This window comes from Clostridium polyendosporum (assembly GCF_018332455.1).
Classification (GTDB): domain Bacteria; phylum Bacillota; class Clostridia; order Clostridiales; family Clostridiaceae; genus Clostridium_AY; species Clostridium_AY polyendosporum.
On the sequence record NZ_BOPZ01000001.1, the window covers coordinates 173,014 to 230,684 of the forward strand.

Genomic DNA, 57,671 nt, shown 5'->3' on the forward strand with positions numbered 1-57,671 from the left:
ACACCTCTAAATGATAAGTTTGAAACAATAGCTATAAAGAGAGTATTTGGTGAAAGCGCATATAATATTCCAGTTAGTTCAACTAAGTCTATGACAGGACATCTTTTAGGTGCAGCGGGTGCTATAGAAGCTATAGTATGTGCTAAGGCAACAGAAGAGAATTTTATACCGCCAACAATTGGTTATAAAATAAAGGATGAAGACTGTGATTTAGATTATGTACCAACAAAGGGAAGAGATGCAGTAGTTAACTACGCAATGTCAAACTCTTTAGGTTTTGGAGGACATAACGCAGTAGTTCTATTTAAGAAGTGGACTGGGAGGTAGGTAATATGGATTATGCTTCAATAAAAGAGCTCATAAAAATAATTAATGATTCTGAGCTTACTACCTTCGAGATGGAGTTTGATGGTGTGATTTTAAAGATGGGAAAAGGTGGAGTTCAACCTTCAGCTATTACCCAAGAAAAGGTTAAACCTACAACGATAAGTAAACCTTCAAAGATAGAAGATATCAAAGAAGAAGTAGTTCTAGAAGAAGAAAAGGGAGGAACTTTTGTTACTTCTCCAATAGTTGGGACTTTTTATACCGCACCTTCAACAGAAAAGCCACCTTTTGTAAAAGTTGGAGATAAGGTAAAGAAAGGTGACGTACTTTGCATCATAGAAGCTATGAAAATAATGAACGAAATACAAAGTGATGCAGATGGAGAGATAGCAGAAATACTTGTAGCTAATGAGCAAATGGTAGAATACGGCCAAAAGCTATTTAGAATAAAATAGATTCAGGAGCTGATAGATATGCTTGATATAAAACAAATACAGGAAATCATACCGCATAGATATCCTTTTCTTTTAATTGATAAAGTTACTGAGCTTGAAGAAGGAAAAAGAATTGTTGCTATAAAAAATGTAACTATGAATGAGTACTTCTTTCAAGGACACTTTCCACAGGAACCTGTTATGCCTGGCGTTTTAATAGTAGAAGCGCTTGCTCAAGCAGGGGCTGTGGCACTTTTATCAATGGAGCAATATAAGGGTAAAATTGCGTTCTTTGGAGGAATAGATAAGGTTAAATTTAGAAAAAAGGTTGTACCTGGTGATACTTTAAGACTTGAAGTGGAAATAATAAAGCTTAGGGGGCCAGCAGGTGTAGGAAAGGCAACAGCTTATGTAGATGATAAAAAGGCTGTTGAAGGAGAGCTTATGTTCATGATAGGATAATAAGCTACTTGAGAGGTGATTTGATGATAAGAAAAGTACTTGTAGCAAATCGTGGAGAAATAGCAGTTAGAATAATAAGAGCTTGTAGAGAATTAGGAATAAAAACTGTTGCGGTGTATTCTGAAGCTGATAAAGAAGCACTACATACTCAATTGGCAGATGAAGCAGTTTGTATAGGACCTGCTAAACCTAAGGATAGCTATTTAAACATGGGAAATATCATAAGCGCTGCATATGTTACTGGAGCTCAAGCTATACATCCAGGGTTTGGATTTCTTTCTGAAAATTCTACATTTGCTAGAATGTGTGAGGAATGTAACATAAAATTCATAGGACCAGATCCTTCAACTATTGATCTTATGGGAGATAAATCAACAGCTAGAGAAGTTATGACCAATGCTGGAGTTCCAGTTGTTCCTGGAACAGAGGGTACGGTATCTTCATTTGAAGAGGTAAAGAAAAATGCAGAAATAATAGGATTTCCTTTAATGATAAAGGCTTCTTCTGGTGGTGGCGGAAAAGGCATAAGAATAGTTAAGGAATTCAATGAACTAGAAAAAGCTTTTGAAACTGCTAGGAGTGAAGCAAAAGCCAACTTTGGTGATGACAGAGTTTACATGGAAAGGTTCATCGAAAACCCAAGACATATTGAGTTTCAAATCATAGCTGATGAACATGGAAATGTAGTTCATTTAGGAGAACGTGATTGCTCACTTCAAAGAAGAAACCAGAAGGTGTTAGAAGAAGCACCATCAATGGTCTTAGATGATGATTTAAGAACAAGAATGGGAGATACTGCAGTAAGAGCTGCTAAAGCAGTGAATTATAAAAATGCAGGAACCATTGAATTTTTACTAGATAAATATGGTAAATTCTATTTTATGGAGATGAATACAAGAATTCAGGTAGAACACCCAGTAACAGAGCTGGTTACAGGCATAGATTTAGTTAAGGAACAGCTTACCATAGCTTCAGGAGAACGTCTTTCATTTACTCAAGATGAGGTGAAGATAAGTGGTCATGCTATTGAATGCAGGATAAATGCAGAAAATCCTGGGAATAACTTCGCACCTTCACCGGGAAAGATAGACTTTTTATTCTTACCAGGTGGAAATGGAGTGAGAATTGATAGTGCTGTTTACGGCGGATATGTTATTCCACCTTACTACGATTCTATGATAGCAAAGCTTATTGTGCACGGTAAGAATAGGGATGAGGCTATAACAAAGATGAAAAGAGCATTGTGGGAATTTACTATAGAAGGAATAAACAACAATATAGATTTTCAATTAGAGATATTAAATCATTCTAAATACTTAGAAGGCGAATTTGATACTGGCTTTATTGCTAGAGAAATATTAAAATTATAGGTGAAGGCTTATGGGATTATTTAAGAAAAAAAAGTATTTTACCATAACCATAAATGAAAATAAAACAGAAGAAAAAAATATAAGTGAGAATATTCCCAATATCCCTAGCGGTATGTGGATAAAGTGTACTTCCTGCAGTAAAATACTATATAAAAAAGAAGTTGAAGATAATAATAAGATATGCACAAACTGCGGAGCCTACTTTAGGCTTTCAGCTAAGGAGAGAATATCTTCTATAGTTGATGAAGGAACGTTTGAAGAATTTAATGAAAACATGACAGCCAAAAATCCATTGAATTATCCGGGATATATGGATAAAATAGCTGAAAATCAAGAAAAATCAGGTATTAGAGATGCTGTTGTCACTGGTCTAGGAAAAATTAATGGAAGAAATGCTGTAATTGCTGTTATGGATAGTAATTTTATGATGGGAAGCATGGGTTCAGTAGTAGGGGAAAAAATAACTCAGGCGATAGAAATTGCCACATCTAGAAAAGAATCAATAATAATTTTTACCTGTTCTGGTGGAGCAAGAATGCAGGAAGGTATTATCTCACTTATGCAAATGGCGAAAACAAGTGCTGCTTTAAAGAGACATAGTGAAGCAGGTTTATTATATATAACAGTTTTAACAGATCCTACAACTGGTGGGGTTACAGCATCATTTGCAATGTTGGGAGATATTATTTTAGCAGAGCCAAAGGCATTGGTTGGTTTTGCTGGAAGAAGAGTTATTGAACAAACCATAAAACAACAACTACCAGAAGAATTTCAAAAATCAGAATTCTTATTGGAGCATGGTTTTATAGACAGGATTGTAAAAAGAGAAGAGATGAAGAGCGTACTCTCAGATCTCCTTATGCTTCACGGATATTAACCTTAAGGATGTGATACTATGGGTGAAGTTTTAACTGCATGGGAAAGAGTTTTGATAGCGCGTATGGTGAATAGACCAACGGCTTTAGATTACATTGATAGAATATTTACTTCCTTTACTGAGCTCCATGGTGATAGACTGTATGGAGATGATAAGTCAATAGTTGGAGGGATAGCTCTCTTCAATAATAAACCTGTTACAGTGATAGGAATCCAAAGAGGAAGAGATATTAAAGAAAACATCGAAAGAAACTTTGGAAGTCCAAACCCAGAAGGATATAGAAAAGCACTGAAACTTATGAAGCAGGCAGAGAAATTTAATAGACCTGTAGTATGCTTCATTGATACTAAAGGAGCTTTCCCTGGAGCAGGAGCTGAAGAAAGAGGACAGGGAGAAGCCATAGCAAGAAATCTTATGGAAATGGCTGGACTTAAAGTACCTATAATTTCTATAATTATTGGAGAAGGTGGAAGTGGAGGAGCGTTAGCGCTTGGAGTAGCTGATAGGGTATGGATGCTTGAAAACTCAATTTACTCTATATTGTCACCAGAAGGCTTCGCATCTATACTTTGGAAAGATTCTTCTAGATCAAAGGAAGCTGCTGAAGTTATGAAGATAACTTCAAAGGATTTATATGAACTCGGAGTTATAGATCAAATTATTAGTGAGCCTGAGGGAGGAGCACATAATAATGTTGATATGGTAGCAGAAGAAATAAAGAATAGTCTTCAGGAAGAATTGAAAAACCTAAAGAAGCATTCAGTAGAAGAACTTTTAGAATTAAGATATAGAAGATTTAGAAATTATGGAGAGTCTGAGTGTTAATAAAGATTAAAAGAACTTCTCTATAAAATAAAGGTGACCTTATGGCCACCTTTATTTTGCTTTATAAGAATTTATATTAACTCATATAAATCCCTACTAAAGATAAACAACCTCAATCCTTAATCAATTCATGTTAAATAAAATTTAATATGCATCGAGCCTATTAAATTTAAGCCGGATTTCACTTCGTGAAATGGCAGCAAATAGCCTCGACACGCAATGCTTTTCCCTGAATTATAAATTTAACTAACTATGAAGTTATGTATCTATACAGATAGACAACTGAGTTATATGTATCCATTCAGTCCTCTTACTGAAACTTCTCCTGAAAAAATTTTTTTTATTTTTCCATCATTATATTTAACTACAAGATTACCGTCTGGTGCTATGTCTAGAGCTACTCCAATTTCTTCTTTTTCTCTATTTATTATTTTTATTTCTTTTCCTAAAATAGCAGAATTGTCCTTACAAAGTTGTAGAGTCGTAGGCATTTCTTCTGTTTCTATAAATTCATCATAAAGTTTTTCAAAATAGTTTAAAAAATCTCCAAGAAGCTGTTTTCTATTAATTGATTCCTCTTTTTCAATTTTTAATGAAGTTGCTTTTTCTTGTAATTCATTAGAAAAATCTTCTTTATCTAGATTTACATTTATTCCAACTCCAACTACTACATATTTTATTTCAGATAACTCACAGTTTAATTCTATTAAAACTCCTGCTACTTTTTTTCCATTAACAACTATATCATTAGGCCACTTTATTTGTGATATAATATTTTGTTCTTTTATTGCAAGATGTAGAGCGGCAGCAGCTATTTGAGTAAGTCTTCCTGCCATAATTGGTTCTAATGATGGTCTTACAATTATTGATGTCCATATGCCTTTGTACTTTGGTGAGAGAAAATTTCTTTCTAATCTTCCTCTGCCTGAAGTTTGCTCTTCTGAAACAATTACTGTACCATCAGGTGCACCGTCTAAGGCAATAATTTTTCCATAATTATTAGTAGAGTCTACTGTATCAAGATATAATACTTTCTTTCCTATTAATTTTGTCTTTAGATAAGGTGAAAGTTCTGCAAAAGAAAGAGTATCAGGTGCAGATTTTAATTTATAACCTTTTTTTGTTGAGGATTCTATTTCATAACCTTCTTCTTTAAGTGTTTTTATATGTTTCCATATTGCAGATCGTGTTATTCCAAAGACTTCACACATTACTTCCCCAGAAATAAAATCATTAGTTTCTCTAAGAATTTTTAATATTTGTTCTTTCATTTTTATCACCATCTTTAAATTATAATAGTTTAATTATAATTATATTTTTATAAAATTAAAAGAAAAAGGATATCTATATTATTGATATCCTAAGTATTTCTTGAAAATATTATAGTTATAATTAACGTGATAACAGAAATAATAGCAATTGTTCCTCCTGGAGCACTATCTATATAGTAGGAAGCTACAAGACCTAAAGTAATATCTAAGAATCCAAAGATCATTGACAGTATAAGGGTTGCAGTGAATCCTTTTTTAAGTTGCATAGCTGCTGCTACAGGTACAACAATTATTGAGGATACAACAAGTATTCCAAGTACTCTTATAGAAACAGATATGGTTGCACCAACTATAAGAGTAAAAATGTAATTTATAATGTTAACATTTATACCAGCAACTCTTGCTCCATCTTCATCAAAGGTTACATATATAAGTTTTTTATAAAGAAAAGCAATAGCTAGAAAGCATAATATTCCAACTGAAGTTATAAGTATTAAATCCTGTTTTGAAACAGTCAGGATACTTCCAAATAAATACGAATTAACTTTTGCTGATGATTTGCCGCTGCTAATTAAGATTATGGCAATACCTAAACTAAAAGTAAGTATTATAGACATTACAAGTTCAGCATACCTTTTAAAATAATTTCTTAAAAGTTCAATTATAAGAGCACAAATGAATGTAAAAATAAACGCTGTTATTAAAGGGTTAAATCCTAAAACGAGACCTATTGCTACTCCTGCAAAAGAAGAGTGGGAAAGAGTATCTCCAATCATAGAATATCTTTTTAATACGATAAAAAGCCCTATGCAGGGACATAAAAGAGATATTATAAAGCCGGCCAGAAAGGCATTTTTCATAAACTCTAGCTCAAACATTTTATTCTACCTTTCTATTTTTAAATAATGTTCCATTATTTATAATCTTGCTATACTCATCAACAGTATAGAGGGTTGCTTTTCCTTCATGCAATTGTAGAATGTGAGTGGAATAATCTAAAGCAAGTTTCAAATTATGTTCTACAGAAAGTATAGTAATTCCTTTTCTTTTATTTAAGTCCTTTATTAAACCATATATCTCCTTTTGAGAGCTATGATCCACTCCTGCACTTAACTCATCAAGAACTAAAAGTTCAGGATTTCCCATTAAGGCTCGTGCTATAAATATCTTTTGTTGCTGGCCACCAGAAAGAGTTCCTATAAGTTTATTCTTAAATTCTTTCATATTTACTCTTTCTATGAATTTATCTATTTGTTTTTTATCATGAAGATTTAATGCATTTGCATGACAACTTAATACCTCTTTTACTGTTATAGTAAATTGTGAGTTAAAGCTTTCTACTTTTTGAGGTACATATCCAATCTTATTTGTAGTTACTTCAATAGAACCATTAATAGGTTTAAGTTGTTTAAGCATTAATTTAACTAAGGTGGTTTTTGAACTTCCATTAGGCCCAATTATAGAAACATATGCTCCTTTAGGAATATTAATATTTATATTATTTAAGATAAATGGTGGCTTAGAGGTATATGAAAAGCAAAGATTATTAATTGATATCAAACTCATCAACTCCGTCTAAAGATACACAAATTCAAGTATTAATGAATTATAAATTAGTATAGGTTTTAAATACTTTTTTATAATTTTAGGATTAATTATGAACTTGTGAATGTATATAAAAATCTAACTATATTATACAACTTATTGCAAATGGTTTGCAATAAGTTAGAGTTAATGATACGAAATTAATTTTCAGAAGTTTCTGAAAATTCTTTAGTTGGAGTATCATAGATTTTATCTAGTTTCCAACTATCAGCAGTATTATTTCTTTTAAAGTATGCTTTATATGTTTTGTTATCATGGGGTGTTTTACCCTGCATACCATAAACTTCTACTATAGCAGTTTTCCCATCAGAGAAAAGAAGTTTCATCGTTTTAACTCTAAGAAGTTTTTGAGAATTAGAAATCTTAGAGGTCATATAGTAATCAGTAGCATAATAAAGATCCTTACATTTTGAGTTAATATAGCTTGCTCTAATAAGTATAAATAAAAGAGCTAGGGAAAGAGTAATAATAAAAAGTCTTCTTATTCTTTGTTTTCTTCTCTTTCTTCTTTTTAATTTTAGTGAAGTCTCTCTTTTTTCGCTCATATACTGATCCCCTCCTTTAAGATTTAATTATATATTACCAAAAAATGTAAAAATATTAAAGGATATAATTGATTATTTTTTGGAGTTAATGTTTAATAGGAGATACGGAGTATTTTTTTTGCTGTAATATGATTTAAATGCTTGAATGAATACTTCTGGGAACAATATAATATAAAGAGAAAGATTAGCAAAAGAAAGGAAGAATAATTATGGATTTTTCATCATTAGTTTTAATGGAAAAAGATGGAGCAACTGGAATGATAATAAAGGAGCTTGGTAGTTATACTGTAAATGAAGGAGCGGCATATGTAACTAAGCTTTATTGTATAGATGGAGATGTATCATTATTTTTTGATACTAAAAAGGATGTTGAAGAATGGGAATATTCAGCAATCTTTGATCTTTTTGAAAAAGAAGCTTTTAACGAACTTGCATATGACATAGAAGAAAAGGATGACGAGTATAATCCGACATGGGTTGTAAAGTTTAAGTATGATGAAGAGCATGAAGAAATGAGAGCTGTAATAAATGAAGTATGTAATCTTATAAAAGAAAAGATAGAAAAGGTTTTTCAGGACATAATCGGTAAGGAAGAAGAATATCAGTAGTAAAAACCAGTGTTAAGGTACTAGAAAGGAGAGATGTATATGAATGAAGCAAAGATGGTAAAAAAAAGAGAGGAAATTCAACAGGAAGATAAGTGGAAAATTGAAAGCGTATATGATTCGGTGGATTCATGGGAAAGTGGTTTTAAAGAACTTAAGAAAAAAGCTCCTGTTTTAAAAGAATTTGAAGGAAAATTAAATAGTGGCAGAGAAGTTCTAGCCTTCTTACAATTAAATGAAGAAGTTTCTAGAAAGGCAGAAAAATTGATGGTTTATGCGCATTTAAGAGCAGATGAAGATACATCTAATCCACAGTTTCAAACCTTGAGAAATAAAATTGATCCATATCTTGCTGAACTAGCAAGCTATACAGCATTCTTTGAACCGGAAATATTATCTTTACCAGAAGGTTCAGTAGAAAAAATGATGCAAGAAGTTAGTGAACTTAAGATGTATGATTTTTTTCTAAATAACATATTAAAGGAAAAGCCTCATATACTTTCCAAGCAAGTGGAAGAACTTATGGCTTCAGTTTCAGATTGTTTGGATGCTCCATCAAATATTCATAGTATGCTTACTAATGCAGATATGAAATTTCCTGTTATTAAAGATGAAAAAGGAAATGATGTAGAATTAACAGAGGGTAATTACTCAAGCTTTATAAGAAGTAAGAACAGGAAAGTAAGAGAAACTGCATTTAAAGCTCTTTTTGGAGAATATAAAAAACTTGAAAATACGTTAGCATCATCACTGACATCTTCTGTTAAAAATTTTATATTCAATTCTAAGACAAGAAAATATACCAGTGCATTAGAAGCATCTCTAAAGCCTAACAACATTCCATTAGAGGTCTATTATAATTCAATAGATACTATAAATAAGAATATTAAGTCTCTTCATAAATATGTGGCTTTAAAGAAAAAGCTTCTTGGTTTAGATGACATACACATGTACGATCTTTATGTTCCTGTAGTAGATGTAGAAAAAGATCATATAGAGTTTGAAAAAGCAATAGAAATAGTTACAGAAGGGCTAAATCTTTTAGGTGATGAGTATCTGGATATTTTTAAAGAAGGTATAGAATCTGGATGGATAGATATTTATGAGAATAAAGGGAAAAGAGGCGGTGCTTATTCTTGGGGCTCCTATGATACTATGCCTTATGTACTGCTAAATTATAACTTTGATTTAAATGATGTTTCAACTCTGGCACATGAAATGGGCCATTCAATTCATTCGTATTATTCAATTAAAGAACAGCCATATATTTATTCTCATTATACACTTTTTTGTGCAGAAGTTGCCTCTACAACAAATGAGATACTTTTAATACATCATTTAATAAGTAAAGAAGAGGATAAACAGAAGAAGCTCTACTTAATAAATCAGGAACTTGAGCAAATCAGAACTACTGTATTTAGACAGCTGATGTTTGCAGAGTTTGAGCTTAAAACTCATGAAAGTCTTGAAAAAGGAGAACCTTTAACTCCGAAGGACTTAAATCAAATTTGGCATGATTTGAATGTGAAATACTTTGGTGAAGAAATGATAGTAGATGAAGAAGTAGATAGTGAATGGGCAAGAATTCCTCATTTTTATAGAGATTTTTATGTATACCAATATGCTACAGGTTATGCAGCAGCTTCTGCTTTTGCAAAGTCCATAATGGAGCAAGAGGAAAAGGCTGTTGAGAAATACAAGGGATTCTTAAAAGCTGGTGGAGCGGATTATCCAGTAAATATTTTAAAAAAGGCTGGAGTAGATATGACTACATCAAAACCTCTTGAAGCAACTATTGAGAGATTTAATGAGCTTTTAGATATGCTAGAAAAACTTATATAGAGTATAAAGTTACCCTGCAGAATCTGCAGGGTATTATATTAATTAATATTTAATATAACTTTTAAAGGAGTTTTTTATGAAAATAAGTGAAAAGAATTTGTTTGATGCTTTAATAAAGGAACATGGATTTGTTATCGAACAATACTACTGTAAGGAATTAAATGAAAATAGGTGGATTGCTTTAAAATATACCGAGAGTGGAATATATGCAGTTATTTGTTCCGAAGAAGAGGAGGAGTTTTATAATGCTAAAGGAGCAGATGACTTTCTTAGAAATAAAGGAAAAAATTATGAGCTTAATAATATAATAGCTGTTAGTCATGAATATAGAGACCTAACCAATAGTGGATCTTATAAAAGGATAATATTTGATAAAATTTCCAATAGAGTATTACAATATGAATCTTCTACTGAATTTATAGTTAAAGTGATAAGTAGTTTAGGTGAAGAAAAAAGAAGTACAAATTCCTATGAGGCATCTTCAAAAATTACATTAATATTGATATTAGTAAATGCAATTATTTTTATAACTTCAGTTTTTTTATCCGGCAGTCTTTTTGATATAGATTTAGGAGTATTAGTATTTTTGGGAGCTAAGGTTAATTTTTTAATTGAAAGAGGACAATATTATAGGCTTTTAACTGCTATGTTCCTTCATGGTGGATTATTACATATAGCCTTTAACATGTATGCACTCTATTCATTAGGAAATTTGACTGAACAGATATATGGTAAAATTAAATATTTAAGCATTTACTTTATATCTGGTATATTTTCAACCTATGTAAGTTATCTTTTTTCAAGTGCAGTATCAGTAGGAGCGTCTGGTGCTATCTTTGGACTTTTAGGAGCTACCTTGGTATTTGGTTTAAAGGAAAAGAATAGAATTGGAAAAGGATTTTTAACTAATATTATTTCGGTGGTAGTATTGAATATAATGATAGGTCTTACAACTCCTAATATAGATAACTTTGGACATTTCGGAGGGTTAATAGGAGGAATAGTAATGGCAATTTTTTTAAGAAGAGAATAATAAGTACAAGTTAATAATTGTAAAACAAAAAAAGATGGCTTTTATTGCCATCTTTTTTGTTTAATGTCTTGAAGATCATCATAATAAAGAACTTCTACATCTAGTAAGTCTTTTGCTAGCTTATGTAAAGTGTCAATATTATCTAATAGAAGCTCTTTAGTATCATTATAAAGCTCATCTATAGTTTCCTTACATTCATTAATTACTGAAGCACCACAAGTTGATGAAAGGCTACCAAGAGTTGATAGTTTTAAAAGTCCTAAAGTTTTACCCATTCCATACTCAGTAACCATATTTGTAACTAAGCCAGTTGAATGGTTTATGTCACTGTAAGCACCAGTTGTTATATTTTCTTTTCCAAATATAATTTCTTCAGCGGCACGTCCGCCTAAAAGCACCATGATTCTTTTTCTTAAGTAATCTACGGTCTTATATGCTGAATCTTCTGGAATAGTTAACGTATAGCCACCTGCTCCTTTTGTAGTTGGTATTATTGTAACCTTTGAAATTTTCTCTTCCGGTAGTTTTATCATTGAAACTAAAGCATGTCCAGCTTCGTGATAAGCTGTGATTTCCCTATCTTTTTGTTTGATTGAACTTCTATCACTTTTTTCATGTCCAGCTACTACTATAGAAAAAGCTTTATCGATATGTTCCTCCGTAATAGAAGATGAACTATCTTTAGCAGCAAGTATAGCAGCTTCGTTAACTAAGTTTTCAAGCTTAGCACCAGAAAAATAAGTTGTTTTGTGTGCCAAATCAGTTATATTAATACCAGTATAAGGCTTGTCTTTTAGATATAATTTTAATATTTGTTGTCTTGCGCTAAAGTCTGGAAGAATTACTTCCACATGCCTATCAAATCTACCTGGTCTTAAAAGAGCAGAATCTAGAACGTCTAATCTGTTTGTAGCAGCCATAACTACAATACCTTCTTGCTCGCTGAAGCCTGACATTTCTGTTAATAGAGCGTTAAGGGTTTGATCTCTTTCATCAGATCCACCAGACGCTTTACCACCATCTCTTTTTTTACCTATGGCATCAATTTCATCTATGAAAATAACAGCTTTTCCGTGGGCTTTAGCTTTTTTAAATAAGTTTCTTATTCTCGCAGCACCAACTCCTACATACATTTGAACGAAGTCAGAACCACTCACGGCATAGAATGGAACTCCAGCTTCACCAGCAACAGCTTTTGCTAAAAGTGTTTTACCAGTACCAGGTTCCCCGTAAAGCATAATTCCCTTTGGCATTCTTGCGCCGTACTTTTGATACTTTTCTGGATTCTGTAAAAAGTCTATAATATCTTTAACGCTTTCCTTAGCTTCATCATTTCCAGCCATTGAACTAAAACCAAAGTTTTTCTTAGCTTTATCCTTTATATCTGAAGCATCAACTGCAGAAATTGAAGATGAAGAGAATCTACCTTTAGACATAGTCATAAAAACTATCGCAATTACTGATAAGGTCAAAACTCCAGACGGTATAGTCTTCTCAGGTGGAGCACCTGCACTTTCTTTAACTGTGATTCCCTTAAGAAGTAACTCTTCTTTAAAATTTGGTGTTTTTGGATTGTCTGTTGAGTATATAGAGCCATCCTTTAGTTCTACCTTAATTTTAGAAGTATCATTTATTTCAACTTTAGAAATATTTCCTTTAGTTAAATCCATATTAAACTCACTATATTGTTTTAAATTCTTTATAGGTGATGAATAAGTGAAGAAAATCATAGCACCTAGAGAAAGTATAGCAGTTATTATAGGAATTATAACAAATTTATTCTTTATCTTATTCATTACATCCTCCTTATTTTACACAAATATAGATAAATAACCTCATAACTGAATTTATAACTCGGCACATACAGGTTCATATTCAATTAAGAATTTTTAATAGAATTTTTTAAACCAATTGACGTTATGATAATTATTATACTAGTTTTAAATTTTATGTCTAACGAAAACCATAACTTTTACCAATGTAAGTTATGGTTTATTTCCCTTTCAAAGAAACGGTAAATAATGTATACTGTATGAAGAAGAAAGCTAATGTAGAGAGCGTTTAGGGAGGAGAGACCCCATATGAAAATTTCTGAGATAAAAGCTAAAATAGATGGTAATGATATATTGACGATAATTAGTGATTTTCTTAAATTAGATGGATTATCATTTAGTGTTATAAATATAGATGACGATATTGAAGCAGAAGGAAACTTTAAAAAAATTATTAATCTAAACTTTAAGGGAAGAGTAGATTTATTAGGTGTACAAGCTGATAAGCTTTTTCTAAGAGTTAAGTCCATTAAGGTGATGAAGTTAAGAATATTTGGTTTTATGAAAAATTTTGGTGTGAAGGTAGCTCTTAGGTCTCTTAAGAAACAGGGCATAACGGTAGAAAAGGATATAATAATTGTTGATATAGGAAAGATTATAAAAGTTGTTCCTTTTATAAAGTTTAATATAAAAAGTATGGGTATTGAAGAAAGATATGTAGTCCTTGAGTTAAATGACATAGATATAGCATTAAATAATATTGGACAGAAAGTGCAAGAAGAAGTGGTAGAAGAAAAGAAAGATGAGATAGATCTTCAACGTATAGAAATTCAAAAGGTTGAAGATCAGTATACGAAGGGAAGGAATCATATTGAAGAAAAACTTCCTAAGAAGTTGAGAATATACTCTGATTACGTATTTATGATTCCTGATATTATAGCGTTTATGTATAGACTTTTAAAAGATAAGAGAGTAAATAAAAAGACAAAGACTGCTTTAATTGCTTCAATAATGTATGTTTCGCTTCCTATTGATATACTTCCAGATAAGATTCCTTTTATAGGTTCCATTGATGATTTGGGGGTAATATTTTTTACTTTAAATAGAATAATAAATGATGTGCCAATAGAAGTTATATTAGAAAATTGGCAAGGTAAAAATGAGTTTGTAGTGGTTTTAAAAAAATCTCTAGAATATCTTACAAAATATACGGGAGCAAAGAATGTAGATAAGCTTTATGACATGATAAATGAACTGGTAAAAGTATAGAAAGGAAGAGAGATATGGCTAAGTTTTATGCAGTTGCGAAGGGAAAGTCTGGTATTCCGTTGATATTAGAAAGCTGGGACGCATGCAAGGCTGAGGTTATTGGCTTTAAAGGTGCTATATATAAGAGTTTTGGTAAGAGAGAAGATGCAGCAGATTTTATTAGGCTTCACGGATTAGGATTTGAAGGTAGTAGTTCTACGAATACGAATGTGTCTAAAGGACTTTCTATATATGTAGATGGAAGTTTTATGTCTCATAAGAATAATTTTTCGTATGGAATAGTGGTGGTGGATAACGGGGAGGTTATTCACACTGATAAGGGCGTAGGATTTGATGAAGAGGCTATTTCTTTAAGAAATGTTTCTGGTGAGGTACTTGGTGCAATGAAGGCTGTGGATTATGCTATTTCAAAGGGGTATGAGGCTGTATCTATATTCTTTGATTATCAAGGTATAGAATCTTGGGCGTTAGGAACATGGAAAAGAAATAACAAAATTACTCAAGGATATCATAGATTTATGCAAGAAAAGATGAAAGAAATAAAAATAAACTTTAAAAAAGTTAAAGGGCACAGCGGCGACATCTTTAATGATATGGCAGATAAGCTGGCTAAAGAAGCACTAGAAGCTTTAAAATAACCATTTTTTATATATTATAAAAAATAAAAAAGTGCATAAGCTAACACTAGTATAAAATAAAGAAGAGGTGTTAGATATGGGAAGATTCCTAACTGGAATAACTACAGGAGCAATTGTTGGTGCTGCAGTAGGTATGATTATGATGCCACGATTAGATAGAAAAACCCAAAGAAACATCAGAAGAATGGGGAAAAGAGTTATGCATGTGGCAGAAGACACCTACGGTAATGTAATAGACAGAATGAGATAATAAAAACTCGAGAAATTGTTTCTCGGGTTTAATTTTTTAATGAAAAAATTCCAAATTAGTGTAATTATATGAGAAAAAGATAAAAATTAATAGAAATATGGGAATAATTATATTTTACAAGAACAGATATATGCTATAATTTAATTATAATTAATTAAATGAATAATTAAGTTAAATAGAAAAAGGAAGAGTAGATATGGAAATTCTGTCATTAGGTGAAAAAATAAAGAGAACAAGAAAAAAATTAAATATGACTTTAAAGGACTTAGCTGGTGATAGAATAACGCCAGGGCAGATTAGTCTTGTTGAATCAGGAAGATCAAATCCATCAATGGATTTATTGGAATATTTAGCCACCACACTAAAAACTTCTGTAGAGTATCTTATGGAGTCAGAGGAAACTCAAGCAGAAAAAATATGTACATATTTTGAGCAGCTTGCTGAATCATATATTTTATCTGGAGATAGCTTAACGGGAGAAAAATATATAGAACAATCATTATATTATGCAGAAAAGTATAACCTTGCCTATAGAAAAGCAAAAAATCTTTACTTAAGGGCACAGATTTATATGTCAAAGGAAGAGTATGTTTCAGCTCAACAGTTTTTTCTTTCTGCAAATGTAATATTTATTAAAAATAATAATTATGAAGAAATTGTCCGTACATTTTTAAGTTTAGGAAAGATTACTTTACAGCTTAGAGCGTATCATTCTGCTAGTTCCTATTTAAAGCAAGCAGAGAAAGTTTATATAGATAATAATATTGGAGATGATTTCCTAATTGGAGATATATATTTTAATATGGCAAAGACTTATTTTAAGATAGAAGATACTAAAAATTCTATGAACTACTCCTTATTAGCAAAGCAAAAGTTTGAACAGATTTATAATAAGAAAGAATATGCTAAAACGCTGTTGCTTCTTTCTGAGGAGTATAGTAAAAAAGGTGATTTGTCTAATGCTATAAAATATTCAAAGAAAACCTTGGAGATTTATAAAGATTTAGAGGATACTAACAATGTTTCTAATATTGAGAATAATTTAGGGAAATTATTCTGTGAGTTTAATAATATAGAAGAATCTTTTAAGCATTATGAAATTGCAAAAGAGATTAGGATAAAAAATAAAGATGAGAAACTTATAGATACTCTTGTGAACATATGTGAAAATTATATTAAGCTTAAGGATATATCCAAATGTAACTTAGTATTAAATGAAATAGAGAATCTTATAGATTTTCAAAATACTGATGCTATTATTGATTATAATTTACTAAAATATAGGGTTAGTTTAATTAAGGAAAACTATACTGAAGCAGAGAATATACTTATAGATGTATTTAATATATCTATTAATTGTAACAACTTAAAAAAAGCTGGAGAAATTGCTGTAATGATAGGTAAGTTTTATTTAGATCAAAAGAATGATAGTGAAGCAGCAAAGTATTTAGATAAAGGAGTTAGTATTTTTAAACAATTAGGAGTGATTAAAAATTAGATTATATTGATAGGTGATTAGTATGGAAATATTATCAACAGGTGAAAAAATAAAAAGATCAAGGATTTACAAAGGAGTAACATTAAAAGAGCTCTGTGATGACAAGATTTCAATTTCAAAGATGAGTTGTATTGAAAATGGTAAGGTAAAGCCAGATCGTTGGATATTAGATATTGTAGCACAAAAGTTAGATTTAGATATTAAGTATCTCCTTAAGGACGTAAGAGAACAATTAGTGAATAATTTAAGTCAGTTTGAAGAGGGAAGTAGACATAGAGATTTTGAAAAGGACGTCAAAATAAATTTAAACTATGCTTTAGATTACAAATATTATGACTTAGCGTTTAAATTAATGCATATCTTGTTTGAGTTCTATATCGAGCAGGGAAAAGATAATAAGATTCAGAATATAGTTACTGATTATTATGAAGTTGCTCAAAAGAATGAACAAGTTATAGAAGTGTTTTATAGAGATATGGCCACATATTTTTATAGAAATAGAGAATATGTAGAGGCATTAACTTATTATAATAGATTAAGGTTAAATGCAAAATGGTTAAATGTAAATTTAGAATGTGAACTTTTATATAGCGAGGCTAGCTGTTACACAAAAATGGGTTATCATAATAAAGCCTATGATATGTTAGAACAAGCACAACATCTTTATTCTGATATAGAGAATAATATTATAAAAGGGAAGATATTAACACTTTTCTTTAATTTATCAATTAAATTAAAGAAGAGTATAAATGAGAGCTTAATAGATAGGATATATGAGTTATTAGTAGGTAATTCTAAAGTACTAGCAACTTCTAGATTTTCATTAGGAGAAAGTTTTTTTGTTATAGGTGATAGAGTTAGAGCAATAAAAGAAATAAAAGAAGCCATTTACTTATTCTCTAAAGAGAGTAGGGAACTATATGGTGATTTTCTTAATAAGTGTACAGGGCTTCTTATCAAAAATAATGAATTAGAAGAAGCTGAAAGCTGCTCAGATAATGCTTTAAATATTGCCATTAATTGTGATAATATAAAACTTATTGAAAGAGCGTATTATTTAAAGGCTATAATTTTTCAAAAAAGGAATCTTTATTCACAATCAGAAATGTATATGAATCTCTCTATGGATGCACTTATGAAATTTGGTAATTATGAACAGAGATATAAAAGATACTTAGAAATGGCAAATATGTATTATGAACTTAAAGAGATACGGGAATCCCTTAAATATTTTACTTTAGCAATGAATTTAGAAAAGAAATTATAGATTGTATTAAAAGAATTATATTTTAGAAATAATAGAAAAAACATTAAGCTGTAACTATATTTATAGTTACAGCTTAATGTTTTAATTTGCTGTCATTTGACGAAGTGAAATCTGACTTAAGTTAAGTAGACTTTATGCCTGGTGAGTTGAGTTGTATTGTATGTATAATTAATTTCACCCTCTGAGCTTGTAATCCTGTTGCAAGCTGTCTAATGATAATACCTTTGTAGCTGTCCTATCATCTGTAATAAGAACATTAATATATTTTCCACGTAATGCTCCAAGAATAGCTTCAGCCTTAAATTTTCCAGCAGCTATACCTACTTTGTATTCAACTTGTCGCAATGTATCCAAATCTACACCTATAACTTTTTTATTTATATCAACATTCGCTTCTTTACCGTTAATATCAAAAACATGAGCAAAAATGCAGCCAATAGCTTTTTGTTTGCTTAACTCACTACGTTGAGCTAAGTAGTTTGACCACAAAGTTGAAGATGTTAACGCATCCATAGTTCCTATTCCTGTAATTATTATGTCAGCCTTATTAGCTAGGAAAAGAGTATCGTTAATAAAAGGTTCCTGGATTAATGCTTTTCGTGCATAATCGTTATCGATATATAAAGGAGCATATAAATATTTATATTTTCCTCCATAAGCACTTGCGATTTGACGTATAAGTTCTGGTGCATCAACTATTGGATCATCTTTAGCAGCTGCACCTAGAATTTGAACTGCCGTTATAGGAAGCTTTTTTCTAGGTTTAAGGTTTTTTACTAAATTAAACATTGTTGTTCCCCACAAAACACCTATAATAGAGTTTTCAGTTATTATATTGTCTAAGTATTCAGCACCAAGTTTACCTAGTGTATATAGTGTTTCTTCATATGGAAGTACTTTATTATCTAAGACAATAGCTTGTTTTAAATTGAAGCGTTTTTTCAGCTCACTTTCGATATCGTATACTCTTTCTCTGGGTTGATTTATAGTGATTTGTACAACATTTTTATCACGGGATTCTTGTAAAAGTTTCGAAACTTTAAAACGAGTAGTTGATAACTTAGCAGCAATTTCTGCTTGAGTCATATTTAGTTCATAATACATGGTAGATAGTTCTGCAAGAAAACTCAACTTCTCAGATTCATTCATAACTTCGTATTCTTTCATAATCGAAGCTCCTTAAATACATATAATATAAAAATATATAACATTATAACTTATATAATATCCCTTTTCAAGCTACCTAATAGTTAACATGGATTTAACTCTTAGCAACAATATGTATTTATAACATTCTAGCAGTATAAGATTAAATTTTTAATAATCAACATATACATGAGTTGATGAAATAAACATTTGTTAAATTAATAATATATATTGATTACTAGGTAGAGTTCGATAAAGGTGTTAGGTGGTTGATAGATAAAGCAGTATCTCTTTCTATTGGTGCAGTTGTCTTCTTTACGAGGTTAGCAGAATGAACTTTTAGTAAAGTAGATAAAGGGTTTTTGATTTTATTCTATAAAGTTGATGGAAATAAAATTATTAGTTACCAAACAAATGATAAAAAAAATAACAAATGTTTTGACAACTATAAAAAGATTTGCTATTATAATGACAAATAAAATCTCTAAGAAACCCAATAATATTGGTAAGATGAACTGAAAATAGAAAAGAGTTGTCCAATAAAAGTGGACAACTCGTTTTATGTTTTTTTTACTATAATTAGGTAATAAATCCTAGACTTTTAACTTAGTTATAGATTAAAGATAAGATTACTTTTCCTAGGTCTCAAGCTATAATATGATTTTTTAGTTGAATTACGTTAATGAATAATATATTCAAAGGATAAATTGCTTTTTATTAGAATAAACTATATCTGTATGGGAAAAAAGTAGTATATATTATAGTAGTTTATGAAGTGAATTAGTAAAGCAAATAGTCTTTAGTATAATTAAGGTATATATTTTTCTTAAATAAAATTATGAAATATTGTTGTGGTAAACTTTCGTTAATTAATAATGAAATTTTTTTCATGTTTATAAATATGTGTTGAGTTTTTTGTGCGAATATGATAATATAAATTAGCATAAATTGATAAATTATTATTAATTTATGTCATTCTTTAATGATTTCCTTTCGATATTTCTTGTTTTCTATTGCTATATATAAAATATAGTTTAGGGTATTTTTCTCTAACAAGTTACAAGAATGCATGTTTATACATGAATGTGCATAAATATACATAAAATATAAGTTTACAGTTTTGATTAATTGTGCGACAATTAATTTATTTAAAGAAATAGCATTCATTTTCAAAAGGAAAAAGGGGGAAAATTCATGGCTGTTTATGAAAGAGCGACAGGAAAAAAGATTTATGTCGTTGATACTACTTTAAGAGATGGAGAGCAAACAGCAGGAGTTGTTTTTGCAAACCATGAGAAAATAATAATAGCAGAAATGCTTAGTGAATTAGGAGTAGATCAACTTGAGGTTGGAATACCAGCAATGGGTGGAGATGAAAAAGAAGCAATTAAGGCTATAGTAAAAAGAGGATTAAAATCCAGTATTATGGCTTGGAACAGAGGTGTTATAAGTGACATCGAACAATCCATTGATTGTGGCGCTGATGCTGTAGCAATATCTATGTCAGTTTCAGATATTCATATACAGCACAAGTTGCAAAAATCTAGAGAATGGGTTTTAGAAAATATGGTAAAAGCAGTTGAGTTTGCAAAGAAGAATGGACTTTATGTTTCTGTTAATGGGGAAGATGCTTCTAGAGCAGATAATGAGTTCTTAGTGCAATTTATAAACACTGCAAAGCAGGCTGGTGCTGATAGATTTAGATACTGCGATACTATAGGAATAATGCACCCTTTAAAAATTCAAGAAGAGATAAAATATTTAAAAGATAATACTAATTTTGATATAGAAATGCATACCCATAATGATTTCGGTATGGCAACAGCTAATGCTCTTGCTGGACTTATGGGAGGAGCTACACATCTTGGGGTTACAGTAAATGGACTTGGAGAAAGAGCTGGAAATGCTGCTCTTGAAGAAGTTTTAATGGCTCTTAAATACGTTTATGATTATAATGTAACTGTGGATACAAGGAAGTTTAAAGAAGTTTCTGAATATGTATCAAAGGCTTCAGGAAGAGAGCTTCCAGCATGGAAGGCAATTGTAGGATCAAACATGTTTGCTCATGAATCAGGAATTCATGCTGATGGAGCAATCAAGAATCCTTTAAATTACGAAGTTTATGATCCAAGTGAGGTTGGACTTGAAAGACAAATAGTAATAGGTAAGCATTCAGGTAAGGCAGCTATAGTAAACAAATTCCTTGAATATAATGTTGATTTAAGTCCAAAGGATGCTGATGAGCTATTAGTTAAGGTAAGAGAACTTGCTGTAAAGCTAAAGAGAACTCTATTTGATAAAGAACTTGTTCAACTTTACAATGAACACGAAAAAAATAAAAGCGTTTAAAATATAAACTATAGGAAAGCGGGGAATAAACTTGGGGTTAAATTTGGTTTACAAAATATTAAAAGAACATTTAGTAGAAGGAGAACTTAGAGGTGGGGAAACTATTGGTATAAAGATAGATCAAACCTTAACTCAGGATTCTACAGGTACTATGGCATATCTTCAATTAGAAGCTATGGGTATAGATAGAGTAAAGACAAAGAGATCAGTAGCTTTTATTGATCACAATATGCTTCAACAAGGTTTTGAAAATGCTGATGATCATAAATATATTCAAACTGTAGCATCAAAATATGGAGTATTATTTTCAAAGCCAGGAAATGGTATATGTCACCAAGTATTTCTTGAAAGATTTTCTTGTCCAGGAGATACTTTAATAGGTTCAGATAGCCATACTCCAACAGCTGGCGGAGTTGGAATGATAGCTATTGGTGCAGGTGGATTAGACGTAGCACTTGCCATGGGAGGCGGCGCTTACTACATAACTGCTCCTAAGGTATGTAAAGTTAATCTAGTAGGAAAGCTAAGATCAATGGTTTCTGCTAAAGATATAATTTTAGAAGTTTTAAGAAACCAAACTGTAAAAGGTGGAGTTGGAAAGGTATATGAATACGCTGGAGAAGGTGTAAAATATCTTTCTGTACCTCAAAGAGCTACTATCACAAATATGGGAGCAGAATTAGGAGCTACAACTTCTATATTCCCTAGTGATGATAAGACAAGAGAGTTCTTAAAAGCTCAAGGAAGAGAAAATGAGTGGAAAGAACTAGCTCCAGATGCAGATGCAATTTATGATGAAGAAATCACAATTGATTTAAGTACATTAGAAGCTTTAGCAGCTAAGCCTCATAGCCCTGATAACGTAGAAGAAGTAAATAAGATAGGAAAAATTAAGGTTGATCAGGTAGCTATAGGAAGCTGTACTAATTCTTCATATGAAGACTTAATGAAGGTTGCTAAAATTCTAAAGGGTAAGAAGGTTAATCCAGAAGTATCTTTAGTTATCGCACCAGGTTCAAGACAGGTTATGGAGATGTTAGCTAGAAACGGTGCTTTAGGAGATATTATCAGTGCTGGTGCTAGAATTCTAGAAAATTCTTGTGGACCATGTATTGGTATGGGTCAGGCGCCAGGTACAGATGCAGTATCATTAAGAACTTTCAATAGAAACTTCTACGGAAGAAGTGGAACACTTTCAGCACAAGTATATCTTGTAAGCCCAGAAACTGGAGCTGTAAGTGCTATTGCTGGATATTTAACAGATCCAAGAGAACTTGATTTAGACTTAAACATAGAAGTTCCTAAAAACTTTTTAATAGATGATAGTATGATAATTAAGCCAGCAGAATGTGGTAAAGAGGTTGAAGTAGTAAGAGGACCAAATATTAAGCCGTTCCCTACAAATACACCACTTTCAGATGAAGTATCTGGTAAAATAACAATAAAGGTTGAAGATAATATAACTACAGATCATATTATGCCTTCAAACTCAAAGCTTCTACCATTTAGATCAAATATACCTTATCTTGCAGAATACTGCTTCAACACTGTTGATGTAGATTTTCCAAAGAGAGCACAAGAAAATGGTGGCGGTTTTATTATCGGAGGACAAAACTATGGTCAGGGTTCAAGTAGAGAGCATGCGGCTTTAGCTCCACTTTACCTAGGTATTAAGGGAGTTATAACTAAGTCATTTGCAAGAATCCACAAAGCTAATCTAATAAACAATGGAATTATTCCATTAGTTTTCGAAAATGAAAGTGATTACGATAAGATTTCATTATTAGATGAGCTTAAGATAGAAGATGTTAAGACTGCTTTAACAACAGGAGAAGTTGAAGTAAAGAACGTAACTCAAAACTACTCCTTTAAGGTAAAGGCTGAACTTTCACAAAAAGATATAGATGTTATTTTAGCTGGTGGTAAGCTAAGCTATACTAAGTTAATGGCAGAGAAGGAGGACAAAAATGCATAAGATTACTTTAATACCTGGAGATGGAATTGGACCAGAAGTAAGCAAGGCCATGCAAATGGTAGTTGAAGCTTCAGGTGCTCAAATTGAATGGGAAGAAGTTGAGGCTGGTGCTCATCAAATAGAAAAGTACGGTACTCCACTGCCAGATCATGTTATAGAAGCAGTAAAGAAAAATAAAATTGCTATAAAGGGACCTATTACTACACCAGTAGGAAAGGGCTTCAAGAGTGTAAATGTTACACTTAGACAGACTCTAGATCTTTATGTAAATCTTAGACCAATAAAGAGCTTCAAGGGTATTCCTTCAAGATACGAAAACATTGACTTGGTTATTGTAAGAGAAAATACTGAAGATTTATACGCTGGAATAGAGCATAAAATTGGAGATTATGGTGCAGAAAGCATAAAGCTTATCACTAAGCCAGCTTGCGAAAGAATAGTAGAGTTTGCTATGGATTATGCAGAAAAGAATGGCAGAAAGTTAGTTACAGCAATTCATAAGGCAAATATTATGAAACTTTCAGATGGTCTGTTCTTAGAGACAGCAAGAGAAGTAGCAGAAGCACATAAAGATGTAGATTTTAGTGATTTAATTGTTGATGCTGCAGCTATGAACTTAGTTATGTATCCAGAACGTTATGACGTAATGGTTATGCCTAACCTTTATGGAGATATACTTTCAGACCTTGGTGCAGGACTTGTAGGTGGCCTTGGTATGATACCAGGAGCAAATATAGGAAAAGACTATGCAGTATTTGAAGCTGTTCATGGTAGTGCACCACAAATAGCTGGTCTTCAGAAGGCAAATCCTACTGCATTAATCCAATCAGCAGTGATGATGTTAAGACACATTGGAGAAAAGGAATGTGCTGAGAAGATTGAAAAGGCATTAGCAGTAGTTTTTGAAAAGGGCGAATGTTTAACAGAAGACTTAGGAGGAAAGGCAACAACCTTCCAGTTTGCTGAAGCACTTTGTAACGCAATGTAATAATATATAAAAGATGGATAGCGTAATGCTATCCATTTTTTTGTTGTCATTTCACGAAGTAAAATCTGACTCAAGCTATAAATACGCAAATTATAATTCAGTTATGTAAGTTCATAACTGAATAAACCTTATGTCTATTTAATTTTAGTTGTAAGTTAGATTAATTTTTTAAGTAACTTTTATATTTTATTTCTAGCTTTCAACATAATTTGATATTGTGTTTTGTACTTGACTAAGAGCAGTTTCTACAGATGTAAGAGAGCTTTGAATATTTTTTTTGTTAGCTTCTTTTTCAACTGTTGATAAAGCCTGTTGAAGACGTTGTTTAGCACTTCTTAAATCATTAATTGTTGATTCAACATTTTGCTTTCCATCATTCATACAACAATCCTCCTTTATTTTTTACGATTATATTATCTGCAGAATTTTTTTTGTGATTCTTATTTTTTATAGAAAAAACTTTTACCTAATAAATATAGAACAGTATTTTTAGTTTTTTTTTAGTATAATTTAAGTGTATAAAAGGTATATCATAAAGGTATAAAATAGAATTTATATAGATGTTAGGAAGGAACAGGAATGAAAAAAGTTAGCATAGAAGAACTCAAGGAACTTCAAATATTTAATGGTGTACAAGAGGAAACTTTAAATAAATTATCATCAGAATCTATAGTAAAAAGCTTTAAAAAAGGAGAAATAGTTTTTTTTGATAAACAGATAGTAGATACTATTTATATCGTACTTAGTGGAAAATACTCTTTATATAAAATAGGTGAAGGAGCACAAAAGAGAGTTATTTTTATACTTGGACCAGACAAAATAATAAATGAAGTTATTTTAGATAATTTACCATCTTCTATTTATTGTGAAACCTTTGAAGAGGGAGAATTATTGATGATAAATAGATTTAAATTCATTGAATTTATGAAGAAAGATTTTGTTTTAACTACCAATGTATTTAAATCAGTTGCGAAAAAAGTAAGAAGGCTTTATAGACAAATAAAGAATTCTACTCCATTAAAAATTGAAAAAAAGTTAGCTGCAAAATTTTGGAAGCTATCTAAAGATTACGGAATAGAAACAGAAGATGGAGTAGCAATTAACCTTAAAATATCTGTTACATATCTTGCAGATATGTTTGGAAGTCAGAGAGAGACTATTTCTAGGGCTTTAAAAAAACTTGAAGAACTTGATATTGTTAAAATAAAAGATAAAACAATTATAATACCTGATAAAGAAAAACTTTTAAAATATTTTAAGGAATCCAAGTAAAAGAGAGAATTGTTTAAATATTTTTAAAGATTGTGATAATTATCACAGTCTTTTATTTTTTTTTATAATATACTTAGCTTGTAATGGGGGAGGGTTGAAATGTTTGGTGAAGAAATTAACAAAGTAGCCTCAACGGCTCAAATGAAAACTAATCTATTAAAGAAGAGTAAATTAAGGTATTTATTAGCATCAGTTTTAGCAGGTCTTTATGTTGGATTTGGTATAATGCTAATATTTACAATTGGAGGATTATTAAGTTCAACTAACTCACCATCAACAAGAATTGTTATGGGAGCTGCCTTTGGAGTAGCACTTTCTCTAGTTGTGTTTGCAGGCTCAGAGTTGTTTACAGGAAATAATTTTATAATGACTATAGGAGTGCTTAAGAAAACTGTATCCTGGAAAGATGCTGTTTTAATTTGGGTATTTAGTTTTATAGGAAACCTTATAGGTTCAGTTTTTGGAGCATGGCTTTATTACTCTACTGGACTAGCTATCGGACCAGTAGGTAAATTTATGGGCAGTATTTCTGCTGTAAAAATGAGTGCACCAGCCCATGAATTATTTGCAAGAGCTGTACTATGTAATATATTAGTTTGTTTAGCTACATGGTGTACTTTTAGAATGAAAGAAGAAGTAGGCAAGCTTATAATGATTTTTTGGTGTTTATTTGTGTTTATAACTGCTGGATTTGAACACAGTGTTGCAAATATGACACTACTTGCCATTGGAATGTTAATACCACATCCTTCAGCAGTAACGCTAGGAGGATATGTATACAATATAGGAATAGTTACACTTGGTAACTTAATAGGAGGAGCTGTGTTATTAGCTCTACCATATTTTCTTATCTCAAAAGAAAAGTAGAGAGGTGTTTATTATGGGATTTAAGCTAACGGTAGAAGATTTTAACCAATTTCTATCATCAGTATCAAAGGATTACAAGGTTTATGCACCTAAGGTTCTTGAAGGAAAAGGAACTTTTTCTGATACGGATGTTGTAAGGTATTCAGAAATTGAAGATGTTAGAGAGATTGAATTTAAAACTAAATCAGCATTTTCATACAAGGAAGTACTTCTTCCTATAACTCAAACATTATTCTATTTCACAGAAGATCAATGGATCGAGCCAAAGAAGGAAGAAAAAGGAGCGTTGATATTATTAAGAAGCTGTGATATGCACTCATTAAGAAGAATTGATGATATCTACTTAAGAAATGGATTTGAAGATCCATATTACAAAGCTCTTAGAGAAAAGGTAAAGTTTGTTTTAATAGGTTGTGAAAAGAGTTTTGATAATTGCTTCTGTGTAAGCATGGGAACAAATAAAACTGATGAACACGATGCATACATAAAGGTAGATGGAGATATGGTATACTTTGATGTTAAAGATGCAGCAATAGAACAATATTTCGCAGATCTTTCAAAAGAAGAAGTGGAGATAACTCTAGATTTTGTTGAAGAAAATCAAACAAAAGTTAATATTCCTGCTAATCTTGATTTAAAGGTTATGAATTCCTCAATGTGGAAAGAATACTCAGAAAGATGTATCGCTTGTGGAAGATGTAACTTTGTTTGCCCAACATGTACATGTTTTACAATGCAGGATATATTCTACAAAGACAATGAGAAGTCAGGGGAAAGAAGGAGAGTATGGGCTTCCTGTCAGGTTGATGGATACACTAATATGGCTGGAGGACACAGTTTTAGATTAGACAAGGGACAAAGAATGAGATTCAAGGTTCTACATAAAGTTTATGATTATAAGAAGAGATGGGGATATCATATGTGTGTTGGATGTGGAAGATGTGATGATATATGTCCAGAGTATATATCTTTCTCAAACTGTATTAATAAACTAGAAAAAGGCATGGAAGAGGTGGAATAAATGAGTAATATATATATGCCATTTCAATCAGAGATTTTAGATGTAAAACAGCATACTGAAATAGAGTACACTTTTAGAATGTCTTTTAAGGGTGATGTAAAACCAGGACAATTCTTTGAAGTTTCTATTCCAAAATACGGAGAAGCTCCTATTTCAGTAAGTGGAATTGGTAAAGATTATGTAGAACTTACTATTAGAAGAGTTGGTGTGGTTACAAACGAAATATTTAGCTACTATGTTGGACAAAAGTTGTTTATAAGGGGACCATACGGCAATGGTTTCGATATACAAAATTATAGGGATAAGGAAATTATAGTAGTAGCTGGTGGTACTGGTCTTTCACCAGTTAGAGGAATCGTAGAATACTTCTCAAAAAATCCTGGTGATGCTAACAGATTTACTTTAATTTCAGGATTTAAGTCACCTAATGATATGCTGTTTAAAGACGACATAAAGCAGTGGGAAAAAAACATGGATCTTATTTTAACAGTAGACACTGCACCGGAAGGTTATAATGGAAATGTGGGACTTGTAACAAAATATGTTTCTACATTAAGAATTGATGATATTGATAGTGTACAAGTTATTGTTGTAGGACCTCCAATGATGATGAAGTTTACAGTGCAAGAATTCCTAAAGAGAGGAATTAAAGAAGAAAACATTTGGATCTCCCAAGAGAGAAAGATGTGCTGTGGAGTTGGTAAGTGTGGTCATTGTAAGATTGATGATACATATATATGTTTAGATGGACCTGTATTTAACTACACAAAAGGCAAGTTATTAATAGACTAGAAGGGGGGAGAAGTTATGGATATAAATACTAAATACCTTAAGAAAAATGCTTTTAGAGTAACTAAACATAGAGGAGTAACAGCTTCAAGAATAAGAATTCCTGGTGGGCATATGGATGCTAAGTACCTTTCTCTTATTCAGGAAATAGCTGATAAGTATGGTAATGGTACAGTGCATATAACTACAAGACAAGGGTTTGAAGTTCCAGGGATAGATATGAAGAACATTCCTGAAGTAAACAAACTTCTTCAACCTATCATAGAAGGCCTTGAAATAAATCAAGAAGTTCCTGGGCAAGGATATACGGCAGCAGGAACAAGAAATGTATCTGCATGTATAGGGAATAGGGTATGTCCTTTTGCTAATTATGATACGTCTACTTTTGCGCAAAGAATTGAAAAAGCAATATTTCCTAATGATCTTCACTTTAAGATTGCTCTTACAGGATGTCCAAATGACTGTATGAAAGTAAGAATGCACGACTTTGGAATTATAGGAATGACTGAACCTCAATATGAGTCTTATAGATGTATAAGCTGTCAGGCTTGTGTTAAGAGTTGTAAAAAGAGAGCTAAAGGTGCCTTGAAGTTTGAAAACTTTAAAGTAGTAAGAGATCATGAAAAATGTATAGGTTGTGGTGAATGTGTAGCAAAATGTCCAACAGGTGCATGGTCAAGAAGCAGGGAAAAGTACTATAGGTTTGCTATCATGGGTAGAACAGGTAAGAAAAACCCAAGACTTGCAGAGGACTTCATTGTTTGGGTGGATGAAGATAGCATATTAAAGATAATATTAAATACTTACGGTTATGTTACTGAATATATAGATAAAGAAGCACCACACGGAAAAGAACACATTGGTTATATAGTTGACCGAACGGGCTTTGAAGAGTTTAAAAAGTGGGTTCTTAAGGATGTAGAACTTGGACCGAAGGCAGTAATGAAAGAGAATATTTACTGGAGTGGAATTCGTTACTAATTTTGTGATACATTAAATAATTAATAAGTTTTGATAAAAGCTTTAATTAATGTATGGTATATAATATATAAGTAATAAAAATGGTGAATAAGTTACAATATAATTAAATATTAATATTATATTAAAATTCATTAAAAATATGCAAAAAATTCCCATAAATACTTTTAAAATATACCAATAATATGGTATACTAATTGTAAGATTTTACAAAGGGGTGTGGGAAAATGGGTTTTACAAAAAAAGATATATTAAGTGTAAAGAATGAGATGGAAAATGCTATTAATAGTGTGTTTAGTTCAACGGGGATAACTTCTTATCCTAGTAAATTGAAGAGTTTAATTAACTTATTACAAAACAATAGAGTATTAAATGTGTTAACTACCCCATACTTTAAAGCTAATATAAATTTTAAGGATATAGAGATTGAGCGCGGAGATAACCAACTAGAATTAGTATTACCTGAAGATACTAATAAAAAGATTGCATTTGTCCTACAAAAGTTAAAGGCTATAATTGAGTCTAATAATTCTGATGAGATATATGATTATACATATAATATTTATTCTCATCGAAGTTATGTTGAAAACATATATAAGTGGAATATGGAAATATTAAAACCTTCTTTAGATGAAATCTTAAATAGTATTGATCGCTTAATAAAAACTGACAGTAAAGAAAAGGTATATATTGATATTAGAGTTTCAAGTATAGTTAATAAAAATAATGTATATATTAATAATAGTTCAAATGTAGCAATATGATTAGATATTAAACGACATTTTCCTTTAGATAAAAAGTCTTAACTTTAAAAAATTGAGCTGTATGAAATTATTTAAAAAGCTGTGTTATAATAATATAGTAAACAAATACGTTTTGATAGAAGATATAATATAATAACATAGTCTAAATTAGTCTAAACAGCCAATTAAGAAGTTAGTATACTAGAGATAAATTGATTTGATTTGTATTGAATTTGAGAAGGTGTCCTATTTGTGAGATACTTTCTGAAGTGTAAGTTTAATTATAAATTTATTATCTGTGAACTAACAGCCTTTGCCTCTGATTGGTAAAGGCTTTATTTGTATTTTTAGTAATTAATTCAGTTTACTATAGAGATAAATAATTTAATAAATTTTACCGTTGGTAGGGATAAATGCAATGGAGTGATAAAATGATTCAATTGATCGGATTAAAAAAAGGATTAGACTTATCCATAAGAGAAAAACTCTCAACAAGAAAAAGTCATTATGAATATTATTTAAAAAATTTGTTGGAGTTTTGCGCAGAGGCAGTAATTATAAGCACATGCAATAGAACAGAAATATATTTTAATTGTGAAAGATATGACGATACTATAGTTCATAACATATTTAAGGTATTCGGATGGGATAATGATTTAAAGGAATACACATTTCATTCAAAGGGACATGATGTTATAAAGCATCTTATGGAAGTAGTTTCGGGCTTCCATTCAAAAATTTTAGGAGAGGATCAGATTTTAGGGCAGGTTAAGGAAGCATATAGCTATTCACTAAAGGAAAGTGCAGTTTCTGCAGAACTTCATAGACTTTTTCAAGAAGCAATTACCTGTGGGAAGGAATTTAGAACGGAAGCAAGGATGTATGACATACCAGTATCATCTTCTTCTATAGTGGTTAACTATGGTTTACAGCATGGAATCAAAAACTTTATGGTTATTGGATATGGGGAAATCGGAAGTCTTGCAGTTAAGTATCTATTATCTAGTAATGTTTCAAAAGTGTATATTGTAGTAAGAGACCCTAAAAAAATTGTTGATTTACATGATAAGAGAGTACATATTATAGGATTTAAGGATAAGAATGAGATTATTGAAGAAGTAGAGTGTATTATTTCTTGTACTTCTGCACCACATTATGTTATAAAAAGGGAAGATATACCTAAGGAGAAGAAACTATTGATTTTTGACTTAGCAGTTCCAAGAGATGTAGAAGAATCTCTTGCAAAATATCCTAATATTGAATTATTAGACATAGATACAATAAGTAAAATAGATGATAAAAATAAAAAACTTAGAGCTGAGAGAATGGACAGTTGTAGGGGAATCATTAAAAATCATATAGATGCTTATGAAGAATGGAGAAAATTAAGGGAGATTACACCTTATATAAAAAAACTTAAGATGGTGAGTGCTGAGGTAAGTAAAGACAGAATAAATACTTTTATACATAAAAGCTCATCAAAAAATCATCAGGAGTTAGCAAAAAAGTTAATTAAGAGTACTTCTGATTTTTATATAAATAGAGCAATAGAGACATTAAAGGAAGCTAAGCTTGAAGGAAGTGAAGAGCAGTGCTTAAGGATAATAGAGAAAATATTCAGGATCAATTAAACTTTATCTTTCTTTCGCTTATTTCTAATAAGATTAATGTTGGATTAATAGGAGGAGGGAAAGGTGGTTTAATTAAAGCTAGAACCTTCATTACTAAGGGGTGTAATCTTTGGGTTCTTTCAAGAGAGTTTATAGATGAGTTTCATGAACTTGAAGACTTAGGTGCAAAACTTATAAAAGGAGATTATTATGAGGATTTTATAAGAGATAAGCACATAATAATAATTGCGGTAGATGATTCTAAATTGAAAGAAAAAATAAAACAAAAGTGTGAAATTGAGTATAAGATTTTTATAGATTCAACAGATTTTAAAAGTGGAATGGGGGTAGTACCAGCTCAGAGGGAGATTGAAAGTATTTCCTTTAGTATTCATACAAAGGGAGGAAATCCTAAAGCTTCTATTCTACTTTTAAATAAGATAGAGAAAGAACTTATTGGTTATGATGAGTTTGTTAAAGTTATAAATCCTATAAGGAATAGAGCTAAATCTTTAAATAAAAAGTTAGAGATAATAAGTTTCATTACCACTGAAGATTTTAAATTTTTTTATGAAAAGGGATATATGCATGAGGTTTTGCTTCTCTTTTTTAAAGAAAAGGAAGTAAACTGCTTGTTGCAAAAATAAAAACCCTTTGTTTATCTATATTACTTAATAAGATGGACTTTTTAGTAATGATTTTTGGAGGAGATTTTTGTGAATCTAATTATAGCAACGAGAAAAAGTAAACTGGCTCAAGCGCAGACTGAGCTTGTTATGAGTATGATTAAAGAGAATTTTGGATTTGAAAGTGAGAAACTCTTAGTTGTCACTGAAGGTGACAAGAGGTTGGATGTAACCTTAGATAAGATAGGAGGAAAGGGACTTTTTGTTAAGGAGATTGAAATTGCACTTATGGAAAGAAAAGCTCATTGTGCAGTTCACAGCATGAAGGATGTTCCATTCTTTTTAGAGCATTGTTTTGAGATTGCGGCTATGCCTTCAAGAGAAGATGTGAGAGATGCCTTCGTTTCTATGAATGGTTTAAGTTTTTTTGATTTGCCAAAAGGGGCAAGGATTGGAACAAGCAGTATAAGAAGAAGTGCTCAACTTAAGTCTTTAAGAAAAGATATAGATATAGTTCCGATAAGAGGTAACGTACAGACAAGAATAGAAAAGATAGAAAAGGAGAATTTGGATGGAATAATTCTAGCAGCAGCTGGACTTAAAAGAATGGGCATGGAAGGCATAATTACAAATTATTTTAATCCCTCTGATTTTATACCAGCAGTTGGTCAAGGAGCACTAGGAATTGAAATACTAAAGGATAATGAAGAAGGACAAATTCTAAGAGGGATTGATAATATTGATGTAAGGCATTGTGTAGAAGCTGAGAGAAGCTTTATGAGGGCGCTAAATGGAGGGTGCCATTCACCTATTGGAGCTTACGGGGAACTGCACGGAGATGATATTTATTTAATAGGAACATTCCAAATAGGAGATAAGCTTGTTAAAAAAGATATAACTGGTAATAGGGAAGATAGAATTAAGCTTGGAGAGACTTTAGCACAAAAGGTACTGAAGAAATAGATCTTTTATTTTTAGGAGGATATAATGGGTAAGGTATATATAATAGGTGCAGGTCCAGGAGATGAAGAACTTTTAACCTTAAAAGCAATAAAATCCATGGAAAAGTGTACTGTAGTTTTATATGATAGATTAGCAGGAAATAACGTTCTTAATTATTTAAAGGAAGACTGTGAGATTTATTATTGTGGCAAGGAACCAGGATGTCACTATAAAAGCCAGGAAGAAATTAATGAAATGCTCGTAAGACTTGCTAAGGAAGGGCATGTAGCTGGTAGAATAAAAGGTGGAGATCCTTACGTTTTTGGAAGAGGGGGAGAAGAAGCGCTTGCACTACTAGATGAAGGTATTGAGTTTGAAGTTATTCCAGGAGTAACTTCAGCTATTTCAGTAATGAGCTATGCAGGTATACCTGCAACTCATAGGGGAATATCTCAAAGCTTTCATGTTATAACAGGTATGAGTGGTTCATCTTTAAAAATAAAATGGGAAAGTGTCGCAAAAGAAGAAGGAACTCTTATATTCTTAATGGGCCTAGAGAATATAGATTATATATGTTCATCTCTTATTTCTCATGGAAAGGATATAAACACTCCTTGTGGAGTAATAATGAGAGGAACTACATCAAAGCAAAAAAAAGTAGTAGGAACTCTTCAAAATATATCTCAAAAAGCAAAGGAAGCGGCTCTAAAATCACCTTGTATTATAGTGGTTGGAGATGTGGTATCTTTACATGATAAGTTAAATTGGTTTGAGCAAAGACCTTTATTTGGACTAAATATTTGTGTTACTAGATCAAAGGAACAGTCCTTTAGATTAAAGACTAAGTTTAGAGAACTTGGTGCTGAAGTAACGGAGATAAACGCTATAAAAATAAAAGATACATCAAAGGAGCTTGAAGGTTATAAAGATAAATTGGGAGAGTATGACTTTATAGTATTAACCTCTGTTAATGGAGTAAATATTTTCTTTGATTATTTAAAGAAGAAAGAAATAGATATTAGAAATATAAAGGCTAAGTTTGGAGTTATAGGAAATGCTACTTCAGAAGCATTAAAGGATAGAGGTGTAATTCCTTCCATCATGGCTAAAGAGTTTGTCACAGAAAGCTTGTTTGAAGCTATTAAGCCTCTTGTAAAAGAAAGAGATAAGATATTAATTCCTTGCTCAAAGGAGTCAAGAAGTTATTTAATAGATGAACTTGCTAAGTTAAACTGCATTGTAGATAGAGTTCATATATACGAGCCTATTTGCGGAGAATTAAGAAATACTAATAGCTTTAAGGATGTAGACATCGTAACTTTTACTAGCCCTTCGATAGTAAGGAATATGATAAAGTTAGTTGGTATAGAAGCTATTAAAGATAAAATTTCTATAGCTATAGGACCGATAACCTATACAGAGCTTGAAAGGAACGGAATTTTTGCTATAGAGTGTAAGGAGCATAGTGAAGAGGGGATTATTAGAGAAATTGAAAGAGTATGGAGGGAAAGAAATAATGTATAGAAGACATAGAAGATTAAGAAAAACCTCTGCTATAAGAGATTTAGTTAGAGAAACTATTCTCTCTCCTAAAGACTTTGTTTATCCAATTTTTGTTATAGAAGGGGAAAATGTTAAGAAGGAAATTTCATCACTGCCTGGTAACTATCATGTTTCAGTGGATAGAGTACATGAAATAGTAAAAGAGGTACTAGAGTGTGGTATAAAAGGAGTAATTATTTTTGGTCTTCCTTCTCATAAGGATGAATGTGGTTCATCTGCCTTTGCAGAAAATGGCATAGTTCAAAAAGCAGTTAGGAAGGTAAAGGAGTTATCTCCAGAGATTTGGGTTATCACAGATGTATGTATGTGTCAGTATACTAGTCATGGGCATTGTGGTATTCTACATGGTCAAGAGGTTCATAATGATGAAACTCTTGAAATGTTAGGAAAAGTTGCACTTTCACATGCAAAGGCTGGAGCGGATATGGTAGCTCCTTCTGATATGATGGATGGGAGAGTAGCAGTTATAAGAGATGTTTTGGATCAAAATGGATATGAGCATGTATCAATCATGTCCTATAGTGCAAAATATAGTTCTGCATTTTATGGGCCATTTAGAGAGGCAGCAGATTCAGCTCCTCAATTTGGTGATAGAAAAAGCTATCAAATGGATCCTGCTAACTTAAGAGAGGCTATGAGAGAAATAGAATCAGACATTGAAGAAGGTGCTGATATAATAATGGTTAAGCCTGCTTTATCTTATTTAGATGTTATTAGGTGGGCAAAGGATAGATATGACTATCCAGTGGCAGCATACAGTGTAAGTGGAGAATTCTCAATGATAAAGGCTGGAGCAAAGCTAGGATACATAAATGAAAAAGCTATTGCTTTAGAAATGCTTCTTTCTATTAAAAGGGCAGGAGCAGATATGATAATAACTTATTATGCTTTAGAAGCGTCAAGATGGCTTATGGAACGCTAGAATTAATATTTCCGTTATAGAATTAGAGAAATATATAAGGAATGCAGTAATTGATAATTGCTGCGTGCAGTATAAGGAATACCAGGAGCGCAGTAATTGATAATTGCTGCGTGCAGTATAAGGAATACCAGGAGGAATTATATTATGACAAACCTTGAGATTTTTGAGGAATCAAAAAAATACATGCCTGGAGGAGTAAATTCGCCAGTAAGAGCTTTCAAGGATGTAGAACTTACTCCACCAGTAATTAACAGGGGAGAGGGAGTTTATATATACGATAAAGAAGAAAACAAGTATATTGATTTTGTAGGGGCATGGGGACCTATGATTTTAGGTCATTGTGATGAGGATGTGGTTAATGCAATTAAGGAAACCTGTGAAACTGCTATTGCTTTTGGAGCACCTACAGAGCTAGAACTTCAGTTAGCAAAGCATATGTGCACAACTCTTGATAATGTGGAAATGATAAGAATGGTTAATTCAGGAACGGAAGCTACCATGAGTGCAGTAAAGCTTGCTAGAGGCTATACAGGAAAAGATAAAGTATTAAAGTTTGCTGGATGCTATCATGGTCATTTTGAGGGATTTTTAGTAAGTGCAGGGTCAGGGTTATTAACTGAAGGAATTCCAGGAAGTGCTGGTGTACCTCAAGAGAGCATTAAAAATACATTGATAGGACAGTACAATGATATAGAAAATATTAGAGAAGTTTTTAGAAAGTACGGAAAAGATTTAGCAGCAGTAATAATAGAGCCAGTAGCAGGAAATATGGGTGTCGTAAAGGCAGAAGATAGCTTTATGAAAGAGCTTAGAGCTCTATGTGATGAGTATAGTACCTTATTAATATTTGATGAGGTAATGAGCGGTTTTAGAGTGAATTATAAAGGAGCTCAAAGTTTATTTAAAGTGAAGCCTGACTTAGTAACCTATGCAAAGATCATGGGGGGAGGATTACCTTGTGGTGCTTATTGTGGAAGAAAAGATATAATGGAAAAGCTTTCACCACTAGGACCAGTATATCAAGCTGGTACAATGTCAGGAAATCCTATAGTTATGGCAGCAGGATTAGCTACTCTAAAGAAGCTTCATAACAATCCTCAATATTATGAAAAAATAGAAAAACTAGGAGCGATGCTTCAAAGTGGTATTGAATCTATATCAAAAGAAAAAAACATACCTGTAGTAGTAAACAGATGTGGCGGAATGATGACTATTTTTTTCACAAATAGAGATAAAGTACGATGCTATGATGATGTTATGAGCTGTGATGTTAAGGTGTTTAAGAAATTCTTTACCCATATGCTAAAGAATGGTTTTAATATTCCACCTTCACAATATGAAGCTATGTTTCTTTCTGTAAAGCATAGTGAAGAAGATATTGAAAAGTTTCTAGAGATATTTAGAAGTTTTCAATATAATTAGATTGAATAAGTTTACCTATAGAGAATTTCAGGAAATAGTTTACGTTATAAAAAGCTTTTTCTGAAATTCTAATTTTATAATTTTTTAAATAGGGGTGGAAGTGTGAAAAAAGCCATATTGATAGTTAGTAATGGTACTTCAGATATAGAAGCATTAAGAACTTCTATTGATAAAATAGAAGAGAAGGTTAGAGAAGAATTTAAAGATTATCAATTATTTAGAGCCTTTTCTTCATCTAGAATTATCTCAAAGCTTAAAGAGAAGTATAACATTGTAGTTTCTACACCAGAGGAGACCCTTGATTATATTGAACAGCAAGGTTTTGAGGAGCTTATAGTACAGCCATTGTATATACTGTGCGGAATTGAGTATGAAATGCTTAAAAATACTGTAGAAAGTTTTAAAACAAAAAGCAATCTAAAAAAAATAGTATTAGGAAAATCAGCACTGGTATTTGGTGATGAAAAAAGAACTTTTAATTTTATTGAAAGCATAAAAGAAGTAATACCAACAGATAAACCATTGGTTTTTATGGCGCATGGAACAAGAAGTTTATCAGGTATCTGTTATGAAGATTTATCTGCTTCATTTAAAGCCTTTGGATTAAACAATATATATATTGGAGCAGTAGAAGGAACTCCTTCAATTTATGAAATCATTAAGAATTTAAAAAAGGATAAGATTAAGGAACTTATACTTGCACCACTTCTTATTGTAGCAGGTTACCATGCAAAAAGAGATATGGCATCTTCCATAGATACCTCATGGAAAAGTATTTTACAACTTGAAGGATTTAAGGTAGAGGTTAAGCTTAGGGGACTTGGAGAGATTGATGACTTTCATGACTTTTTAATAAATAGTATAAGAGAAAGTATCAAAAATAAATGATAAATAGGTCGTTAGTAATTTGCTTATAATAACTATTTTTTCTATGTAATAATGATAATACTAAAGTCTCACTTATTATTTGAGTATATGTATATTTTAGGGAGGTATAATATGAAACAGTACGAAGAAAAACTTAGAGATTTCATAGAACATAATTGTATAGAAGCACAACAGTTATTGTTTAATGTATCATGCCATTCCGTACGGGAAGCAGCAAGTGCTGTTGGAGCTCTACCAGAAGATTTTGTGAAAAATATATGTATGATAGATGAACGTAATAACTTAATTGTTGCAATAGTAAAAGGTGAAGATAGAGCTAGTACATCAAGAGTTGGCAAAGTATTAAACATTGGAACTCTAAGGATTGCAACTGAAACAGAGGTTCTTGAAAAAACAGGATATCCGTGTGGAGGAGTTCCTTCGTTTGGATATGATGCTGTCTTTATAATAGACTCAAAAGTTATGGAAAAAGAAGTTGTGTTTACTGGTGGTGGTTCTCCTAATTCACTAGTAAAAATATCAACAAAGGAATTGCAAAGAGTAAACAATGCACTAATTTTGAGGGTAAGGAAATAGCAGGGATATAGGAGATAAAATTTAATAGGCATCGAGCCTATTAAACTTGAGCCAGATTTCACTTTGGAAAATGGTAGCAGATAAGAAACTTGTCATTAAAGTACAGTTTGAAAATTTGTATAATTTATATTTATGTAGACAAATAATAACTTTGTTATTACTGTTATAAATCACTAATTATTCAACTAAATGCTGTATTATATTTGCTAAAATTAGGTGGTGAGAACTTGTTTAAAAAGATTGTACTATTATGTTGTTTGTGTCTTAGTATACTTTGTACGAAAAATATAAATTCATATGGAAATACTCTGTATAATTTACAACATTCTAAAGAAAAATCAAATATAAGTATTCTTGTAGATTTGACAGAGCAAAAATTATACCTTATAGATACAGATAAGAATATAATATTGAAGCAATACTGGATAGCCAGTGGAAAAAGCGATACTCCTTCACCAATAGGATGTTGGCGTGTGATTAGCAAAGGTGAATGGAGTGGTGGATTTGGTACGAGATGGTTAGGATTAAATGTTCCTTGGGGACATTATGGTATACATGGGACGAATAAGCCTCATTCTATAGGAAAAGAAGAATCCCATGGATGTATCAGGATGCTTAATGATGATATTGAAGAATTATATCAAATGGTGAACTATGGAACAAGGGTAGTTATATATGCGGGACCTAATGGACCTTTTCATAGAGGATGTCGTAGTTTAAAGCCTGGTGATCGTGGAGCAGACGTTTATTATATACAGCGAAAACTTAAAGAATTAAATTATTATACTGGTGCATTAGATGGGGTATACGGTGAAGAAATGAAAAAGTCAGTCATAAAGTTTAGAGAAGATAAAAGACTGAAGTTAACCCATGATGTAGATAAAGAGTTTTGCTTAGCACTTGAAATTCAATTTTTTGAATAAACTTTAAATCTTTTGTAATGTCTATAAATGAGTTTTGAATAGTTTAAAAGCATATGTCACGCTATCTTTAAAGTTAGCGTAATTTTTTTAAAATAGACTTTGACTTTCTTTGACTTTTGTATTATCATAAAAACAAAGAAAAAAGCTAAAGTGAGGTAATGTGTATGAATATTGATAAAATGACTTTGAGAGTACAACAGAGTTTAAATGATGCACAACTTACGGCAGTTAAATATAATCATCAGCAGGTGGATGTAATTCATTTATTTTCATCTCTCGTAAATCAAGATGATGGATTAATTCCTAATATATTTCAAAAAATGGCAGTAGATTTAAAGAGATTAAGAAATGAAATACATGTTGAGCTTGATAAAATGCCAAAGGTTTTAGGTGAAGGTGCTCAGTCTTCAGGTGTGTATGCAACTAGAAGAATAGAAGAAGTTTTAGTAAAAGCTGAGGGTGTTTCCAAGGAGTATAAGGATTCTTTTATAAGCGTCGAGCATGTGATGCTTGCTATTATGGAAGTTGATTATAGTGGAGTAGCTGGAAAAATATTAACAAAGTTTAATATAAATAAAAAAGACTTTCTAAAAGTATTATCGCAGGTTAGAGGAAATCAAAGAGTGGAAACACAGGATCCAGAAGGCACTTATGATGCTTTAACAAAGTATGGTACAAATCTTGTGGAATTGGCTAAGAAGCATAAGTTAGATCCTGTTATAGGAAGAGATGATGAAATAAGAAGAGCTGTAAGAATTCTTTCAAGAAGAACAAAGAATAACCCTCTACTTATAGGGGAACCTGGTGTTGGTAAAACGGCTATAGTTGAAGGGTTAGCTGAAAGAATTGTAAGAGGAGATGTACCTGAAGGTCTTAAGGATAAGATAATATTCTCTTTAGATATGGGTGCTTTAATAGCTGGTGCTAAATATAGAGGAGAATTTGAGGAGAGACTTAAGGCCGTATTAAAGGAAGTACAAAATAGTGATGGAAGGATAATTTTATTTATAGATGAGATTCATACCATTGTTGGAGCAGGGAAAACTGATGGAGCAATGGATGCTGGAAACTTAATTAAGCCTCTTTTAGCAAGAGGAGAGTTACACTGTATTGGAGCAACAACTTTTGATGAATATAGAAAGTATATAGAAAAGGATAAAGCTCTAGAGAGAAGATTTCAACCAATAATAGTAGATGAACCTACAGTAGATGATACTATTTCTATCTTAAGAGGACTTAAGGAGAGGTTTGAAATACACCATGGAATCAGAATTCACGATTCTGCCATAGTAGCTTCTGCAAAACTTTCTCATAGGTATATCCAAGATAGGTACCTTCCAGATAAGGCTATAGATCTTATCGATGAAGCTGGAGCAATGATTAGGAGTGAAATAGATTCACTTCCAACAGAATTAGATATGGTAAGGAGAAAGATGTTCCAGCTTGAAACAGAAAAAGAAGCTCTTTCAAAGGAAAAGGATGAAGCATCAAAAGCTAGACTAAGTATTATTGAAAAGGAATTAGCTGAACTTAAGAGTAATAATGATGAGATGACAGCAAAATATGAAAAAGAAAAAGCTCAAATCTTAGAAATCAGAAATCTGAAAACACAACTTGATGAAGCAAGAGGAATGATAGAGAAATATGAAAGAGAGTATGATTTAAATAAGGTAGCTGAACTTAAATATGGATTAATTCCAAATCTTGAAGTTAAGATTAAAGAAAAAGAAGAGCTTATGAAGGAAAACTATAAAGGAGCCCTTCTAAAGGAAGAAGTTACAGAAAATGAAATATCAGAAATTGTTTCTAAATGGACAGGAATACCTGTATCTAAGCTTGTAGAAGGAGAAAGACAAAAACTTTTACGATTAGAATATGAGCTTGAGAAAAGAGTTATAGGACAGAAGGATGCAGTAACAAGTGTTTCAAATGCTGTAATAAGAGCAAGAGCAGGTCTAAAGGATGCAAGAAGACCTATAGGTTCTTTTATATTCCTAGGGCCTACTGGAGTAGGTAAGACTGAACTTGCAAAGACATTATCAAAAACATTATTTGATAGTGAAGAGAATATTATTAGAATCGACATGAGTGAATATATGGAAAAATATTCAGTATCTAGGTTAATAGGTGCTCCTCCAGGATATGTAGGTTATGAGGAAGGAGGACAATTAACAGAAGCAGTTAGAAGAAAACCATACTCAGTAATATTGTTTGATGAGATAGAAAAAGCTCATGAAGATGTATTTAATGTATTCCTTCAAATATTAGATGATGGAAGACTTACAGATAATAAAGGTAAAACTGTTGATTTTAAGAATTGTATTATAATAATGACATCTAATATAGGGAGTAGTTATCTTCTTGAAAATAAATCACACCAAGGAATAGATGAGAACATTAGGGAAGATGTAATGGCAGAAATGAAAAGAAGATTTAAGCCGGAGTTCCTAAATAGGTTAGATGATATAATTATGTTCAGACCTCTTACTAATGAGGGTATAAAACAAATAATTGATATCTTCCTTGAAGAGGTACAGAAGCGATTAAGTGATAGAAACATAAAGATGAATGTTACAGAAAGTGCAAAGGAATTATTAGCTCAGGAAGGTTATGACCCAATTTATGGAGCTAGACCTCTGAAAAGATATATAGAAAATATCCTTGAAACCAACATAGCAAGAAAGATTATCGCTGGTGAGATTTATGATGGCTGCACTATAGAGGTTAGCGGAAAAGATGAGCATATTACAATAGAGAGAATATGATAAAGAGTGTGTAGGATTGCCTACACACTCTTTTATTTTTAATCATTAATTCAGTCTACATATAGTCATTTTATTCTTGTGGACTGTATCCAAAAATCTGAGAAGTTCTAAGGAATTTTTCTGCCTTTTCGTTATTTCCTCTTAGGGATTCAAGTTTACTTATTAGAAAGTATACTTCTGCACAATCATCTTTAAGAACAAGAGTTTTCTTCAATACTTCCTCTGCTTTTTCAAGTTCCCCTTCTCCAAGAAGTTTCTTAGCAAGAGTTATATGAATTGAAATATTATTTTTAAGAGAATCCTTTTTTATAATTTCGTCAAGTACTGCCTTAACTCTTTTAATAGTAAAAGGTTTTTGAAGATAGACAGCAGCGCCTAGTTTAGTACATTCTACAGCATTTTTAATTGTGCCAAAAGCAGTCATTACTATAACAGTTATACTTTTATTATGTTTTTTTATTAATCTAAGAAGCTCTGTTCCACTAACTTCAGGCATTTTTATATCTGTAAAAACTATAGAAATATCTTCGTTTTTAATTATATCTAATGCTTCATTAGCATTTATAGCTTGGAAAACCTTATATCCTTCCATATTCAAATAAGTTACAAGCATTTCTCTAATATTTTTTGTATCATCAACAACTAATACCTTTCTCAAATTTATCCCCCCTATTTATTGGTAGTAAAACTGTAAATGTGCTTCCAATACCATATTCACTCTCACAATATATTTGTCCGTTATGCAGCTCAACTATTTGTTTTGAAAGTGCTAGCCCTAATCCCGTACCTTCTTCTTCATTATTTGCTCTAAAGAACTTATTAAAGATTTTAGATATGTTCTCTGAGGAAATTCCTATACCATTGTCCTTAATACTAATTTCTATATTGTTACCATATTTATGAGCTAATATTTGTATTGTTCCATTAGTTTTAGTGTATTTTATAGAATTAGATAGTAAATTATTTAACACCCAGCATATCTTTTCTAGATCAATAAATATTTTAGGAAGCTTTTCTTCGATGTTTACTAAAAGAGTTATATTCTTTTTCTCAATTAATGTGGTAAAATCTTCTATGCTTCTTTCAATGGCATAAGATATATGCCACTCATTTATGGTTAATATTGCTTTGTCAGACTCTATTTGAGCGATTCTTAAAAAATTATTTATTAAATTAAGAAGTTTGACACTATCTTCACTTATGGTTGAAATAATTTTATTATAATTTTTATTTTCCATTAAAGAAGAATCTTCCAAAAGGCTTGCTCCCATCATTATTGATGTTAGAGGAGTTTTTATTTCATGAGATAGTGAGGAAACAAAATCATGTTTAAGTTTCTCAATTTTTTTTATCTCAGTTATATTTTGGAGATATACAATAATGCCGTTTATTACTTCTTTATTATCTCTTATTAATGAAAGGTTTATATTAAATGTTATTGAATCATTTTTAAAGCTCATTATTTTATTATCTTTTTCTACACTATTATCCATAATCGTTGAAATAAAATCAAAGAGGTTTCCATTAGGTATAGCCTCTAATATATGTCTATTAATAACTTCATGCTGCTTTATTTCAAAGAAGTCCTCACATGCATCGTTTAGTAGCATTATTCTATAGTTAATATCTAGAACTATAACAGGATCTGAAATACTTTTTACTATAGCAAGAGACTTATTTTTTTCATCCATTAATTTCCCAAGAGTGCTGTGTTGAAATTCACTTATTTTTTCACTCATTTTATTAAATTCTTCAGCTAAAGTTCCTATTTCATCATTTGAGGTTATTTGTGCTATATTATCAAAGTTTCCTTCTTTTGCTTTTATTATATTGTTGTGGAGTAGGTAAATAGGTTTTAAAAATTTATTTATATATCTAATAGATAGTATTAAGCTTAATAGAGTTAAAGAGGTACAAAGTAAAAAAATAATATTTGTAGAATATTGTACCGTGTTCTTTATGGCATCTCTTTTTTCTAACATTGCTTTTTCATTAATAGTTGATATAGTTTTTACCGTATTTCTTAGTTGTAAGTAAATTGGATGAAGTTCATTAACATAAATTGAAAGTGCACTTTCTTTTCCTTTACTCTCTCTAACCTCTACCAAATGAGTAAAAGCATTAAGGAAAGCTATATAGTTATCTCCTATTTTTTTATTTACATCAAATTCACCTTGTTCTGTTACATTATTAAGTTGAAAATTATAATATTTATAAAAATTATCATTTGTCTTATAAAAATTCTCTAGAGTATCTTTTTCGGGATAATCAATATAAGTAATAATATCTAAATTTTGACTTTCTATTGCTTCAAGCATTTTATTTGATGCATTTATACTTTCATAGTTGTGGCTCATTAAGGTATCAACAGATGTTCTAATATTCCGTAGATTAATTAAAGAAGTCACGCCTATTATAGCATTAACTAAAATTAACATAAAAAATAAATTAAAGAATTTATATCTTAAGCTTTTTTTCATATTTTTTCTCTCCATTTCAAAGCTAGTATATTAATTATTACGTATATATTCAATTAAAGAAGTCTAAGAAAGAATAAGGATGATTTAGAAAAAGGGAGATATTTTTTAATAGTTTATTATAATTAGTTATATTTATAAAGATAAGATTCTTTTTCAAGTAGACATTTTAGATTAATATAAGTTAATTTAAAAAGACCCAAGCCTAAGCTTGAGTCATATACTATCTATTTAAGACCTTGTTCATATTGTTGAACCATTCTTTTAACCATTTCGCCACCAACGCTTCCGCATTGTCTTGAAGTAAGATTTCCGTTGTAATCAGTAAATGGAACCCCTAATGCTCCTGCAACTTCATTCTTAAATCTTGCTAAACCTTGTTTTGCTTCTGGAACTAATTTTTGTGCCATACAATTTTCCTCCTTTGTAAGTTAATTATTTTTAGTTTGCTAAGCATTTCTTGCTTTGCATTATTATTTTGTGCATATAAAATTTTAATACACTATAGAAAAGTAGTTAATGGAGGAAAAAGGTATAAATATTACTAAATTAAGGACAATAATTATTACTTAATAAAAAGCTCGCTTTAATAGTTTTACTCTAAAGAGTATTTTTATGAGTAGTTTTTAATTTTTTTCAATATGCTTATAACCTAATTAGCTACATCTTTATTTGCTATCATTTCACGAAGTGAAGTCTGACTCAAGCTATAGATACACAACTTTAATAGGATTGATGCCTATTAAATCTTATTTTCTGATTTTTAAGACTGCAATAACTACAGGCATTGTTATTATAGCAGAGATTAATGCCTCTGGAATTCCATTGGTTATACCTATACCAATTATAAATTTCCCAGCTTTATCTGGAGAAATCTTAATTACATTTGCAAATCTCTCTATATAAATTAAATGTACTAAGCTTAATACTCCAATAGTATTAGCTAAAGTACCGAAAATTGACGCAGTTCCTATAGTAAGTACCCAATTTTTTTCACTAACATTAAATTTAAAGAATAATCCTAATAATATTATAAAAACTAATGCTCCAATAATAGTACTCTGTACAGTTCCAAAGAATGTTCTAAATACAAGATATAGCATAAAGCTAAATAGTAGAATAACAGTTATTCCAGATACTTTAGCATTTTTATTTATTGCTTTTTTCATAAATATATAACTATAATAGCTTACAACACCTATAAGAATTCTTGGAAGCAATGCAATTATTGGATTCCAAAATATAAAACTTGTTGGCGTAGGTGCAGTAAAAGCTTGATACATACTAAATAAACCAAAACATAATCCAATAAATGCTCCCACAATTGGGCCTTCAATTATAGCACCGATAATTACTGGAATATGCATAATTGTTGCTTGTACTGGAGGTATTTTAATAAAACCTAATCCAGTTAATCCTAAAAAAATAGAAATAGCAGATAGCATACCAGTAATCACTAGTTGTCTTACTTTTAATTTAGTTGATTGAATTTCTCTTTCCATTCTAATTCCTCCGTTCTTATTCCATACTAGGATATAATTCGGTTTTATTGAAATAAAAACCATAATTTTTTAGTTCAGTTTCAAATGAATACTGACATCTGTATTGTAGCACGTCCATAATTTTTATCAATAGGTTTTAACTAAATAATTATTTGAGATTTACAATATAAGATTATATATAATGTTTATGACTAGATTTTTATAAAAGAAAAAAATATTCTAAAAAGTATATAGATACACAACTTCATAACTAATTATATATGCTTAGAAAAATCATTGCATGTCGAGGCTATTTTCATGAATTATTTAATGAGTTAAGTTGTGTATCTTTGTTAATACTATCAATTATTTGATATAAAAAATGTGTCTAATAAAATACCTTTGTAATAAGGCATTTAGTAGACACACTGTTAGGTAATATTTAATTTTATTATAATAAATAATTTCATAAATTAAATTTTAAGTTTTCAGAATCTATCTTATAAAGTTTATTTAATATACATTTTTATATTCACTAATAAAAATTATTGTTATCAATAACATCAGTTTTCTTTGGTATAACTATTGCACATATAATATATGCTAGAATTCCTGAACCACCTATAAAGGTTGCCAAAACCCATAATAATCTAACTATTGTAACATCCATATCAAAGTATTCAGATAATCCAGCACATACGCCTGAGACCATGCCTTGCTCAGGAATTTTATAGAGCTTTTTTGATTGAGTCATAGGTAAACCTCCTAAATAATATCTTATTTTATTTATAGTAGAATAATAATAAAAATATATCCTTTATACTTAAAATAATATAAATTTTAGATTGAAGAAGATTTTTAATAAAATAAATTATTGGATAGTGAATTGAGTATATTGGGGGAATAATAAATTATATTATATTTTGTTGAGGTGAAACTATGGATAAAAAGGAGCTTTTTAAAGATATAGAAGAGCATTTATTAAAAGATGAAAGACCATCAACGTATTTAAATAAGTTAAAGAATGAAGGAGTGCTAGATCAAGAACCCTTTAATATTATTGGAGATCTACAGAATATTCCTCAGGAAAAGAAGTTTCATCCAGAAGGAAGTGTTTGGAACCATGTTATGATGGTCGTTGATGAAGCCGCAAAAAGAAGGTCATTAAGCGAAGATGCAAAAAGTTTCATGTGGGCATCACTACTTCATGATGTTGGTAAAGGAACAACTACTGTAAAAAGGAATGGCAGATGGACGTCTTACGATCACGATTCAGTAGGAGCAGAGATGGCGAGAAAATTCTTAGGAGAGTTTTCAGAGGAGCAGAACTTTAATGAAAAAGTAGAAGGATTGGTAAGATGGCATATGCAGAGTCTTTATGTTACAAAGAAATTACCATTTGCACAGATTTCCAGAATGGCAGAAAACTCCTCGGTACAGGAAGTTGGATTACTTTCTCTCTGTGATAAACTTGCGAGAGGGGAAATGAATGAAGATAAAACAAAAGAAGTATATGAAAAGATAAATTTATTTTTAGATAAAGTGTCTTCATCAACAAAGTATAAGTATAACCACTATTCTTATAAAAGTTAATACTATAAAAGATTGAAACAGAAGGGTGTCTAACCTTTCTGTTTTTTACGTAGAAACTGTTCATAAGGGGTTACAGTAGTATTTCGTAGAAAGTATTGAAAGTTAGGATGTTTTCTTCTAAAATTTATTAAGGATTAAATTTTTTATTTATAAATATACTATACAAAGTTGAAAGATAGGAAAATATTGTGTAAAATTGATTTGCTTTGAGAATTATATGCCCTCTTGGTGACGTTTGTATTATTAATTCTCTAAGTGTGAATAATAATTATGCAGATATACACGTTCATAATTGGATTTATAACTTTATAAAACGCATTAAAAGTCTAGATTATTTTCTAAAGTTTTTTAAAATTGAATTTGTATATCTTTATACCGAAAGGGTGAGAAAAGTGAATGTATATTTTGATAATAGTGCTACTACAATACCTTTAGATGAGGTTATAAATGAAGTAGCGGAAGGGATGAAAGAGTATTATGCAAATCCATCATCTCTTCATAAATTAGGCATAAAATGCGAAAAAAAGCTTTTACATAGTAGAGAGCTGCTAGCAGGTACTATTAATTGTACTAGGGAAGAAATCTTTTTTACTTCAGGAGGAAGTGAAAGTAATAACTTAATAATTAGAGGAATAACTAAGGTAGGAAATCATATCATAACTTCAAGATTTGAACATCCAAGTGTTTTAAACACCTGTAAAGAACTTGAAAAGGTTGGTATTAAAATAACTTATCTAGATGTAGATGAATTTGGTCAAATAGATATGGAACAGCTTGAGGAAAGTATCTCAAAGAATACGGTGCTTGTTTCTATTATGCACGTAAATAATGAAATGGGTGCTATACAGGATATAGAAAAAATAGGTAAGATGATAAAAGAAAAAAGTCATAGAGCTAAGTTTCATGTAGATGCCGTTCAGAGTTATGGAAAGATAAAAATTGATGTAAAAAAGAGCAATATAGATATGCTTTCTGTAAGTGGTCATAAAATTCATGGGCCTAAGGGAATAGGTTTTTTATATTTAAGAAAAGGACTTTCTCTTACTCCTATAATCACTGGTGGAGGGCAAGAAAAAGGGTTAAGATCAGGTACAGAAAATCTTCCAGCAATAATGGGTATGATAAAGGCTGCAGAAGTTACTTGTAACAACCTTCAGCAGAACTTAGATATAGTTAAAAGATTGAAAGAGTATTTTATAAAAAAATTAAGTGATATAAAGGATATAAGAATAAATAGTCCTTTAGATGAACGAATATCTCCATATATTTTAAATATATCTTTTTTGGGAATAAGAGCAGAAGTACTTCTTCATCTGTTAGAGGAAAAGGATATTTACGTTTCGCCAGGGTCAGCATGTTCTTCAAAGCAAGTAGTATCAAAGGGAAGTCATGTATTAAATGCTTTAGGTTTATGTGAAAAAGAGATTAGTGGAGCTATAAGATTTAGTCTTTCTCCATATAACACCATACAGGAAGTAGATTATGTAATAGAAAACTTAAAGCAATCATTATTATTTTTAAGGAGAGTAAAGATATGAATAAATTGATATTAGTTAAATATGCTCCAGAAATATTTCTAAAGGGATTAAATAGGGGGAAGTTTGAAAGAAAGCTTAAGAACAATATTATTAAAAAGCTTGAAGGAATAGAATTCGATATTCTTGAGGATCAGGGAAGATGGTTTATTAAGACTGCTGATTTGGATGAAGTCTGTGAGAGAATTAAGAAAGTTTTTGGCGTTATGGAAATATGTATAGTAACTCAAGTTAAAAAAGACTTAAATACCATAAAGGAAGAAGCTTTAAAAAAGGTAACAGAAAGTGGAGCAAAAACTTTTAAAATTGAAACAAATAGAGCTAATAAGAAGTTCCCTATGAATTCAATGGAAGTTTCAAGAGATTTAGGTGGATACATACTTCATCATTTAAGTGATATTTCTGTAGATATACATAATCCTGAGTGCATGGTTGTTGTGGAAATCAGAGATAATGCTGCTTATGTATTTACTAATAAGGATAAGATTAAAGCTGTAGGAGGCCTTCCATATGGAATGAATGGAAGTACAATGCTTATGTTATCAGGAGGTATAGATTCACCGGTAGCAGGGTATCTTATGGCAAGAAGAGGGGTGGAGTTAAACTGTGTTTATTATCACAGTCATCCATATACTTCAGAAAGAGCAAAGGACAAGGTAAAAGACCTGGCTAAAATTCTTGGGAAATACACTGAAAAGATTAATCTTTTTGTGGTACCTTTTACAGATATTCAGATGGCAATTATAGAAAATTGCAGAGAAGATGAACTTACCATAATAATGAGAAGATTTATGATGAGAGTAGCATGTAAGCTTTCTGAATTAAAGGGTATACAGTCAGTATCTACAGGAGAAAGTATTGGTCAAGTTGCTTCACAGACAATGGAAGGATTGATAGTTAGCACAGATGTAGCAGATAGACCTGTGTTTAGACCTTTGATAGCTATGGATAAAGTAGATATCATGGATATTTCAAGGGAAATTGGAACTTACGAGACATCAATTCTTCCTTATGAGGATTGCTGCACTATATTTGTACCCAAGCATCCTAAAACTAAACCGAGGTTAGAGGAAATAAGAAAATCAGAAAGCAATTTAAATATAGATGAATTAGTGGATAAAGCTATCGAAACTATGGAATTTTATAAATTTTAATTAATCGAAAATACTATTGTAATTTGCTGTCATTTTACGAAGTAAAATCTGATTTAATCTGTGTATCTTTAATAGGCTCGATACCTGCTAAGGTTTATTTAATATAATCAATTTCAGTAGAGTGGTAAGGGAAAGAGTTTCAACCTCAATAATAAAGAAGTAAAATTTAATAAATATTAAAGCTCATAGATACAATACTATGAGCTTCTTTTATGTTTAAAAATATAAAATTTGTTTATTGCAAATCCAATTATTCCAGTAGCCATGGCACCTAAAAGAACGCAAATATTACCCCATATACGTCTGTCTAATCCAAAAGGTCTGTGAATGGTAAGATTAGCTATCATTACCGCATCTAAAAAAGATAGAAATGCCAAAAGAGTAATATATTGAAAATATGAGGATGGTTTTCCTTTTGTTTTAAAGGTAAAATTCTTGTTTAATAAATAACCAGTAGTTGAGTAAATTGCAAAGGAAACTATTTTAAATAAATAATTAATTTTCCCAGCATAGTGTCCTGTTATTGCCCAAAACAAATTGAAAACTATTATATCAATAAGTACATTGCTAGTGCCGATCATTGTATAGGTAATGAATTGTACTAATGAATTAATAGAGTACTTTTTTTCTGTAATCATTTGTAACACTCCTAGTAATAATCTTATGTTAAATATACCTTTTTTTTCATTATAATGCAAGTTTACTATAATTATAAATGAACTCATTGATTAGAGGGGATAACTGAAGGAGGTATATATAGTTGTTTTTATAGGTTGGTACGGAAAAACAATATAGAAATTATAGTATAAAAATAGATGGTATTTATTATCCCGAGGGGGAAATCATATTAAAAGAAATGTAAATAAGTTATTTTTTAAGGAACTATTAATAGAATAAATAGATTTAATTATTAATATGTTTAGAAAAGATTGTAAAGTTTTATGGAATTTCTTACTATATTAATAAGAACTTTTAAATTATACAAAAGGAGTGAAGTTAATGAAGCTAGATATTAATAATATTTATAATGGATTTAAGTTAATAGAAGAAAGAGAACTTAAGGAGATAAATGCTAAGGGGTATGTTTTTGAACATGAAAAAAATGGAGCAAGACTTATAAAAATTCTAAATGATGATGATAATAAGGTATTTTCAATAGGTTTTAGAACACCACCTACTGATAGTACTGGACTTCCTCATATTTTAGAGCATTCAGTTTTATGTGGATCAAGGAAGTTTGATACTAAAGAGCCTTTTGTTGAGCTCTTGAAAGGATCGCTAAACACCTTTTTAAATGCAATGACTTTTCCGGATAAAACCATATATCCAGTAGCGTCAAGAAATGAAAAGGACTTTTTTAACCTTATGGATGTTTATCTTGATGCAGTTCTATATCCAAACATATATAAGTACCCAGAAATTTTCATGCAGGAAGGTTGGTATTATAACTTAGAGAGTAAAAATGAGGAGTTAACCTATAATGGAGTTGTTTATAATGAAATGAAGGGTGCATATTCTTCTCCAGACTCATTGCTTTATAGAAATGTACCAAAAACATTGTTTCCAAATACAGCATATAGAGAATCTTCTGGTGGAGATCCAGAGGTAATTCCAGAGTTGACTTATGAAAATTTTATTGCATTTCATAAAAAATATTATCATCCTTCTAACAGTTATATCCTTCTATACGGTAATGGTGATTTAACTAAAGAACTTCAATTTATAAATGATAACTATTTAAAGGATTTTGATAGGATAAATGTAGATTCAGCAATAAAAACTGAAAAGCCCTTTAGTGCTATTAAAGAGCATGAATTCGTTTATGGAATTTCTGAAGATGATAGTTTAGAAAATAAGACTTATTTGAATCTAAACTTTGTTGTAGGGGAAGCAAAAGATAGTGAGCTTTACTTGGCATTTGAGATTCTTACTCATCTTCTTTTAAAGACACCTGCTGCCCCTATAAAGAAAGCTCTTTTAGATAAGGGAATTGGAAAAGCAATAAGTGGCGAGTTTAACTGTTCAATAAAGCAGCCTATCTTTACTATCATAGCTAAAAACTGCAATCTGGAGCAAAAGGAAGAGTTCAAGGAGGTTGTATTTTCAACCTTTAGGGATCTCGTAGAAAAGGGAATAAATAAGGAGCTTATAGAGGCTTCTATAAATAAAACTGAATTTGAACTAAGAGAAGGAGACTTTGAAGGCTATCCAAAGGGATTGGTTTACTATATAAGAATGATGGATAGTTGGCTATATGAAGGAGATCCATTTAGTAACCTTCAATATAATAAGTTATTTGATAAGATTAAGGAAGCTTTAAAAACTAACTATTTTGAACAGCTGATTGAAAAGTATATATTAAATAATTCACATTCGTCTTTAGTAGTGCTAAAACCAGAAAAAGGGGCAAATGAAAAGAAAGCAGCTCAATTAAAAGAAAAACTTAACAGTATAAAAGCCTCACTTTCGGAAAAAGAACTTGAAGAAATTATAGAAAAGGGTAAAAAGCTTAAAGAAAGACAGAGTACACCAGATTCACCAGAAAAGTTAGCTGTAATACCGCTACTTTCTTTAAGTGATATAGATAAAAAAGCAGAGGTGCTTCCACTTGAGGTAAAAGAAGAAGATAGAGTAAAAATACTATATCATCAGCTAGCTACTAACAAAATAGGTTATTTAAATTTATATTTTAATACAAAGGCTGTACCACAATCTTTAATTCATTATATCAGATTGTTGTCAGATGTTCTTGGAAAGATTAGTACTTCAAGCTATAACTATGGAACTTTATCAAACCAGATCAATATACACACTGGAGGTATAAATTATAATCCCATGAGTTACTCAATAAGTGGAAAACAAGGAGAATTTAATCCTTATTTCATTGTTAATGCGAAAGCTCTTATGAGTAATCTAAAAAAGGCTGGAGAGCTTATAGCGGAAATAATTAAAAATTCTAATTTTGATGATGATAAGAGATTGTTCCAACTTATAAAAGAAATAAAAGCAAGGATAGAAGGAAGACTTATCGATAACGGACATAGAATAGCATTAAGAAAGGTTTTATCCTATAGCTCATCTAAGGGTGCATATGATGAAGAGTTATTAGGATTAAGTTATTATAATTTCTTGAGCAAGCTAGAAATGGAATTTGAAGAAAAGAAAGAAGAAGTAATTTCTAATTTAAAGAATACAGTTCAATGTATTTTTAATAAGAATAATATAATAGTAAGTTTCTCTTGTGATAAAGAGGAATATATGAATATTAAAGAAGTTCTTCCTATAATACTTAGTTCATTAGGTAGCGATAAGGTAAGCTATAAACAGTATAACTTTAACCTTGGGCATAAAAATGAAGGACTTTTAACTCAAGGAAATGTACAGTATGTAGCTAAGGGCGGAAACTATTTAGATGATGGCTATAAATATAGTGGAGGATTAAATATCCTTGAAAGTATTTTGGGCTTTGACTATCTATGGAACAATGTAAGAGTTAAGGGTGGAGCTTATGGAGTATTTGCAAACTTCAGGAGAGACGGAGGAGCCTATATTGTGTCCTACAGAGATCCTAATATTAAAGAAACACTAAAAGTTTATGATGGAGTAGAAAATTACCTAAATCAGTTTGAAGCTGATGAAAGAGAAATGAGTAAATATATAATAGGTACAATAAGAAAGCTTGACCATCCACTAACCAATAGCATGAAAGGTGAAGTATCTGCAAGTTACTATTTAAGTAATATCACTCAAGATGACTTACAAAAAGAGAGAGAAGAAGTGCTTTCTGTAGAGGTTAATACTATAAAAGCTTTTGCTCCGTTGGCAAGAGATTTGATGAAGCAGAATTATATCTGTGTTCTTGGCAATGAAGGTAAGCTTAAGGAAAATACTGATGTATTTAATGAGTTAAAGAAGGTTATAGAATAAACGAATCAAAAAGCTATAGATGCTGTCCATAAAGTTATTTGGACAGCTCTTTTTATTATGCTCATTTATAATAAGGTACATTTTCCAGAAAGATAGATACTTGACACCACAATTTAACAAGAGTTATAATTATTTCGTACACGAAATATATGTATACGAAATATAATTTATTGTTATTTTACCAAGTAAATTATTTTAAGAAGGTGAACAAATGAAGGAAGTGAAGAAAAGTTTAGAGGTAGCAAAACTTCTTAGCGAAGTTGCTATGCTTTTAAAACAAAGTATGACTAAGGGATTTGAGGAGTTTGGTATTACTGCCCCTCAGGGCATGGTGATTGGAACCTTAAGTCGGTTTGGAAAGATGAAAATAAGTGAATTAAGTGACAAACTTAGTTTATCAAACAGTACTATATCAGGCATTGTTGACAGATTAGAGAATCAGGAAATTGTTGAGAGGATAAGAAGTAAGGAAGATAGAAGAGTTGTATATGTAAGTCTATCTCCTAAATTTGAAGAAATGCATAATGGCTTTCATAGGAGAGCAGAAGAAAAGATTGAAAAAATAATGAGTAAGGGTACTCCAGAGGACCTTAATAAAATAATGGATGGACTTAATACTCTCAAAAGACTTTTGAGTGATTAAAGATATATAAGTTCAATCCTTAATTCAATATGGATTTATATATTTTTTAATAAATTAATAAATTAATTTTAACAGCATTAACTAACAGGAGAGGATAATTTATGTTTAAATTAGCTAAATATTTGAAGCCATTTATTGGTTTGATTTTTGTCTCAATAATACTGTTATTTGTTCAGGCGATGTGCGACCTTTCATTACCTGACTATATGTCTAATATAGTAAATAAGGGTATCCAACAAAACGGTATTATAAATTCTGTACCAGAGGCAGTAAGGCAAAGTCAAATGGATAAATTAACATTATTTATGAATTCAGAGGATAAAGAAGAGGTTATTAACAATTATACATTGATTAATAAATCAAGTGAAAATTATAATAAGTACGTTAAAGATTATCCAACTCTAGAGAAAGAGCCTATTTACGTATTAAATGATGTTGATAAATCAGAAATTGATAAGATGAATCCTGTAATGGGCAAAGCTTTCCTTGCGGTTTCTGGAATTGAAAAGATGAAAGCTGATGCAAAGGATGGAGTAATTTCTTTAAATGGGATGAAAGTTCCAGCTAATACAGATCTATTTGCTATTTTAGCAAAGCTACCTATGGAACAGCGTTCAAAGATAACTGAGGATATAGACAAGAAATTTACTGCTTTAGGTGACAACATGATTAATCAGGCTGCTGCCAATTCAATTAAAGCTGAGTATGCTACATTAGGAATGGATACAGATAAAATACAAAGTAATTATATACTTAAAGCGGGAGCGGTTATGCTTCTTTTGTCATTAGTAAGTGCAGTAGCTACTGTTTTTGTGGGCTTTTTAGCATCAAAAACTGCTGCAGGCATGTCTCGAAATTTGCGTAGAGATGTATTTACAAAGGTTGAGAGCTTCTCAAGTACAGAATTTGATAAATTCTCTACTGCTTCACTGATAACAAGAACTACTAATGATATTACGCAAATTCAGACTACTATTGTTATGATGATAAGAATGGTAATATATGCACCAATTATGGGGGTAGGTGGAGTTCTTAAGGCTATTAACAAGAGTTCATCTATGTCTTGGATTATTGCGCTGGCTGTAATAGTTCTTTTAGTTTTGATTGGAACTATATTTTGGGTTGCACTTCCAAAATTTAAGTTGATTCAGAAACTTGTTGACAGATTAAATTTGGTTACTCGTGAAAATCTTTCAGGAATGATGGTAATAAGAGCTTTCAATACTCAGAAGTTCGAAGAAGAGAGATTCGATAAGGCAAACAATGAGCTCACAGGGACAAATCTCTTTGTAAATAGAGTAATGTCAGTAATGTTCCCATTAATGATGCTCATAATGAATGGTGTTACAGTGCTAATTGTTTGGGTGGGTGCACATAGAATTGCAGATTCAAGCATGCAAGTAGGAGATATGATGGCATTTATGCAATATGCTATGCAAATTATATTCGCATTTTTAATGATGTCTATGATGTTTATTATGATACCAAGAGCCTCTGTATCAGCACAGAGAATTGCTGAGGTTTTAGAGATAAGTCCTACTATTTTAGACCCAGAACAGCCTAAGCATTTTAATAAAGATGTTAAAGGTGTAGTTGAATTTAGGGATGTATCCTTTAGATATCCTGGTGCAGAGGAAGATGTGCTTAAGGAGATAAGCTTTAAAGCTTTACCAGGTCAAACAACGGCATTTATTGGTTCTACTGGTGCTGGTAAGTCAACCATTATAAACTTGCTTCCACGCTTTTATGATGTAACAAATGGACAAATTCTTATTGATGGAGTTGATATAAGAGAAGTTACACAGCATGAGTTGAGAACTCAAATTGGCTATGTGCCTCAGAAAGGTTCCCTATTTAAAGGTACTATTGAATCTAATTTAAAATATGCTGATGAAAATGTAGCAGATGATGATATAAAGAAAGCGGCAGAAATTGCACAAGCCATGGAGTTTATCAATGAAAAGCCAGAGGGTTTTAGAAGTGAAATTTCACAGGGCGGGACAAATGTTTCAGGAGGACAGAAACAGAGGTTATCAATTGCCCGCGCTATTGTGAAGAAACCTAAGATTTATATATTTGATGATAGTTTCTCTGCTCTCGACTTTAAGACAGATGCAGTATTAAGAAAAGAACTTAAAGACCAAACAGCCTCAAGTACAGTTCTCATCGTTGCTCAGCGTATTTCAACAATTAGGAATGCTGAGCAGATAATAGTTCTTGATGAAGGAAGGATAGTTGGAATGGGAACTCATGAGGAACTTATGAAAGATTGCTCAACTTATCAGGAAATTGCTTTATCACAGCTCTCAAAGGAGGAATTAGCATGAGTGAAAATAATAAAAGATTAACACCTTCTCCTAAGAGGGACAGAGGAGGATTCATGGGTGGCCATAGTGGTCCAGGTGGTATGATACATGGTGGTGAAAGGGCACGTGACTTCAAAGGCACCATGAAAAAGCTTATCGAGTATCTAAGTGTTTATAAATTATCAATAAGTATTGTATTCATATTTGCTGCTGCTAGTGCCGTATTTTCTATAGTAGGACCTAAAATTTTAGGTAAAGCTACAACAAAGTTATTTGAAGGTGTTATGGCAAAAATCGCTG

Annotated in this window: 53 protein-coding genes and 1 pseudogene (2 of these 54 only partly in view); 40 read left to right on the plus strand and 14 right to left on the minus strand. The window is 31.1% G+C overall.

Annotated elements, in window-relative coordinates; all coding sequences use genetic code 11:
• The 6 genes in view from fabF to CPJCM30710_RS00725 are tightly spaced (at most 23 nt apart) and all read left to right on the plus strand, a layout consistent with a single transcriptional unit that may run on beyond the window.
• Nucleotides 1–327: the 3' portion of a beta-ketoacyl-ACP synthase II gene (gene fabF, locus CPJCM30710_RS00700; RefSeq protein WP_212902239.1), read on the plus strand. The gene continues 912 nt to the left of window position 1, outside the view; the window shows 327 of its 1,239 coding nt (coding positions 913–1,239); its start codon lies beyond the left edge, outside the window; its stop codon occupies nucleotides 325–327.
• A gap of 5 nt (nucleotides 328–332) precedes the next feature.
• Nucleotides 333–782 (plus strand): acetyl-CoA carboxylase biotin carboxyl carrier protein, encoded by a 450-nt coding sequence (accB, locus tag CPJCM30710_RS00705; RefSeq protein WP_212902240.1) that lies wholly within the window; start codon nucleotides 333–335, stop codon nucleotides 780–782.
• Between the two features lie 18 nt (nucleotides 783–800).
• Nucleotides 801–1,223 carry a 3-hydroxyacyl-ACP dehydratase FabZ gene (gene fabZ, locus CPJCM30710_RS00710; RefSeq protein ID WP_212902241.1) on the plus strand — a complete coding sequence of 141 codons (423 nt, stop codon included), beginning with the start codon at nucleotides 801–803 and terminating at the stop codon, nucleotides 1,221–1,223.
• A 23-nt stretch (nucleotides 1,224–1,246) separates the two neighbouring features.
• Nucleotides 1,247–2,593, plus strand: a complete 1,347-nt coding sequence (locus CPJCM30710_RS00715) for an acetyl-CoA carboxylase biotin carboxylase subunit (RefSeq protein ID WP_212902242.1) — start codon at nucleotides 1,247–1,249, stop codon at nucleotides 2,591–2,593.
• Nucleotides 2,594–2,603: 10 nt separating this feature from the next.
• Nucleotides 2,604–3,470 carry an acetyl-CoA carboxylase, carboxyltransferase subunit beta gene (gene accD, locus CPJCM30710_RS00720; protein WP_212902243.1) on the plus strand — a complete coding sequence of 289 codons (867 nt, stop codon included), beginning with the start codon at nucleotides 2,604–2,606 and terminating at the stop codon, nucleotides 3,468–3,470.
• 18 nt (nucleotides 3,471–3,488) lie between these two features.
• Complete coding sequence (locus CPJCM30710_RS00725; RefSeq protein WP_212902244.1) at nucleotides 3,489–4,295, plus strand: acetyl-CoA carboxylase carboxyltransferase subunit alpha; 807 nt, start codon at nucleotides 3,489–3,491, stop codon at nucleotides 4,293–4,295.
• Between the two features lie 287 nt (nucleotides 4,296–4,582).
• Here CPJCM30710_RS00725 and CPJCM30710_RS00730 read toward each other — a convergent pair whose 3' ends face one another.
• From CPJCM30710_RS00730 to CPJCM30710_RS00745, 4 genes are all read right to left on the minus strand, one after another.
• A complete protein-coding gene (locus CPJCM30710_RS00730) occupies nucleotides 4,583–5,566 on the minus strand; it encodes a biotin--[acetyl-CoA-carboxylase] ligase (protein WP_212902245.1) in 984 nt (327 codons plus the stop codon).
• Nucleotides 5,567–5,655: 89 nt separating this feature from the next.
• Entirely contained in the window at nucleotides 5,656–6,444 is a 789-nt protein-coding gene (locus CPJCM30710_RS00735; RefSeq protein ID WP_212902246.1) for a metal ABC transporter permease, read from the minus strand.
• A 1-nt stretch (nucleotide 6,445) separates the two neighbouring features.
• A complete protein-coding gene (locus tag CPJCM30710_RS00740; RefSeq protein ID WP_212902247.1) occupies nucleotides 6,446–7,126 on the minus strand; it encodes a metal ABC transporter ATP-binding protein in 681 nt (226 codons plus the stop codon).
• 185 nt (nucleotides 7,127–7,311) lie between these two features.
• Complete coding sequence (locus tag CPJCM30710_RS00745; protein WP_212902248.1) at nucleotides 7,312–7,716, minus strand: hypothetical protein; 405 nt, start codon at nucleotides 7,714–7,716, stop codon at nucleotides 7,312–7,314.
• Between the two features lie 209 nt (nucleotides 7,717–7,925).
• On the opposite strand from CPJCM30710_RS00745, the gene CPJCM30710_RS00750 reads away from it, so the two are divergent.
• From CPJCM30710_RS00750 to CPJCM30710_RS00760, 3 genes are all read left to right on the plus strand, one after another.
• The gene (locus CPJCM30710_RS00750) at nucleotides 7,926–8,324 is read left to right on the plus strand and encodes a DUF6762 family protein (protein ID WP_212902249.1); all 399 of its coding nucleotides are present in this window, start codon (nucleotides 7,926–7,928) and stop codon (nucleotides 8,322–8,324) included.
• A gap of 39 nt (nucleotides 8,325–8,363) precedes the next feature.
• The gene (gene pepF, locus CPJCM30710_RS00755; protein ID WP_212902250.1) at nucleotides 8,364–10,163 is read left to right on the plus strand and encodes an oligoendopeptidase F; all 1,800 of its coding nucleotides are present in this window, start codon (nucleotides 8,364–8,366) and stop codon (nucleotides 10,161–10,163) included.
• Between the two features lie 76 nt (nucleotides 10,164–10,239).
• Nucleotides 10,240–11,196, plus strand: a complete 957-nt coding sequence (locus tag CPJCM30710_RS00760) for a rhomboid family intramembrane serine protease (RefSeq protein ID WP_212902251.1) — start codon at nucleotides 10,240–10,242, stop codon at nucleotides 11,194–11,196.
• A gap of 41 nt (nucleotides 11,197–11,237) precedes the next feature.
• Here CPJCM30710_RS00760 and CPJCM30710_RS00765 read toward each other — a convergent pair whose 3' ends face one another.
• Nucleotides 11,238–12,992 (minus strand): ATP-dependent metallopeptidase FtsH/Yme1/Tma family protein, encoded by a 1,755-nt coding sequence (locus tag CPJCM30710_RS00765; protein ID WP_212902252.1) that lies wholly within the window; start codon nucleotides 12,990–12,992, stop codon nucleotides 11,238–11,240.
• Nucleotides 12,993–13,277: 285 nt separating this feature from the next.
• On the opposite strand from CPJCM30710_RS00765, the gene CPJCM30710_RS00770 reads away from it, so the two are divergent.
• From CPJCM30710_RS00770 to CPJCM30710_RS00790, 5 genes are all read left to right on the plus strand, one after another.
• Nucleotides 13,278–14,237, plus strand: a complete 960-nt coding sequence (locus CPJCM30710_RS00770) for a YkvA family protein (RefSeq protein ID WP_212902253.1) — start codon at nucleotides 13,278–13,280, stop codon at nucleotides 14,235–14,237.
• Nucleotides 14,238–14,251: 14 nt separating this feature from the next.
• Nucleotides 14,252–14,875 carry a ribonuclease H1 domain-containing protein gene (locus CPJCM30710_RS00775; protein WP_212902254.1) on the plus strand — a complete coding sequence of 208 codons (624 nt, stop codon included), beginning with the start codon at nucleotides 14,252–14,254 and terminating at the stop codon, nucleotides 14,873–14,875.
• Between the two features lie 76 nt (nucleotides 14,876–14,951).
• Nucleotides 14,952–15,125, plus strand: a complete 174-nt coding sequence (locus tag CPJCM30710_RS00780) for a YtxH domain-containing protein (protein ID WP_212902255.1) — start codon at nucleotides 14,952–14,954, stop codon at nucleotides 15,123–15,125.
• 196 nt (nucleotides 15,126–15,321) lie between these two features.
• Nucleotides 15,322–16,623, plus strand: coding sequence for a helix-turn-helix domain-containing protein (locus CPJCM30710_RS00785; RefSeq protein ID WP_212902256.1), 1,302 nt, complete (start codon nucleotides 15,322–15,324; stop codon nucleotides 16,621–16,623).
• A gap of 22 nt (nucleotides 16,624–16,645) precedes the next feature.
• Entirely contained in the window at nucleotides 16,646–17,890 is a 1,245-nt protein-coding gene (locus CPJCM30710_RS00790) for a helix-turn-helix domain-containing protein (protein WP_212902257.1), read from the plus strand.
• 174 nt (nucleotides 17,891–18,064) lie between these two features.
• Here CPJCM30710_RS00790 and CPJCM30710_RS00795 read toward each other — a convergent pair whose 3' ends face one another.
• Nucleotides 18,065–19,057, minus strand: coding sequence for a sugar-binding transcriptional regulator (locus CPJCM30710_RS00795; RefSeq protein WP_212902258.1), 993 nt, complete (start codon nucleotides 19,055–19,057; stop codon nucleotides 18,065–18,067).
• Nucleotides 19,058–20,230: 1,173 nt separating this feature from the next.
• Between CPJCM30710_RS00795 and nifV the strand changes: the two genes are divergently transcribed.
• From nifV to CPJCM30710_RS00810, 3 genes are read left to right on the plus strand one after another with little or no spacing between them, the layout of a single operon-like run.
• On the plus strand, nucleotides 20,231–21,385 hold the full coding sequence (gene nifV, locus CPJCM30710_RS00800; protein ID WP_212902259.1) for a homocitrate synthase: 1,155 nt from the start codon (nucleotides 20,231–20,233) through the stop codon (nucleotides 21,383–21,385).
• Between the two features lie 31 nt (nucleotides 21,386–21,416).
• Nucleotides 21,417–23,360, plus strand: a complete 1,944-nt coding sequence (locus tag CPJCM30710_RS00805; protein WP_212902260.1) for an aconitate hydratase — start codon at nucleotides 21,417–21,419, stop codon at nucleotides 23,358–23,360.
• Complete coding sequence (locus CPJCM30710_RS00810; RefSeq protein ID WP_212902261.1) at nucleotides 23,353–24,348, plus strand: isocitrate/isopropylmalate dehydrogenase family protein; 996 nt, start codon at nucleotides 23,353–23,355, stop codon at nucleotides 24,346–24,348. Before CPJCM30710_RS00805 ends, CPJCM30710_RS00810 begins: the two co-directional genes overlap by 8 nt.
• Before the next feature lie 192 nt (nucleotides 24,349–24,540).
• On the opposite strand, the gene CPJCM30710_RS00815 is transcribed toward CPJCM30710_RS00810, so the two are convergent.
• Nucleotides 24,541–24,729, minus strand: coding sequence for a hypothetical protein (locus CPJCM30710_RS00815; protein WP_212902262.1), 189 nt, complete (start codon nucleotides 24,727–24,729; stop codon nucleotides 24,541–24,543).
• Nucleotides 24,730–24,927: 198 nt separating this feature from the next.
• Here CPJCM30710_RS00815 and CPJCM30710_RS00820 point away from each other — a divergent pair, with 198 nt between their 5' ends.
• From CPJCM30710_RS00820 to clpB, 16 genes are all read left to right on the plus strand, one after another.
• On the plus strand, nucleotides 24,928–25,620 hold the full coding sequence (locus CPJCM30710_RS00820) for a Crp/Fnr family transcriptional regulator (protein WP_212902263.1): 693 nt from the start codon (nucleotides 24,928–24,930) through the stop codon (nucleotides 25,618–25,620).
• A 99-nt stretch (nucleotides 25,621–25,719) separates the two neighbouring features.
• The gene (locus tag CPJCM30710_RS00825; RefSeq protein WP_212902264.1) at nucleotides 25,720–26,487 is read left to right on the plus strand and encodes a formate/nitrite transporter family protein; all 768 of its coding nucleotides are present in this window, start codon (nucleotides 25,720–25,722) and stop codon (nucleotides 26,485–26,487) included.
• 13 nt (nucleotides 26,488–26,500) lie between these two features.
• A complete protein-coding gene (asrA, locus tag CPJCM30710_RS00830) occupies nucleotides 26,501–27,508 on the plus strand; it encodes an anaerobic sulfite reductase subunit AsrA (RefSeq protein ID WP_212902265.1) in 1,008 nt (335 codons plus the stop codon).
• Nucleotides 27,509–28,300, plus strand: a complete 792-nt coding sequence (asrB, locus tag CPJCM30710_RS00835) for an anaerobic sulfite reductase subunit AsrB (RefSeq protein ID WP_212902266.1) — start codon at nucleotides 27,509–27,511, stop codon at nucleotides 28,298–28,300.
• A 15-nt stretch (nucleotides 28,301–28,315) separates the two neighbouring features.
• Complete coding sequence (gene asrC / locus CPJCM30710_RS00840) at nucleotides 28,316–29,278, plus strand: sulfite reductase subunit C (RefSeq protein WP_212902267.1); 963 nt, start codon at nucleotides 28,316–28,318, stop codon at nucleotides 29,276–29,278.
• A gap of 224 nt (nucleotides 29,279–29,502) precedes the next feature.
• Nucleotides 29,503–30,039, plus strand: coding sequence for a hypothetical protein (locus tag CPJCM30710_RS00845; RefSeq protein ID WP_212902268.1), 537 nt, complete (start codon nucleotides 29,503–29,505; stop codon nucleotides 30,037–30,039).
• A 410-nt stretch (nucleotides 30,040–30,449) separates the two neighbouring features.
• Nucleotides 30,450–31,649 carry a glutamyl-tRNA reductase gene (hemA, locus tag CPJCM30710_RS00850; protein ID WP_212902269.1) on the plus strand — a complete coding sequence of 400 codons (1,200 nt, stop codon included), beginning with the start codon at nucleotides 30,450–30,452 and terminating at the stop codon, nucleotides 31,647–31,649.
• Nucleotides 31,610–32,275 (plus strand): NAD(P)-dependent oxidoreductase, encoded by a 666-nt coding sequence (locus tag CPJCM30710_RS00855; RefSeq protein WP_212902270.1) that lies wholly within the window; start codon nucleotides 31,610–31,612, stop codon nucleotides 32,273–32,275. Before hemA ends, CPJCM30710_RS00855 begins: the two co-directional genes overlap by 40 nt.
• 69 nt (nucleotides 32,276–32,344) lie before the next feature.
• Nucleotides 32,345–33,217: a hydroxymethylbilane synthase gene (gene hemC / locus CPJCM30710_RS00860; RefSeq protein ID WP_212902271.1), complete on the plus strand. Its 873-nt coding sequence runs from the start codon at nucleotides 32,345–32,347 to the stop codon at nucleotides 33,215–33,217.
• Nucleotides 33,218–33,241: 24 nt separating this feature from the next.
• On the plus strand, nucleotides 33,242–34,720 hold the full coding sequence (gene cobA / locus CPJCM30710_RS00865) for a uroporphyrinogen-III C-methyltransferase (protein ID WP_212902272.1): 1,479 nt from the start codon (nucleotides 33,242–33,244) through the stop codon (nucleotides 34,718–34,720).
• A complete protein-coding gene (gene hemB, locus CPJCM30710_RS00870) occupies nucleotides 34,713–35,681 on the plus strand; it encodes a porphobilinogen synthase (RefSeq protein WP_212902273.1) in 969 nt (322 codons plus the stop codon). Before cobA ends, hemB begins: the two co-directional genes overlap by 8 nt.
• A 144-nt stretch (nucleotides 35,682–35,825) precedes the next feature.
• Nucleotides 35,826–37,103, plus strand: a complete 1,278-nt coding sequence (gene hemL / locus CPJCM30710_RS00875) for a glutamate-1-semialdehyde 2,1-aminomutase (RefSeq protein ID WP_212902274.1) — start codon at nucleotides 35,826–35,828, stop codon at nucleotides 37,101–37,103.
• A 102-nt stretch (nucleotides 37,104–37,205) separates the two neighbouring features.
• A complete protein-coding gene (locus CPJCM30710_RS00880; RefSeq protein WP_212902275.1) occupies nucleotides 37,206–37,991 on the plus strand; it encodes a sirohydrochlorin cobaltochelatase in 786 nt (261 codons plus the stop codon).
• Between the two features lie 111 nt (nucleotides 37,992–38,102).
• Complete coding sequence (locus CPJCM30710_RS00885; protein ID WP_212902276.1) at nucleotides 38,103–38,567, plus strand: aminoacyl-tRNA deacylase; 465 nt, start codon at nucleotides 38,103–38,105, stop codon at nucleotides 38,565–38,567.
• Between the two features lie 227 nt (nucleotides 38,568–38,794).
• The gene (locus tag CPJCM30710_RS00890) at nucleotides 38,795–39,490 is read left to right on the plus strand and encodes a L,D-transpeptidase family protein (RefSeq protein WP_212902277.1); all 696 of its coding nucleotides are present in this window, start codon (nucleotides 38,795–38,797) and stop codon (nucleotides 39,488–39,490) included.
• A 164-nt stretch (nucleotides 39,491–39,654) separates the two neighbouring features.
• Nucleotides 39,655–42,255: an ATP-dependent chaperone ClpB gene (gene clpB, locus CPJCM30710_RS00895; protein WP_212902278.1), complete on the plus strand. Its 2,601-nt coding sequence runs from the start codon at nucleotides 39,655–39,657 to the stop codon at nucleotides 42,253–42,255.
• A gap of 70 nt (nucleotides 42,256–42,325) precedes the next feature.
• Here clpB and CPJCM30710_RS00900 read toward each other — a convergent pair whose 3' ends face one another.
• The 6 genes and pseudogenes from CPJCM30710_RS00900 to CPJCM30710_RS00920 all read right to left on the minus strand — a co-directional run bounded on the left by CPJCM30710_RS00900 (nucleotide 42,326) and on the right by CPJCM30710_RS00920 (nucleotide 46,967).
• Nucleotides 42,326–42,913, minus strand: coding sequence for a response regulator (locus CPJCM30710_RS00900; protein WP_212902279.1), 588 nt, complete (start codon nucleotides 42,911–42,913; stop codon nucleotides 42,326–42,328).
• The gene (locus tag CPJCM30710_RS00905; protein WP_212902280.1) at nucleotides 42,891–44,735 is read right to left on the minus strand and encodes an ATP-binding protein; all 1,845 of its coding nucleotides are present in this window, start codon (nucleotides 44,733–44,735) and stop codon (nucleotides 42,891–42,893) included. Before CPJCM30710_RS00905 ends, CPJCM30710_RS00900 begins: the two co-directional genes overlap by 23 nt.
• A 224-nt stretch (nucleotides 44,736–44,959) precedes the next feature.
• On the minus strand, nucleotides 44,960–45,142 hold the full coding sequence (locus CPJCM30710_RS00910; protein WP_212902281.1) for an alpha/beta-type small acid-soluble spore protein: 183 nt from the start codon (nucleotides 45,140–45,142) through the stop codon (nucleotides 44,960–44,962).
• Nucleotides 45,143–45,481: 339 nt separating this feature from the next.
• Complete coding sequence (locus CPJCM30710_RS18185; RefSeq protein ID WP_407644966.1) at nucleotides 45,482–45,766, minus strand: ECF transporter S component; 285 nt, start codon at nucleotides 45,764–45,766, stop codon at nucleotides 45,482–45,484.
• Nucleotides 45,755–46,234, minus strand: a pseudogene (locus CPJCM30710_RS17985) (ECF transporter S component); the annotation flags it as partial. The pseudogene CPJCM30710_RS17985 and the gene CPJCM30710_RS18185, both read right to left, overlap by 12 nt.
• 514 nt (nucleotides 46,235–46,748) lie before the next feature.
• Nucleotides 46,749–46,967 carry a PspC domain-containing protein gene (locus CPJCM30710_RS00920; RefSeq protein WP_212902283.1) on the minus strand — a complete coding sequence of 73 codons (219 nt, stop codon included), beginning with the start codon at nucleotides 46,965–46,967 and terminating at the stop codon, nucleotides 46,749–46,751.
• A gap of 185 nt (nucleotides 46,968–47,152) precedes the next feature.
• Between CPJCM30710_RS00920 and CPJCM30710_RS00925 the strand changes: the two genes are divergently transcribed.
• From CPJCM30710_RS00925 to thiI, 3 genes are all read left to right on the plus strand, one after another.
• Nucleotides 47,153–47,806 (plus strand): HD domain-containing protein, encoded by a 654-nt coding sequence (locus CPJCM30710_RS00925; protein ID WP_212902284.1) that lies wholly within the window; start codon nucleotides 47,153–47,155, stop codon nucleotides 47,804–47,806.
• A 392-nt stretch (nucleotides 47,807–48,198) separates the two neighbouring features.
• The gene (locus tag CPJCM30710_RS00930; RefSeq protein WP_212902285.1) at nucleotides 48,199–49,344 is read left to right on the plus strand and encodes a cysteine desulfurase family protein; all 1,146 of its coding nucleotides are present in this window, start codon (nucleotides 48,199–48,201) and stop codon (nucleotides 49,342–49,344) included.
• Nucleotides 49,341–50,495 carry a tRNA uracil 4-sulfurtransferase ThiI gene (gene thiI, locus CPJCM30710_RS00935; RefSeq protein ID WP_212902286.1) on the plus strand — a complete coding sequence of 385 codons (1,155 nt, stop codon included), beginning with the start codon at nucleotides 49,341–49,343 and terminating at the stop codon, nucleotides 50,493–50,495. The genes CPJCM30710_RS00930 and thiI overlap by 4 nt, the downstream gene beginning before the upstream one ends.
• Nucleotides 50,496–50,692: 197 nt before the next feature.
• On the opposite strand, the gene CPJCM30710_RS00940 is transcribed toward thiI, so the two are convergent.
• Nucleotides 50,693–51,133, minus strand: a complete 441-nt coding sequence (locus CPJCM30710_RS00940; RefSeq protein ID WP_212902287.1) for a GtrA family protein — start codon at nucleotides 51,131–51,133, stop codon at nucleotides 50,693–50,695.
• Nucleotides 51,134–51,494: 361 nt separating this feature from the next.
• On the opposite strand from CPJCM30710_RS00940, the gene CPJCM30710_RS00945 reads away from it, so the two are divergent.
• The 4 genes from CPJCM30710_RS00945 to CPJCM30710_RS00960 all read left to right on the plus strand — a co-directional run.
• On the plus strand, nucleotides 51,495–54,422 hold the full coding sequence (locus CPJCM30710_RS00945; RefSeq protein ID WP_212902288.1) for an insulinase family protein: 2,928 nt from the start codon (nucleotides 51,495–51,497) through the stop codon (nucleotides 54,420–54,422).
• Nucleotides 54,423–54,633: 211 nt separating this feature from the next.
• The gene (locus CPJCM30710_RS00950) at nucleotides 54,634–55,065 is read left to right on the plus strand and encodes a MarR family winged helix-turn-helix transcriptional regulator (RefSeq protein WP_212902289.1); all 432 of its coding nucleotides are present in this window, start codon (nucleotides 54,634–54,636) and stop codon (nucleotides 55,063–55,065) included.
• Between the two features lie 101 nt (nucleotides 55,066–55,166).
• Nucleotides 55,167–57,392 carry an ABC transporter ATP-binding protein gene (locus tag CPJCM30710_RS00955; protein ID WP_212902290.1) on the plus strand — a complete coding sequence of 742 codons (2,226 nt, stop codon included), beginning with the start codon at nucleotides 55,167–55,169 and terminating at the stop codon, nucleotides 57,390–57,392.
• A protein-coding gene (locus CPJCM30710_RS00960) for an ABC transporter ATP-binding protein (protein ID WP_212902291.1) crosses the window boundary here: on the plus strand, nucleotides 57,389–57,671 show its 5' end (the start). 1,592 nt of this gene lie beyond the right edge of the window; only the first 283 of its 1,875 coding nucleotides appear in the window; its start codon is at nucleotides 57,389–57,391; its stop codon lies off the right edge, out of view. Before CPJCM30710_RS00955 ends, CPJCM30710_RS00960 begins: the two co-directional genes overlap by 4 nt.

Coding starts and splice junctions, on each gene's coding strand:
- accB (WP_212902240.1), top strand. CDS start 333: ATGGATTATGCTTCAATAAAAGAGCTCATAAAAATAATTAATGATTCT.
- fabZ (WP_212902241.1), top strand. CDS start 801: ATGCTTGATATAAAACAAATACAGGAAATCATACCGCATAGATATCCT.
- CPJCM30710_RS00715 (WP_212902242.1), top strand. CDS start 1,247: ATGATAAGAAAAGTACTTGTAGCAAATCGTGGAGAAATAGCAGTTAGA.
- accD (WP_212902243.1), top strand. CDS start 2,604: ATGGGATTATTTAAGAAAAAAAAGTATTTTACCATAACCATAAATGAA.
- CPJCM30710_RS00725 (WP_212902244.1), top strand. CDS start 3,489: ATGGGTGAAGTTTTAACTGCATGGGAAAGAGTTTTGATAGCGCGTATG.
- CPJCM30710_RS00730 (WP_212902245.1), bottom strand. CDS start 5,566: ATGAAAGAACAAATATTAAAAATTCTTAGAGAAACTAATGATTTTATT.
- CPJCM30710_RS00735 (WP_212902246.1), bottom strand. CDS start 6,444: ATGTTTGAGCTAGAGTTTATGAAAAATGCCTTTCTGGCCGGCTTTATA.
- CPJCM30710_RS00745 (WP_212902248.1), bottom strand. CDS start 7,716: ATGAGCGAAAAAAGAGAGACTTCACTAAAATTAAAAAGAAGAAAGAGA.
- CPJCM30710_RS00750 (WP_212902249.1), top strand. CDS start 7,926: ATGGATTTTTCATCATTAGTTTTAATGGAAAAAGATGGAGCAACTGGA.
- pepF (WP_212902250.1), top strand. CDS start 8,364: ATGAATGAAGCAAAGATGGTAAAAAAAAGAGAGGAAATTCAACAGGAA.
- CPJCM30710_RS00760 (WP_212902251.1), top strand. CDS start 10,240: ATGAAAATAAGTGAAAAGAATTTGTTTGATGCTTTAATAAAGGAACAT.
- CPJCM30710_RS00765 (WP_212902252.1), bottom strand. CDS start 12,992: ATGAATAAGATAAAGAATAAATTTGTTATAATTCCTATAATAACTGCT.
- CPJCM30710_RS00770 (WP_212902253.1), top strand. CDS start 13,278: ATGAAAATTTCTGAGATAAAAGCTAAAATAGATGGTAATGATATATTG.
- CPJCM30710_RS00775 (WP_212902254.1), top strand. CDS start 14,252: ATGGCTAAGTTTTATGCAGTTGCGAAGGGAAAGTCTGGTATTCCGTTG.
- CPJCM30710_RS00780 (WP_212902255.1), top strand. CDS start 14,952: ATGGGAAGATTCCTAACTGGAATAACTACAGGAGCAATTGTTGGTGCT.
- CPJCM30710_RS00785 (WP_212902256.1), top strand. CDS start 15,322: ATGGAAATTCTGTCATTAGGTGAAAAAATAAAGAGAACAAGAAAAAAA.
- CPJCM30710_RS00790 (WP_212902257.1), top strand. CDS start 16,646: ATGGAAATATTATCAACAGGTGAAAAAATAAAAAGATCAAGGATTTAC.
- CPJCM30710_RS00795 (WP_212902258.1), bottom strand. CDS start 19,057: ATGAAAGAATACGAAGTTATGAATGAATCTGAGAAGTTGAGTTTTCTT.
- nifV (WP_212902259.1), top strand. CDS start 20,231: ATGGCTGTTTATGAAAGAGCGACAGGAAAAAAGATTTATGTCGTTGAT.
- CPJCM30710_RS00810 (WP_212902261.1), top strand. CDS start 23,353: ATGCATAAGATTACTTTAATACCTGGAGATGGAATTGGACCAGAAGTA.
- CPJCM30710_RS00815 (WP_212902262.1), bottom strand. CDS start 24,729: ATGAATGATGGAAAGCAAAATGTTGAATCAACAATTAATGATTTAAGA.
- CPJCM30710_RS00820 (WP_212902263.1), top strand. CDS start 24,928: ATGAAAAAAGTTAGCATAGAAGAACTCAAGGAACTTCAAATATTTAAT.
- CPJCM30710_RS00825 (WP_212902264.1), top strand. CDS start 25,720: ATGTTTGGTGAAGAAATTAACAAAGTAGCCTCAACGGCTCAAATGAAA.
- asrA (WP_212902265.1), top strand. CDS start 26,501: ATGGGATTTAAGCTAACGGTAGAAGATTTTAACCAATTTCTATCATCA.
- asrB (WP_212902266.1), top strand. CDS start 27,509: ATGAGTAATATATATATGCCATTTCAATCAGAGATTTTAGATGTAAAA.
- asrC (WP_212902267.1), top strand. CDS start 28,316: ATGGATATAAATACTAAATACCTTAAGAAAAATGCTTTTAGAGTAACT.
- CPJCM30710_RS00845 (WP_212902268.1), top strand. CDS start 29,503: ATGGGTTTTACAAAAAAAGATATATTAAGTGTAAAGAATGAGATGGAA.
- hemA (WP_212902269.1), top strand. CDS start 30,450: ATGATTCAATTGATCGGATTAAAAAAAGGATTAGACTTATCCATAAGA.
- cobA (WP_212902272.1), top strand. CDS start 33,242: ATGGGTAAGGTATATATAATAGGTGCAGGTCCAGGAGATGAAGAACTT.
- hemB (WP_212902273.1), top strand. CDS start 34,713: ATGTATAGAAGACATAGAAGATTAAGAAAAACCTCTGCTATAAGAGAT.
- hemL (WP_212902274.1), top strand. CDS start 35,826: ATGACAAACCTTGAGATTTTTGAGGAATCAAAAAAATACATGCCTGGA.
- CPJCM30710_RS00885 (WP_212902276.1), top strand. CDS start 38,103: ATGAAACAGTACGAAGAAAAACTTAGAGATTTCATAGAACATAATTGT.
- clpB (WP_212902278.1), top strand. CDS start 39,655: ATGAATATTGATAAAATGACTTTGAGAGTACAACAGAGTTTAAATGAT.
- CPJCM30710_RS00905 (WP_212902280.1), bottom strand. CDS start 44,735: ATGAAAAAAAGCTTAAGATATAAATTCTTTAATTTATTTTTTATGTTA.
- CPJCM30710_RS00910 (WP_212902281.1), bottom strand. CDS start 45,142: ATGGCACAAAAATTAGTTCCAGAAGCAAAACAAGGTTTAGCAAGATTT.
- CPJCM30710_RS00920 (WP_212902283.1), bottom strand. CDS start 46,967: ATGACTCAATCAAAAAAGCTCTATAAAATTCCTGAGCAAGGCATGGTC.
- CPJCM30710_RS00925 (WP_212902284.1), top strand. CDS start 47,153: ATGGATAAAAAGGAGCTTTTTAAAGATATAGAAGAGCATTTATTAAAA.
- thiI (WP_212902286.1), top strand. CDS start 49,341: ATGAATAAATTGATATTAGTTAAATATGCTCCAGAAATATTTCTAAAG.
- CPJCM30710_RS00940 (WP_212902287.1), bottom strand. CDS start 51,133: ATGATTACAGAAAAAAAGTACTCTATTAATTCATTAGTACAATTCATT.
- CPJCM30710_RS00945 (WP_212902288.1), top strand. CDS start 51,495: ATGAAGCTAGATATTAATAATATTTATAATGGATTTAAGTTAATAGAA.
- CPJCM30710_RS00950 (WP_212902289.1), top strand. CDS start 54,634: ATGAAGGAAGTGAAGAAAAGTTTAGAGGTAGCAAAACTTCTTAGCGAA.
- CPJCM30710_RS00955 (WP_212902290.1), top strand. CDS start 55,167: ATGTTTAAATTAGCTAAATATTTGAAGCCATTTATTGGTTTGATTTTT.